The organism is Lysinibacillus sp. PWR01, assembly GCF_043359455.1.
In the GTDB taxonomy this organism is placed as follows: Bacteria; Bacillota; Bacilli; order Bacillales_A; family Planococcaceae; genus Lysinibacillus; species Lysinibacillus fusiformis_F.
Genome location: NZ_JBHERJ010000038.1, coordinates 1 through 57,671 on the forward strand (window position 1 = coordinate 1; position 57,671 = coordinate 57,671).

The following is a 57,671-nucleotide window of genomic DNA, read 5'->3' on the forward strand; positions in this document are numbered from 1 at the left end:
CCGAAGCTAGCTACTTAAAACTTTATTGATTACGTTTTGCTTGTTCAGTTTTCAAGGTTCATTGTTTAAGTCGTTTTTCAGCGACTCCTTTATATTAACATCTCATTCAAAACATGTCAACAACTTTTTTAAAAAGTTTTTTGTGTTTCTTTCTGAGTTGTTCGTTATGTCTTAGCGACAATTAATATAATACAATACTAAAATACCATCCGTCAACTACTTTTCTAAAAAAAATATCGAGGTATTTTTAAATACCTCGATTACAAGCATACTACAGTCATTACCCCATTTCTAGAGCATCTTTATTTACCTTGTAATGACGGTGAAATATTCTATCATTTTTCGCAGCAATTGGTTCTATTTGAATATAGCCTTTATCCACTAAATACTCAACAAACACTTCTAGATCTACTGAGTAATTTACGAGCTCATGATGGTCATGCAGTTCTTGAATGGTCCACATTTCTTTTGTTTGCATAACTTCTAATATATGCTGTGCTCCATCTCGTGTACGAGAGTGAATTAAAAACTCACTTGCTAAAAACAACAATTCTAAGCGCTTTTCTATTGGTTCATTACTTGTCACTAGCTCTTCATACAGCTTATAGATAGCCGGCTCAATTTTTTTCACTTGTGCCCAAACAGTTACTTCAGGATACAGGCCACTATCGATAATAGATAAACGGCCTAGATGATGTAGAGAATCAACAACGTGATTATAAGCATCTAAGTAACTTCCTTTATCGAAGTATTCTTTCCCTTCCAAATAGCGCCGAATTAACTTTGAAAATTGAATACCTGTTTTAATTTTACGGCCGCTATACGGAAATTCCTGCAATTCTATTTTTAATTTATGCAGAAACTCATTCCGATCAAATAGTACTCTACCGAAGAATATCCAATCGACGACCTTCCTATTTGAACCGATGAGTAACCATTTGCGAATTAATTTCTCCGTAACAGTATGTAGAGCGATTTTATTTCCTTCATATAAGTAATGTTTTGAAAAGACTGGTTGCTCTGCTTCTTTTACGATAATGAGTAAAACTGTATCAAATGTATCTGTAACGTTACTTTGTTCTTCACGCTTTTCCACTAAAATTACGCCTAATGTATTCGACTGACTCGCACGTTCTTGATATATTGGACGCAGTACTTGCTCCATGTTCAGCCCCCCTTTATTCATATAGGTTCTTTTGTTCCGTTAAAAATTCGACATACTCTAAAAGTATTCCTTCTTTCATTCAGTTCAAAGCTAAAATACTTTGCCCTTATATGTTATAGTAGATTTTAGATTGGGAGGCAAGATGAAATATGAAACCTTATAAAAGTAAAATTAATAAAATACGTTCATTCGCATTAGCACTAATCTTTTTTGGTTTTATTGTCATGTACGGAGGCATTTTCTTTAAAAATAGCCCGATATTAGTTTTAATTTTCATGTCTTTAGGTGTTCTTTGTATTATCGGTAGTACAGTTGTATATGCTTGGATCGGATTACTATCAACAAGAGCTGTTCAAGTTGAGTGTCCTAATTGCCATAAACATACAAAGGTTTTAGGCCGAGTAGATATGTGCATGTACTGCAATGAGCCATTAACACTTGATCCTACTCTAGAAGGTAAAGAGTTTGATCAATCCTATAATAGTAAAACAAAAAAATCCTAGCCCTTTTTTAAGAGCTAGGATTTTTATTGTACTTTTGCAGTAGCTGCTTTACATGATGGACAAGTGCCGTATATCTCTAAACGATGCGAATGCACATCAAAGCCTGTTACCTGTGATGCAAAATGCTCTATTTCGTCGAGTCCAGGATAATGGAAATCGACGATCTTACCACAGCATTCACAAATCATATGGTAATGATCGTTTGTCACGAAATCAAAGCGACTTGAAGCATCCCCGTAAGTTAGCTCTTTCACAAGACCTACTTCACGAAATACACGCAGGTTGTTATAAACAGTCGCTACACTCATATTAGGGAACTTGCCCTCAAGTGCTTTATAAATTTCATCGGCAGTAGGATGTGCCATTGATTGAATTAGATATTCCAAAATAGCATGACGCTGAGGAGTAATACGTACACCAGTTGTTTTCAACGTGTCCAGTGCATCTTGTAAATGCGTTGCAGACATCGTCATGCACCTCTTCCATAAGTATTATTAATTTATAATTGTTATAAATAGTGTATCCAATTCGTACTACTTCGTCAACAATCACACATTGCTTATTCTCAATAAATCAATGGTTATTCCTTAATATCCTCTTGATAAATCCATAACATTTTCTAAATCAGTGTCACCCTTTAGCCATTTTATTAGGCTTGGCTTGAAAATTTCTAAGCTGCGCTCAACATAACGAGAAGAATGACTTGATACATGAGGTGATACTATGACATTTGGTAATGTCCATAATGGATTGTCAGATGACAGAGGTTCCTCTTCAAATACATCTAAAACTGCGTGTCCTATTTGCTTTGTTTCAATCGCTTGAATGAGCACCTTTTCATCAACTAAATTACCTCGACCAAAATTCATGAAAATCGCACTATTTTTCATTGCGGCAAAATGCGCTTCTTTTAATAAATGGGTCGTTTCTTTTGTTTTTGGTAGCACAGAAATAACAATATCCGCATTAGGTAGCGCTTCTTTTAAATGGGCAAAGCTAATCATCGTATCCATATAAGCCGCTTCTTTTCCCGAGCGGTTACAGCCAATCGTCTTCACGCCAAAAGCTTGCAATAAACGCCCAACTTCCGAACCAATGGCACCTGGTCCCAAAATAAGTGCCGTACTATCTCGTAATTCCGTTTGCTGCGCTTTTTTCGACCATTCACCTTTCTTTTGCTGCTCATACACCCAAGGCAAAGCTCGTTTAATCGCTAAAATATGGGCGAGCATCGACTCAGCCATAGGTGTTTTATGAATGCCACGAACATTTGAGACTAGAATCCCACGTTCGATAATAGCCTGAGCTGGCATTTTTTCTATACCCGCCGATGCAACGAAAATCCATTTTAACTTGGTCGCATATTGAATACTTTCTTCTGTTAAATCTTCACCATATGTAACTAATACATCCGCTTGTTGAAGCTCTTCATTTGATAAGCCCTTTTCGAAGATAAATTCAACCTGTGGAAATTCTGCTAATAATGGCTCTCTTAAATCTGGTCTAGGTTCAAATGTAAAATAGATTCTCATTGTGCTGCCTCCTGTTCTGCTAAATATGTGTAAACTTCTTCAATATGATTTTTTACTCGAACTTTACGCCAAGCTTTTACAAGCTTACCCTCCGTATCAATTAAAAACGTTGAACGCTCTATGCCCATATATTCACGTCCATACATTTTCTTTAAAACCCATACATCATATGCTTCAGCAATTGCATGATCCTCATCAACTAATAATGAAAATGGTAAACCATGCTTATCAATAAATTTTGTATGTTTGTTTGCATTATCTGGGCTAACACCAAGAACAACAGCATTTAAATGACTGAAGTCCTCAAATTTATCGCGAAAATCACATGCCTCTGTCGTGCAGCCTGGTGTCATATCCTTTGGATAAAAGTATAAAATAACATTCTTTCCTTTAAAATCAGCTAAATGCACCATCTCGCCCTTTTCATTCATTAGAGAAAAATCCGGCGCCTTTTGTCCTTCTAGTAAAGTCATACAATCTCCTCCTCTGTAGGTTCTATTTTACTCTAAGTAACAAATCAAGTCATATCTCTTAATTTCTTTGGATTTCTTACAGCGATAGGTCTACAATAGATTACGTATAAAAAGTTAGGAGGCAATTCTATGAATCATGCAAAATCTGAAGCAATACATGCAGAGGCATTACAGCATATTGTTGGTGGTGTAAACAGCCCTTCTCGTTCATATAAAGCAGTAGGTGGCGGTTCTCCTGTAGCTATGGCTCGAGGAAAAGGCGCTTATTTTTGGGATGTAGACGGCAATCGTTATATCGACTATCTAGCAGCATATGGACCAATTGTTACTGGTCATGGCCATCCTCATATTGCAAAGGCCATAACGCATGCAGCTGAAAATGGTACATTATTTGGGACGCCGACTGAATATGAAGTTACTTTCGCAAAAATGTTAAAGGAAGCCATTCCTTCAATGGATAAAGTGCGTTTTAACAACTCTGGTACAGAGGCTGTTATGACAACGATTCGTGTGGCACGTGCCTATACAGGGCGTACAAAAATCATGAAATTTGCTGGTTGCTACCACGGTCACTTCGATTTAGTATTAGTAGCTGCAGGATCAGGTCCAGCAACATTAGGAACACCAGACTCAGCAGGTGTGACAACTTCGACTGCTGAAGAAGTTATTACTGTACCTTTTAATAATCCTGAAGCCTTTACAGAAGCCATGAATAAATGGGGCGAAGAGATTGCAGCTATTTTAATCGAGCCAATTGTAGGAAACTTTGGTATTGTTGAACCGCATCCTGGCTTCCTTGAATTAGTACACGCTACTGCAAAAGAAAAAGGGGCCTTAACGATTTACGATGAAGTCATCACGGCCTTCCGCTTCCACTATGGTGGCGCTCAAAATTTACTTGGCCTCACACCTGATTTAACTGCACTTGGTAAAGTTATTGGTGGTGGTTTACCAATCGGTGCATATGGCGGACGTAAAGAGATTATGGATACTGTTGCCCCACTCGGTCCAGCCTACCAAGCAGGTACGATGGCTGGAAATCCCGCATCTATGCAAGCGGGTATTGCCTGCCTAGAAGTGCTACAAACACCAGGCATTTACGAGGAAATGGATAGACTGGGTGGAATTTTAGAAGAAGGCATTTTAGCTGCTGCTAAAAAACATGACGTAACCATCACGTTAAATCGTCTCAAAGGGGCGCTGACTATTTACTTTACAGACGTGAAAGTAGAAAACTATGAGCAAGCTGAAAACTCTGACGGTGAAATATTCGGACGCTTCTTTAAACTTATGCTTGAACAAGGCATTAATCTAGCTCCTTCTAAATATGAAGCATGGTTCTTAACAACTGAGCATACAGAAGCAGACATTCAGGAAACAATTAAAGCAGTAGATACTGCGTTTTCACAATTGTAATCATGACAATAAAAAGGCGACTTGCTAGTAGAAGTCGCCTTTTTATTATTCATCCGTGCAAATCTATGTATTTTATGAGCACTTCCTTCTATAATGTAAAGAAGCTAAAAAATATTAGACAGAAAGGACATCTTTATGAAATTAGGTGCCCGTGTATTTAAAACTGGTGTAGCTATCGTATTTGCATTATTTATAGCAGAGTTGTTAAAACTGCCTTCACCTGTTTTTGCTGGAATTGCAGCCATTTTTGCTATTCAGCCTTCTATTTATCGTTCTTATCAAACCATTGTAGAGCAAGTACAAGCGAATATTATAGGTGCGACAATTGCCGTCATTTTCGGCTTACTTTTTGGTCATCATGTTGTTGCCATTGGTATAGCCGTCATAATAGCTATTGGTTTAATGTTGAAGTTTAAACTTGAAAAATCACTTTCGCTAGCGTTGGTATCAGTCGTAGCTATTATGGAATTTCAAGGGGATGACTTTTTAACGTTTGGTTTGATACGCTTTGTTACGATATTAGTTGGGGTATTAGCAGCATTTGTTGTTAACCTTGTGTTCTTACCACCAAAATATGAGATAAAACTATTTCGCAAAATTTATATTTTACAAGATGATATTATTCGTTGGACACGACTGGCTGTACGTCAAGCTTCTGAGCATACATCCACAAAGACAGCATTAAGTAAGTTTAAGAACCGTATGTTACGAGTGGATACGCTGTATGATTTATATAAGGAAGAGCGTAATTACTTTAAAAATAAAAAATATGTGAAAGCACGCAAACTAGTAGTCTATCGACAAATGATTTTAACTTCCAAGAAAAGCTTGGAATTGCTACAGCGTTTGCATAATCACGAAAACGAATTAGCTCAGCTCCCTACACAATTTCACTTAATGATTCAGGAGAGACTGGATTCCTTGCTAACGTACCACGAACAATTGCTGTTAAAATATACAGGGAAATTAAAACCTGAGCATTCCGAGTGGAGTAAAAGCATCGACTATGTCCAACGTAATGAATTAATGGAAATTTTCATTAAACAAGTCAACTTTGCTCGTGAAGAGGGCGATACGGAGTTTTCTAGCTATCACCTACTCTATATTTTATCGCGTATTTTAGATTATGAGGAAAACCTAGAACATCTAGATACACTCATCGTGTCCTACCAAAGCTATCATGGACATGAAATCAATGTAGAATTTGAAGAAGAATTCATTTAGCTAGCATTTTATGGCAACAGATTACCTTGATTCAGGGGGGCTTTTGAACACCCATTGAATGAAGATCACTCTGTTGCTTTTTCTATACAAAAAAACCTCCAAGTAGTGATCTACTTAGAGGAATAGAAGCTAATGACGCAATGTTAACAGTTGTTGCTCAGCTTGCTGGCGTTTGACCGTTTGCTCATCACGTAATTGCTGATAATTGGCAATACCTGAAACAATAGTATCCCACATTTCTTCAAGAGTCTGCGTTGTGCTTGATTGTTGAGCCATGGCAGTACTTAGTTGCACTGCTTCATTGCTGGCTCCTCCAAATTGCTTCATACGGTTTTCAAACGCTGATGCAGATTGACTTTGTAATTGTTGACGCCTGTCATTCACTGCATTTATTAACCCCATTTTAAAAACAGGGATGGTCTTAACAAAAGCACCATTAATCTGTTCAATCAATTCACGATTGCCATTTCGTAGCATCTCGATTTGAGGGGCTGTTATAATCGCCACCATACGCGATTTATCTAACTCATCTATTTTTTGCTGGAGGAACTCTGCAATTGCTTGCAAACGATTTAGCTCCATTTTCGCCAGCTGATTACCTGCGTCGCTCTGTTTTTCATACATCGGAATCAATGTTGTTTGGACCTCATGTAGTTTCATATCAGTTGCTACGATATACTTTTCTAGTTCAAGGTAGTACATTAGGTCTTCTTGATATAAGCGTGCAAGTACTCGATTATCCTTTGCTAATTCCTCTTCCATCAGCACAAATTGATAATGGATTTTCTCAATATCTCTACCCAGTCCATTGTATTTCGTAAATAGATCGCCATCATTTTTAGTCTTACGTGCAAATAGCTTTTTAAAAAAGCCCTTTTGTTCAGCAAAATCTTGTTTGTCGAATGTCTGCATAAGTGCTTCAAGCTGCTTAAATAATTCATTTGATTCGAAAGTTGTTGACTGGGTGATGATAGCTAAAATTTGATCGGCAAATGTAGCTAATTTTGTTGCTGGCTCTTTTCCCAATGCCAATAGATCTACCTGATTTTTTATATTGATTTGATTGGCAATTTGCTGTACCTCTGCATGGTCCCGTAGCTGTTCTTTGACGGCTTCTGCTGTTTCCAGTGTCAGCTGCTCCAGCGTCAACGAGTTATTTGACATTCGTGTCGCCTCCTTCCTATCATCAGAAAAAACGATTAAAGAGTTTTTTTATGATTTTGTCGGGTGCTTTTTTTTGCTGCTTTGGTTCTTCATAGTGCAAGTCAAATAGCATATGTTCTAATCGGTGTACATCATAACTATCCTCTTGCAAATGCTTTTCTAAATCTAGTTGACCTGTCGGATTGTAAAAAACAATATCCATACCAAATCGATTTAAAAAGGCCAATAACGCCATATCCTCACGTGATAATGCTGGTTGTTGAGGTGCTTGGTATAATACCAGCTTCGGTACCTCTTGGGAATAATCAAAGCTTTGTAGTAATCGTAGAATCTCCTGTGGAATCATCGTCATTTGTTTAAATAAAAATAACTGTAAATCATATAAGGTCTCATTTGGTTGTTGTTTCAGCATGGGCTGCTCACAGGAATTTTTTATCGTGTGGGCAATCGCACGCTGTAGCTCCAATGTTAACTCACCATATTGCCACCAATCACTTTGCATAATACGCTCTACTGACAGCTCTCCATTCACTAGGCAATGCTTATAGTGAAAGTGGAAATTGGCTCTGCTCGTTGCTGCATAAGGGAATTTCTGGACAAAAACAGTTTGCGGATTTGCTAATAACTGATGCATATAATGCCAGTATTCTTCACGTTGGCTCGAAACCCCACTAATTTTTGCAAATATGACTGGAATGGCAATCTCATCCCCAACCACTTCAAACTGTGGTCGAACCAAAGCTTTCTCTTTTGCATAAATAAAAATATCATCATATGTCATCCGTAATGTTAAGGAACGCGGCATAAAATCTTTAAACTGCCAAGGCTTATAAACACCTGATTGCTGATCATGCATTAATTGTTCAAAATGCTGACTAGAACGATATCCGACCGTTGCCTGCCGGTCACGCAACTTATCAGGGAATGGCTGTAAAGTTGTTTGATTGGTATATGCATAAGTGATGGAGAATGTATCATTAGGATCTATCTCTGCCAATTCATCTATTTTAGCTGGATGAAAAATCAATACATCACAGCCAAGCTCCATTAATAGTAATAAAAAATAGCGCTGACTAAGAGTTGCTTCCCCGTACCAAACAACTTTAGGAAAATCATCTGTTGGTTTCATGGATTTTGTCCATAGAATCCAATGGTTTTTTAGCCATTTCACCATATCAATTAAAAAACGGCGAAAGTCATTTGCTAGTAAACCTAACGATTGCTGTTTTTGAAAGAGCTCTACTACTTTAATGGTTGCTAACTGTAAATGGCGATTCATTACACTGTCATCATGCTTAGGAATTAATTGATAGCCATACATCATTGCCACTAAACGATTAATAGATAGTCCTTGTGGTGTTTGTTGATGCTGCGAAAGGATCGTTTGTATTGCTTGAAAGTCTTTTGGTTCAATATGTTTATTTAATTCCTCACTTAAAATATGGATGTTAGCGTTTTGTGACAATGTAAATAATGAATTGAAATAATCATCTTCTTCGATTGGTACGCCTAATACACGAACAGCAATTCTACTAAAGCTCACTTGTTGCTCTGTTATTTCATAAAATGCACGATCCTTTGGTGAATCTTGAAACGCCTGTAGCCAATCATCAGGATGACGCTCCAACACTGATTTAATTGTGATTGTTTGCATACAAACGCACCTCCTAAAAATCATCCTCAGCCTATGCTGAAGCATTCATTTGTCATTGAACGCCTCTACCTAATGACAACGAAAAATATTTGAACATCTATACGACCGTTTGTTGTGAAGCCATTTGTAAAACCGTTTCCAATAGGTCTTTTGTAAATGCTTCACCATTGTGAGGCGAGTAAGTTGTATTTTGTAAAACTTTTGGCTGTTTATCCTTTAAATCTCCATGATTTGGTGTATAAGCTAAATCAGCCATTGCAAGCATTCCATAATCCATAATAGAATCACCTGCTGCGATATGCACATCATATGTACAGAACTCTTTTATATATTCTATGGCCGCTTCCTTTGTCAGTACCTTAGGCATAAAATATAATTTTTTACCTTGTAGAAGCACATACCAACCATGAACATCGAACTCTTGAATCATTGCTTGTAATTCATCGGACGGTAAAATTTCAATATCCACATGATGTACGTAAAAAAGATCATCTATATACAAAGAGCGTTGTAGCCATGTATCAGATTTAACCCTATCAAATAGCTTTAGCATATCCTTACGAGGGATCGAAGAATCTTCAATACGTCTAGACAATGTTTGCGTCCATTTTTCATATGGCTGACCCTTTTCTACTATTGTACCCCCATTGCTTGTAATTGCAAAAGCAGGGCATAAATCATGAATAAAATGGATTCTCTTATATTGATGCAATGCTCTTGTCGTAACAGGTACAAATAATGTTTGTTGGTGTACCTGTTGCAATAGGGGTGCTGTTGCCTGTGTCATCATACTCATTGCTTTTTCAGCCTTGTGTTCAACGACCATTGTCTCTGTAGCGGGCGGAAACATCTCCATCATGCGTTTAGAATAAATAAGTGTTCGATCTAAATCAGATGTAAATAGTATCATCATATTCTCCTCTATAATTCTTTGATTAAACCACAACATGCATAGGACATATTTGAATATTCTTCAACCAATACATTTTTTTCCTGCGCTAGTAATAAAATATGTTTCAATTCATGCATGTACTGTGGATTAATTAAAATCTTCCAAGGTATCCTTCGCAGCAAAACTCTTGTTGTTTCACCAACACCTGGCTTAATGAAATGAATATTATCAATACCAAAATCTCGTTGAATTGTTTGCACGGATTTCATACCCTCCCAAGTAATCGGGGAGGTGTCTTGCTCTTGAATTTGTTGCACAATTGTACTTTGCACTTGTTCAAAACATGTGACGATACGTTCTATGTACAGCTTTGAGACATCTACGGCCTCTAATTCTTTATAGTATTTTGCACCATGAAAGTCGTTCGCATCCATAAACTGCAAATTTAACACCGTTCTACTCACCAATCCAGATACAGTCGAATTTAAACAAGCAGATGGTATTAAAAAATCCTCACGAGTTCCATAAATAGCAGCACAATGTCCCGGATCAGCCAAAACAGCTAAATCAGCACTTAACTGTTTTTGATATTGTAAATTAAACTTTTGGCAGGATTGGATTAATTCATTGGTAATTGCCCCTTTTCCTGTCCAACCATCAATAAATTGAAGACATCCTAGAGGGTGCTGAGTCAAAATATAACGAATCGCCGTTTCATCAAACCCGCGACCACGCAGTATAGAAATGGAGTAATGTGGGACATTCACACGATAACGCATGGATATATACCGTTTGATTAAAATGCCAATAGGTGTACCTGCACGAGCTAAACTCACAATTATTAAATTTTCTAACCCTCTAGTCTCAATGATTTGTTCTGCTACCACTCCAACGGCGATTGCTATTCTTTCTGCATGAGCATCTAGCGCTTTATAAAAAAGATTCATGTAGGTATTGGATGGTTGTTTCTCCACTGGCAGCATTTCAGAATAATGGATGCCTGATTGAATGAGCTGTTCACGTTTTTCATTATCCATTTCAAGAAATGCACTTCCAATATCACGCAATAAAAAAATAACGTCCTCTGGTGCATAACTCCCCATTTTATCTGGCTGCAAAGTCGATATCATCGTTCTACCTCCAATTCATCCATACAAATCACGTATACTTTTGCGTTAGTGGCTTCTTGTAATGCCTTTACCACACGAGCAACTACCTCTTTACTTGCTATACGTTCCACAATGAAGAAAAGTTCCGTGTAGGACAGGCTTTGTAGATTATATAAATAATTAGTAACCCCGTTATTCTCTGGACTCTCAAAGGCTATTTTTTCGGTAATCGTATATCCTAAATCGTCAGTACAATAGATTGGACTTCGAGTAGTTGATTGAAAATAAACATCATTTCCTAAATAAGAGGCAATTTGCATAGGAACATACATGAACTCACCCGTGCCAATAACAAGCGCTGGACCATTTGTTCTTAGCTCTTGTAATTGCTTAGCGATAGCTTGTAACGATTTCTTTTGTGCAACATGCTGGTTTGACGTGAGCAAAAACCTCCCTGTCGCTACTAGATAAGACTGATTATTTACTAAACCATTCTCAGCGACAGATCGATAGAATTTTCGATCAACAGGCACTTGAATTGGCCATAGTGCCATGTCCTCTGCAGCCTGTGTTCGTAAATTTGGCTGCATGCTTGTTAAGCTTGGAATACCTGAACAGCTAAAATTCCCGCACATAATGGAGATGAATTCGATAGAGATATCCCATTGTACTTCTAATTGCTTAAAGATTGATTGCTGCTGCTCAGAACGCCAATCTAAAATAGATAGTACCGCATATTGTTTCACTAAAGGAAACTTCTGTCTTAATGTCTCAATAATATTAATGACCGTATTTCCAGTAGTAATTTCATCATCTATTAACACAATGCGCTTAGCTTGCAGTAAAAATTCTGGCTCCTCCGTATAAATTCTATGGCTTGTCGCATGTGAATGTTCCTCCTCGAACGTAATAAACGGTTCAAAGTCAGGAAGCACTTCCCTTGTTGTGTGGATATACATAGCATTCGAATGGAAGGCATTAAATACTGCATGACCAAGTGCTGTAGCCGTCTCAGCAAACCCAATAAACAATGTCTCTTCCGTTAACTCTATGGTTCCTTCTACGGATTTTTGTACTTCATCCAAATTTGCTCTGTCTTTTAAAGCTTTTACGACAGCTGACAAAGCCATCTCCTTTTGTCCAGTAAGTTGCTGCTGATACAGCATAGCTAAAAGAGTTCCTGTCAGTAAGGGGATTTGCGGACGCACAGCCAAATGTTTGCCTAGAACCGTACTTACAAACAAAAATTGTCTCTTTTTATTAATCCGAGCTGCCATTCTAAACAGATCGGTTAGCGCAAAATTATGCGGATTGTAGGTCATTTCAATATCAATTGAATAATTCGGTAAAATGCTTAATTTACTCATTTGTTGTTGCATACACACTACCACCTATTTCAGACTGTAATAAAAGTGAGGCAAAATCGACAGATTCATGATAAACACCATAGACATGAGCCTGTTTTAATATTCGCTGTGCCCATCTCATATGTGGCTTGATTTCATTCATCTTATTGGCATAGTGACTTTTCATAACACCTTTACGTCCATCATTATTTTCTATAATACTTAGCGCATCTAGATATTCCTCATACGAAATGGCATAGAGGGCATGCACAACACGAATATGGCTCGGATGAATAATTGTTTTTCCCACTATGCCATTTTGTTTATCCATTAAAACTTCTTTCATTAATCCATCTAAACAATCATCTAACAACGCTTTCCTTGCATCGAGAGCACCTTTCTCACTAAATGGCGTCACTCTTAATGTGGGCTTTAATACACGCTGATTATTAAAATACTCCCACACAGGCCCCGATATAATAAACCCATCTTCCTCACGACCTAAGACATTGACAATATCTGCGATACAATCTCGAATCACACTAATATCATAAATGGTGGAGTCCATACGGCGACGAATTCCGTAAATACCACAGAAATCCGTGGCACCAATTCGTACATTTAATACACGGGCTCTGTAATGATGTAGAACTTCTTTAATGCCTAATAATGCTTCCATACGAGATTCCTTATATAGTACCTCACGACTCTCTAAAATCGGCATACCATATAAAATCAAATCATTTTCTAAAATGGTTTGTTCAAGCAACTCAAAATACCGTGCACCCTGTTCTGCAGTAAACTTCGGAAAGACATAGCCTGTTAATATTTCCTGCTTTTTCCCTAAAGCAGTCGTTAACTTTTGAAATTGCTCAACATGTCGTACTCGAATAAAAAGTAATGGGAGCTCCTGAAGCAATAGCTGTTTTTGCTGATAGAGTGCATATAATTCACTAATATCCTCGATCAACTTAGCTTCACAATCTACTAACTCTGAATCTCCTACTGCATCCTCCAAATCAATGACGAGTGATGTGAGTTCCTTATATTTTTGTGACCGGATCAAACTCACAATCGTAGGCATGGAAGCGGGCATATACAAAGTCGCACCTAGGGCATACGACAAAATATCTGGCGATTCCCACTTAGTAAATGGCTGTGGCTTCTTATAAAATATCGTATCTGCTTCTGTTGCAAAGTGTTGCATCTAATCCTCTCCCCAATAACTATGCCTTTTGTGAAAAAAGCACTGTATCAGCCTGTTCCACACAGACCAATACAGTGCCTTGTTTACACTGCTGTTTTCTTATTCAACTTGTGAACAACAAATGTTAATAAGAATGCAGCAATTAAAATAATAAAGAAGATTTCATGTGAAAGATGGTAGCCAAAAATACTAGCAAACATTTTCAGTGCAATAATGGCTATTAAAATATAGGCAGTCGTTTCAAGCTCTGGTACTCGTTCGATTAATGATAGGAATACACCAGCGATGGTACGCATCATGATAATGCCTAAAATGCCTCCTAATAATAGAACCCATACTTGATCTGAGATCGCAAATGCCGCCAAAATAGAGTCTACTGAAAAGGCAATATCCATTAATTCAACTGAAATAACAGTCGCCCAAAAAGTACCAAAGACACGAACCATCCAACCCGTCTTTTTAAACTCGTGTGCTTCTCCTTCATCAGTGCTTTTATTTTTAAAGTGCAGTATGACTAACCACATTAAATAAGTCGCTCCAATTACTTTAACAATAGAGAATTTTACGAGATATACACCAATACCGATGAAGAGAAATCGGAAAAAATAAGCCCCAAACATCCCATACATTAATGCTTTTCTTCGCTGACGTTGCGGTAAATGCTTAACAAGCACCGCTAAAACTAGCGCATTGTCTGCAGACAATAGGCCCTCCATAATAATCAACGAAAAAATAAGGCCCCATGATACTGGATCTGTTAAAACCTGTCCCCACATCTGCCAGTTAAAAAACTGTGCATATGTATTTAATATCTCGTTTATTACATCCACACAAAATCCTCCGTCATGTACCTATATCCTACTAGTTACTGTAGTCCATATGCATTGATTAATGCAGCTAGACCACCCTGGTAACCTGAGCCTACTGCAGCAAATTTCCACTCACCATTATGACGGTACAGTTCACAAAATACTACGGCTGTTTCAATACTGAAGTCTTCTCCTAAATCGTAACGCAATACCTCTGATCCCGACTCTTCGTTCGTCAATCGAACATAGGCATTTAAGACTTGTCCAAAGTTTTGACGACGCCCCTCTGCATCGTAAATCGTTACCGTCACGACAATTTTTTCAATTTGAGGTGATACTTGCTTTAAGTTGACAAGAATTTTTTCATCATCCCCATCTCCTGCACCTGTACGATTATCACCCGTATGGACAACAGATTGGTCTGGGCTCGCTAAATTATTATAGAAGATAAAGTCCTGTTCATTACGACATTTTCCTGAAGCATCTAGTAAAAATACAGATGCATCCAGGTCAAAGTCTTGTCCACCATCAAATTGCTTTACATCCCAGCCTAACCCAATGCCAATGCTATTTAAGCCTGGATCTTGCTTGGTTAAATCGATACGTTGCCCTTTACTTAATTGTATAGCCATTCAAAATCTCCCTTTCTGTTCAAAGATGAAATTTTAGTTTACACTTAAGCCATAATCATTACATAGAGCAGCTAAACCACCTTGGTAGCCAGCGCCAATCGCATTAAATTTCCATTCCCCGTTATGACGGTATAATTCCCCTACAACAATAGCTGTTTCAATACTGAAATCCTCACCTAAATCATAGCGAATAATTTCTTCGTTGGAAGCAGCATTCATAATACGAATATAGGCATTAGACACCATGCCAAAGTTCTGACTGCGAGACTCTGCATCATGGATTGTTACAGTGAAGGCTAGTCGCTGAACATGTGCAGGTACTTGAGTTAATGCCACTTTCACCACTTCATCGTCACCTTCGCCTACACCCGTTAAATTATCGCCTGAATGCTCAACTGAGCCATTACCACCTGTAGTATTGTTATAAAAAATAAAATCATTTTGATCTGCTACTTTGCCTGTATCAGCAAGTAAAAATACAGATGAGTCTAAGTCAAAATCATGACCACCATCATATTTATTTGTATCCCAGCCTAAACCTACCACAACATTTGTTAATCCTGGATTTGTTTTTGTTAAATCTACCTTTTGACCTTTTTGTAGTGAAATGCCCATAATTTTTATTCCTCCTATTTAGTCAATTATTTATTGATATCTTCGAACAACGTCGCCAAGCTTTATGTCATTTGTTCCCGTACCAACCGCAGCAAACTTCCATTCATTACTATGACGGTAAATTTCTCCACATACTAAAGTCGTTAAATTCGAATAATTATCAGTTAAATTATAGCGAATTAGTTCACTTCCTGTCCTGTCATCATACACACGAATATATGCATTATGAATCATGCCGAAGTGTTGATTGCGACCTGCCGCATCATAAATGTTTACAACAAACACAAGCTTGTTATATTGCGTAGGTACAGATGATAGCTCAATTGTAATTACCTCATCATCACCATCGCCATCACCTGTTAAATTATCACCTGAGTGTCGAACAGAACCACAGCTACTTGTTAATTTCCCGAAATAAACAACATCGTCACCCGCTACAACCTTATCATCCTGTAACATTAATACCGAAGCATCACAGTCGATACTTCTGCCACTGCCACTATTTCTACTGGAAAATAAACCTCCTAAAAAGCCGCCACTTTTCTCTTGACTTACAGGGTCCCACCCTAAACCTACTTTAATTTTATTTAAACCTGCGTTACCTTTTGTTAAATCAACTCTTTGTCCTTTTTGTAAATTTATCCCCAACTCTAACACCCTCCTCAAATATGTATTTCAAACGAAAGATTTTATGGTAAGCAATAATCTACTAAGCTAAAAGATTTCTACTTAAATTAAGTCTAAAATAACGTGACAAAAAATTCAATTAATGGCTCCGAAAAGGTGTTTTACTTATTTTTGAAAGCCGTTCATACATTCTATATGTCTTAGAACGTTTTTGCGTTAAAAATGTTCCTTTTATATCCATTTGTACGTTTCGCCAAAACAGCTGAAAAAACCTTCTAACTTGTAGAAGGCTATTGTTCCTATTTACTAACTTTTCATTTTTGGATCAAGTGCATCGCGTAGTCCATCACCCATTAGATTAAAGCCTAGAACGGTTAACATAATAGCTAGACCAGGGAAAATCATCGTCCACGGAGCATTTAATAAAAACTTCCGTGCATCCGCCAGCATTTTTCCCCATTCTGGTGCTGGTGCTTGTGCTCCTAATCCTAGGAAACCTAATGCCGCAGCTTCAATAATAGCTGTCGCAATCGCTAGTGTCCCCTGCACAATTATTGGAGTTATGGAATTTGGCAAAATATGAGAAAAAAGAATTCGTGCATCACGCATGCCAATTGCTTTTGCTGCTACAATATATTCCTCTTCCTTGACGCTTAAAACTTTAGAGCGGATTAAGCGCCCAAAATTCGGTACGTTAATAATGGCAATGGCGATTAATGCATTTTGTAAAGATGGACCCAACACTGACACTACTGCAATCGCTAGTAGCATACTAGGGAAAGCTAGCATAATATCAAAAATACGCGAAATAATCGTATCAATCCATTTTCCATAATAGCCTGCAATGATGCCAAGTAAACTGCCAATTATGACGGATAAAATAACTGAGAAAAAGCCTACCCATAACGAAATCCTTGCACCATGAATGATTCTCGAAAAGATATCCCGTCCAAAATCATCCGTTCCAAACCAATGATCAGCGGATGGTGCCAGTAAACGCTTTGTTAAATTTTGTTCATTGATGCCCTGTGGTGCAATGTATGGACCAATGACAGCCAGTAAAATAAAAAATATAACAATTCCTGCTCCTACGAGGGAAACTTTGCTCTTCTTAAAGCTACGCCAACCTTCGAGCCATGGACCTACTGCCTTTTCTCGAACTGGTGCTGCTTCTTTTTTTATATCGATTGCTCCAGTCATCATTGCAACTCCCTTCTATTTGTATTTAATACGTGGATCGACTACTGTGTACAGTAAATCCACGATTAGGTTAATCATGATGAAAATAAATGCAACGATTAGAATACCTGATTGAATAACGGGATAATCCCTGAAGCCAATCGCATCATAAATATAACGACCAATTCCTGGCCAACTAAAAATCGTCTCTGTTAAAATGGCTCCACCTAGCAGTAATCCTGTTTGTAGACCAATTACCGTTAACACAGGAATAACCGCATTCTTTAATGCATGCTTATAAACAACAATAAACATTTTTTGGCCTTTTGCCCTTGCAGTTCGTACATAATCTGAGCGCATAACTTCCAGCATTGAAGACCTTGTGATTCTTGCGATGATAGCCATCGGAATCGTTGCAAGTGCTACTCCTGGTAATATTAATCGCTTTATGACTTCGACGAATTGATCAAAGCGACCTTGAATGAGCGTATCTAGTAAATAAAAATGGGTTATGGCGGTTATTGGATTTCGCACATCTTCTCGACCAGAGGTAGGCAGCCAACCAAGCTTACTACTAAATGTCCACTGCTCCATTAAGCCAAGCCAGAACACAGGTACAGAAACACCGATTAATGCTATAATCATCGCTGTATAATCAAACCAAGAATTTTGGAACCATGCAGAAATAATCCCGGCATTCACACCAATAACGATCGCAATAATCATCGCAAATAGTGCAAGTTCGGCCGTTGCTGCTAAGTATGGAAAAATTTCTTCTGATACAGGTAGTTTCGTACGTAGGGAAACCCCTAAATCTCCCTGAAAAATACCTGCTAAGTAACTAAAATATTGTGTATACCACGGCTTATCTAATCCTAAACTTGCGTTTAACGCCTCGACCGCCTCTTTTGTCGCCTGTTGTCCTAAAATAACTTGTGCTGGATTTCCAGGAATTGCTCGTATCAACATAAAGACGATAAAAGTCATTCCAAGCAAAACTGGGATTAGTTGAAGTAAACGTCTCCCCATATAGTGAAGCATTTTCATCACCTCTCTATGATTTTCATAATCTACTTTGAAGTCTTTATATACTGTTGAAAGGTTGAGCCTTCACTAAACGGTTTTGAATGTTTAGTTGAGTTCTTTCATACAGGAAATAATCATTATCGTTACTTGAAAAGAATCTGCGAGATTTCCACGGCTTACCCGCAGAAAAGCAAGCAGATTCTTCACATTTCTTTGTTCAATTAAAAATGATGAGATTTACTATTGAATATCTACTGCATCTAAACGGTCAGAGCCAGTAGGATGCGCAATATAATTCGTCACTTTCACGTTAGCAGCTAAAATTGGTGTTGAGTGAGCAAGTGGAACCCATGGAGCATCCTCAGAAATAATTACTTGAGCTTGCTTATAAAGTTCATTACGCTTGTCCTCATCAATTTCAGTTTGAGCTTTAACAAAAATTTCGTGTAATTTAGGATTATCATAGAATGTATAGTTATTAGAGCCAATATTATCGGCGTCTAATAATGTGTATAGGAAGTTATCCGCATCTCCATTGTCGCCTGTCCAGCCAAGTAGGAACGCATCTGCTTCACCATTTTGTGCTTTCTCTAAATACGTAGCCCATTCAAATGACACAATTTTAGATTTAATGCCCACATCTTCTAAATTCTTTTGAATCGCTTCTGCCACTTTTTGACCGTCTGGCATGTATGGACGTGGTACTGGCATTGCCCAAAGCTCAATTTCCTTACCATCATAGCCTGCTTCAGCAAGTAATGCTTTCGCCTTTTCAGGATCATACGTGTAGCCTGTAACGTCATCGTTGTAACCAGAAATTACTGGTGGCATTGGGTTTTTCGCTGGCTCAGCTAGCCCCTCATAAAATGCATCCACTAATGCTTGTTTATCAATTGCATAGTTAACTGCTTGACGCACTTTTACATTATCAAAAGGAGGACGAGTAACTGTTAAACCAAGATAACCAACGTTCATAGATGGACGCTCGATTAACTGTAAATTAGCATCGCCTTCAATTGTTGCTTTATCAGATGGGCTTAAGCCATCAGCTACATCAATATTGCCTGCTAATAAATCATTTAAACGTGCAGAGTTTTCTGGAATAGAACGATAAATCACTTTATCTAATTTAGGATAGCCATCAATATAGTAATCTGGATTTTTTTCAATTGTGATTGAATCATTACGTACCCAGCTTACAAACTTGAATGGACCTGTTCCTACAGGATTTGCAGATAAACCTTCTTCATCTGCTTCAAATGCAGTTGGAGAAGCAATCGCGAATGGAGACATTGCTAAATTTTTCAGGAATGGTGCTTGTGGTTGGCTTAATTTAAAGACAACTGTGTAGTCACCCTCTGCAGTTACTGATTCAATTACTTGCTTGTCACCAACGACAAATTGTGAACTAAAATAAGGGTGTTTATCCGCACCTGATTTCCAACGTTCAATATTCTTAACAACAGCCTCAGCATTGAAATCTGTGCCGTCATGGAATTTCACACCTTCTTCTAGCTGGAAAGTATACGTTAAACCATCCTCTGATGCCTCCCATGATTTTGCTAAGCCTGGTTGAATCGTTACATCTCGTTCACCAAAGTTTACTAATGTTTCATAAATATTAGCTGTTACCGTGAAGGATTCACCGTCTGTAACAACAGCAGGGTCTAGTGCTACAGAATCTCCACCACGACCATACACTAAAATTTTTGGTTCTCCACTGCCAGCTGTATCGCCACCAGTTGAAGTATCTTTACTACCCGTATCCTTAGTATCTGAGCCGCCACAAGCCGCTAAGATTGTCGAGAGAATAAGGAGTAGCATTACACCTAAAGTCCAAAACTTCTTTTTCTTCATCGAATTTCCCCCTATGAGTTTTTATATCATTTAATGTTGGAGTGCCTCATAAAGATGGCAAGCAACATAATGACCCGGTTTCACTTCTTGCATTTTAGGTACTACCTGTGAGCACTGTTCCTTTTTAAATGGACATCTCGTATGGAACGTACAACCGCTTGGCGGGTTTGATGCACTTGGAATATCTCCTGTAATAATAATCTGTTCCCGTTCAAACGTAGGATCTGGAACAGGAACCGAAGATAAAAGTGCCTGTGTATATGGATGAAGCGGTTCAGCATATAAGTCCTCACTCGCTGTCAACTCTACTAATTTACCTAAATACATAACGCCAACACGATTACTGATATGGCGAACTACCCCTAAATCATGGGAAATAAAAATATAAGTCAGCTTTAAATCTTTTTGCAGCTTTTGCAATAAATTCAAAACCTGTGCCTGGATGGACACATCGAGCGCAGATACTGGCTCGTCCGCAATAATTAAGCGTGGATTGGTCATTAAGGCTCTAGCAATGCCGATACGCTGCCTTTGCCCTCCACTAAATTGGTGCGGATAACGCTTGATATGATATTCATTCAATCCAACAATCTCAAGTAGCTCCAACACTTTCTGTTTGCGCTCCTTGGCATTACCTATCCCATGAACAATAAGAGGCTCCTCTAATATTTTGCCGATGTTATGGCGTGGATTCAGCGAGGCATAGGGATCCTGAAAAATCATTTGAATATCTCTACGTGCTTTCCTCATTTCATTGTTGGATAATTCTGAAATCATTTTACCTGCGAATTCTATCTTACCTCCAGTTGGCTCTAGTAAGCGCATTAACAAGCGACCCGTTGTCGATTTACCACAGCCTGATTCGCCAACAATCCCTAATGTTTCTCCTTCAAATACTTCAAATGAAACATCATCTACTGCCTTTACATCTCCCGTATGCGAATTAAGGACTCCCTTTCGAATCGGAAAATACTTTTTTAACCCCTCAACCTTTAATAGCGCTTTCGACACGTTGCTCCACCTCCTGCTTCTCTAGTAAAAAACATCTCGATTTATGATTCTCAGCTGCCTCAAATAAAGGTGGTGTTTCCTGTAAACAACGTTCCATCGCATACTCACAGCGTGCTGCAAAACGACAGCCAACCTGAATACTTCCTGGTTTCGGTACACTCCCAGGAATGGAGTATAGATTATCCTTTTTATAACGCATATCAGGTACTGATTGAATGAGTCCTTGCGTATAGGGATGTTTAGGATTAGTGAAAATTTCATGAATCGGTGCCTCTTCCACTATTTGTCCTGCATACATAACAATCACTCGCTCACAAGTTTCTGCGACAACACCCAGATCATGTGTAATTAACAACACAGCTGTATTCAAGCGTTTATTCAAGTCTTTCATAAGCTGTAAAATTTGGGCTTGTATCGTAACATCCAATGCAGTTGTAGGCTCGTCCGCAATTAATACCTGAGGATCACAGACAAGTGCCATAGCAATCATCACACGTTGACGCATACCACCAGATAGCTGATGTGGGTAATCCTTTAGCAATTCCTCAGCACGTGGTAGACCCACAAGCTTCATGATTTCAACCGCTCTTGCAAACGCTTCCTTTTTCGACCATTTTGGATTATGGATTAATATCGCCTCTTTTAACTGGTCACCAATCGTAAACAGAGGGTTTAGCGAAGTCATTGGCTCCTGAAAAATCATTGCAATGTCTTTACCACGTATTTTTTGCATTTGTTTATCCGTACATTTAGCAATATTTCTGCCATCTAGCAAAATTTCTCCACCTGTTATTTTTCCTGGTGGTGATGGAATTAATCCCATGATGGACAGCGACGTAACACTTTTACCACTTCCCGATTCTCCTACAATCCCTAAAATTTCTCCTTCATGGACAGAAAAATCGATATCGTCTACAGCAGGAATTTGCCCATTATCTGTGAAAAAGGTCGTTTTCAAACCTTTTATTTCTAGTAGTTTTTTCCTCATGTGTAACGCCCCACCCTACCTATATTTTACTTAAATGTATAATAATATTAATAGAATACTATAACTTTCGTTAAATTCCTTATTTTCAGATAATTCTAACTAAAAATCCCGACTCTTTCAATCATTAATATTCTGCAAATTACATAGAATTTCTACAATAATCGTCTTCGATAATAATTAAATCTTATAAAGAGATAATTTTTTACATTTATCAAAAAAAAATAGCCTTCCATTTTCAAAAAAATGAAAGACTTTTTTTAAAAAAATTTATAAATCGTGGAATTTACGTTAATTTTCAATCCAAATGCTGCACCTGGAATAAATTACAATATGTTCCTTGGCTGTCCATTAACTGCTCATGTGTTCCACTTTCGATTAATTGTCCATGATCGATGACAAAAATTTTGTCAGCATGGGTAATTGTAGAAAGACGATGCGCAATAATAATAGTCGTTCGTTCATGAGCAAGTTTGTCTAATGATTCTTGTATCAGTGCTTCACTTTCTAAGTCTAACGCAGAAGTAGCCTCATCAAGGATTAAAATCGGTGGATTTTTTAAAAACACACGTGCAATGGCAACCCGTTGTTTTTGTCCGCCGGATAGCTTTACTCCTCGTTCTCCAACCTTTGTGTCATAACCATTAGGCAGACTCATAATAAAGTCATGGGCATTTGCTGCTTTCGCTGCTTCGATGACCTGTTCATCTGTTGCATCTGGTCTCCCCATTAAGATATTCTCTTTGACAGAATCACTAAAAAGTATATTATCTTGCAGGACAATACCAATTTGCGATCGTAACGAATGTAAAGTGACGTCTCGTACATCATATCCATCAATGGTCACTTTCCCACTTGTTGTATCGTAAAAGCGAGGAATTAAACTGATAATCGTGGACTTACCACCACCACTCATCCCTACAAAGGCAACAGTCTCCCCGGGATTAATCGTTAAATCGATAGCATTTAAAATAGGAGAACCAGTTTCTTCGTATTGGAAGGCTACATTGTGAAAGCGAACCGCTCCATTTGCGCGTGGGAGTTCACGAGCGTAGTCCTTATCTTTCACTTCATAAGGCTCGTCTATTAAATCAAACATTCGATCCATTGAAGCGATAGACTGTGTTAAAGTGGTGGAAGAACTAACAAGACGACGAAGTGGACCATACAGACGTTCAATATAAGCTATAAAAGCAACCATTGTTCCAACTGAAAGTGACCCATTTATTACTTGATAGCCCGCATAGGCTATCACTAACAATGGTGCAACATCCGTGATTGTATTTACGACAGCAAATGATTTTGCATTCCACTTTGTTTGATCAAGTGCTTTTTCTAAAAACTCGCCGTTTGCTGAATCGAACAATTTTTGTTCATGCTTTTCTAAAGTAAAGCTTTTAATAATGCTCATACCAGCTACACGTTCGTGTAAATAACTTTGTACACCTGCAAGTGCTTGAGAACGTTTCCGTGTTAAATCCCTCAATTTTCCAAAAAAGTACTTCACACTGAATGCATAAAATGGAAATGCGATTAACGCTACTAGTGTTAGCTTCACATCCATTGTTAGCATAATGGCAATTGCAATTACTATCGTCGCAAGATCCAACCACACATTCATTAAGCCCGTCATAACAAAGGTCTTCGTTTGCTCAACATCATTAATAACCCTTGAAATAACATCACCTGCACGTGTATTGGCATAGTATCTTAAGCTTAGGCGCTGTAAATGTGCATAAATCTCCTTACGAATATCGAACAGCACCTTATTACTAACGTGTTGTGCATAATATTGTCGATAGTACTCAATAGGTGGACGGATAATAAAGAACACAATAATAGTTCCACCCAGCCAATAAAATAGCTCTCTTGTTTTTTCTACATCTGTTAAGTCATCTGCTGCAATAATGTCGTCCAATACAATCTTAATGAGCAGTGGAATGAATAAAGGAATAGCAAATTTTACTATACCAATGATAATCGTTAAAATAATTTCCCATGTATATGGTTTTACAAAGCGCATATATCGCTTTATGCTTCCCAATTTATCATCACATCCTTACAAAAAGAAACAGGCATTCGATGATGAATGCCCTAAGTATTATAGCAATATTTCGATTAGAATACAGTTATGATGACTTTATAGCGAACTATTTTACATTTGCCTTTACAGCTCTCTGATTCCCTCCAATAAAAAAACACCTATTAGTTAAACTAATAGGTGTCATTAACGATCATCTGACTGCATATCAAGCTGGAACTTGTAACGATTTGTCCAGACATCGATGAAATCGGGTGCAAATGGTCCTCTTTTTTGTTGAATCCAGCTTATTAATTTATCGACATTGCGCTTTAAAATCTTATCTATGACATCAGGATAAGACATTTCCTTACGATGGAGCTCATATTCATCCTCGTCTAAAAGGGTATAAGACATGTCAGGAAAAACTTTAATATCTAAATCATAGTCGATATATTTAATGGCATTATTATCGAAAACAAATGGTGAGCTTAGATTGCAATAATAATACACACCGTCTTCACGTAGCATACAGATGATGTTAAACCAGTGTTCCGCATGGAAGTAGCAAATAGAGGGCTCTCTCGTTAGCCATGTACGACCATCGGATTCTGTCACAAGTGTCCGTTCATTCGCACCGATTACGATATTTTTCGTTCCTTTTAAAACCATCGTTTCTTGCCAAACACGGTGGATACGGCCATTGTGCTTATAACTATGTATTTGTATCGTTTCTCCTTCTACCGGTAATGCCATTTTGTTAGCCCACCTTTTCGTCTATGCTACCTAAATCTAGCAGTCTCTAGTATATTATAGCAATGTGTACGCGAAAGGTGTAGTTAGAAAACCACAAATTTCACTACGCTATTTTGAATTTGTATAAAATTTAGTCAATTATAAGCGAATTTTATTATAATGTCAGCTTTGATGGGATTTTTTAGTTAATTCCGCAAATATTCCACTTCTAGAGGATTTCCTTTACAGCTGACGATTTACTTAACTGAACAATTTGAAAGGGGCTGTCTTTTTCATCTTTTCGGATTTAAGACAGCCCCTTAGAGGTAAATGCAATTATGCAGTTACAAAGTGTTACTCACCTAAATCTTGGTTAGTTTTAGAGAAACGACCTGAAGCTGGAGCTTTCTTTTGCTCTGCTTTCGCATTTTGCTTTTGCACTTCATTTACGTCCGTCTCATAACCAAACTCTTCACTTTGACGTTGCATGTTTTTATTCGGTTGGAAATTTTGGTTGTTTTGTTTTTTCATCCTTCATTCACCTCCACGCTAGTTATTGTGTACGGAGATGACGACTTTTATGCTCATGAATTGATTATTTTAAGAAGGTTTTATTTTCCTGCTGTTTGCTTTTTTACTTCTTCCCAAATTTTTAGCATCGGAACAGGCATCGGCAAAAGTTCTATTTGCTCACGACTTAGCCAATCACCCAGTTCAGCGGATTCGCATTTTATATAATAGCTATTTATATGCCAAGTTAAATGTGAAAAAACATGTTTAAATGTAAGCAGCTCCTGTTTGGCCTGTACATTTTCTGTACATTCCTTTGTATAGTTTTCTGCTGAAATTTGGCTCGTTTCCATCATGGGAAATTGCCATAGATTAGCTAGCAGGCCTTCCTCAGGACGTTGTTGCATTAAAAATTGTCCATTGTCATTTTCATATACGAGTACATCATATGTGAGATGCTTCATTTTTGTTTTTTTTGATTTGACAGGTAATTTTTCTGGTTCTCCCTCATTAAAAGCCGTGCAATACTCTCTGACTGGGCATAATAAACATTTTGGAGAGGTAGGTGTACAAATAAGTGCACCCAGCTCCATTAAGCCTTGATTAAATGATGAAGCATGATGAGGATCAATTAGTTCCTCAACCGCCACTTCAAAAATCTTCTTCGTTTTTGGAAGAGCTATATCATCATGTATATCAAGCACCCTACTGAGAACTCGCATAACATTACCGTCAACTGCATGTTCAGGCTTATTATAGGCAATACTTAATATAGCGCCTGCAGTATAGGGACCAACACCTTTTAATTTAGATATTTCATGGCGATTGTCAGGTACTATACCGCCGTAATTTTCTAAAACCTCACGAGCACCTGCTTGTAAATTGCGAGCACGGGAATAATAGCCAAGACCTTCCCAATGCTTTAATAAGTATTCTTGTGGTGCTTCCGCCAGCAAATCTAATGTTGGAAAACTTTCCATAAAACGATTGTAATAAGGAATAACTGTGTCGACACGTGTCTGTTGCAGCATCACTTCCGATACCCAAATCTTATAAGGGTCCGTTGTGTGTCTCCACGGCAAATCACGTTTCTCCGTGTTAAACCAGTCGACTAAAGATTGTCGAAATTCTGTTACATATGGGTAATTCACAGTGACCTCCGTTGTTTTTACGATTTAATTTATGATGAAAAGGGTATACAATAAAGAAAAGAATATTCGTGTATACTCGACAAAAACCGTCTCTTTTACACGAATGTCAGAATATTTCAATATACCTTTTATCATTTTCGAAATAAAGTTGTATGCACATTGTACTCGATTTTAATGCATACTAGGAGTGGATATTTTTGGATTCAGGTACACATTTCGTTATGGGTATAGCCCTTGGCGGTCTTGCATTAGCCGACCCTGTAGTAGCCGATCATTCAATGACTTTTACAGCAGTAATGGCAGGTACAATTATTGGCTCACAAGCTCCAGATGTCGACACTGTGTTAAAACTACGTAATAACGCCATCTATATTCGACATCACAGAGGAATTACACATTCACTACCAGCTGTAGCTATTTGGCCTATTTTAATTACAATTGTTTTATCACTTATTTTGCAAGACGTAAATGTGTTTCATTTATGGCTTTGGACATTTTTAGCTGTTGGTCTTCATGTCTTTGTTGATATTTTTAATGCGTATGGTACGCAAGCAATTCGACCATTCTCTAGAAAATGGGTTGCGTTAGGTGTCATTAATACCTTCGATCCCATTATCTTTTCATTACATTGTGTTGGTATTGTGTTATGGGCATTCGGTACAAATCCAGTATGGACATTTAGTATCATGTATATGGTTATCGTGATTTACTATATTTTACGATTTGCCGTTCAAAAAGCGGTAAAAAATGCCGTGCATCATACTATTCAAGATGAAGAATATGTCATTGTAGCGCCTACTATGCGCTTCTTCCACTGGCGTATCGCAGCCAAATCTAAAACACATTATTACGTTGGGCGTGCATATGGAAGGACTGTTAATATTTACGATAAATTCGAAATTAAGCCTTTACCTAAAACTGCGCTTATAGATGCCGCAATGAAAGATCCTAACTTAGCTGCATTTGTGTCCTTCTCTCCAATGTACCGATGGGAGATTTCAGAGCTTGAAAACGGCCTAATAGAAGTAAGGCTAATCGATTTGCGTTACCGCAGTGACAATCGCTATCCTTTCGTGGCTGTTGCACATTTAAATGATGATAATGACATCGTTACGTCTTACACAGGCTGGATCTTTACAGAAGATAAGCTTCAGAGAAAACTACAAATTGGCGCAAGTAATTAAGCAGTAAACCCTGACCAAGACTGGTCAGGGTTTTATTATTGTGCCATATCATCACTAGCATCTAGTAAATGTATATACTTCGGATTACGTCCTGCAAATGCGTGTAATTTATCACCGTAGCTAGCAATTAATTGACGAACAAGATTTTCTGTATACGCTGCTCCACGATAATCATACCCTGCTTTTGCGGCAGTTGATTCAAAGTCACTCCATAGCAATTCCACCCAAACCCGTGCCCGTCCAACAGACATCTGTGGATTCTTTGCTAATAACTCTGCTGTTAATTTTTCAATTTTCTCATCCATTTATTTGCCCACCTTTACAGGGGAAAGGATAGATACTGGTAATGCCTCTTGGTACTTGTCCCCGCCTAAACGGTGTCCCCAAGCAAAACGTCCCTTTAAATAATCTACTTGGAAAAACTCATTATCTGAACCATCAATACGATACATTTCTCCTGAAACGATCGTATTCAGATCCACCAAATAAGCCGCAGCCATTAAAGCTTTGCGCTCATAAACAGCAAACTCATTGATAATTCCTAGCTGTTCTGCCTTTCGAGCTTTCTCTTTTAGAAAAGCAATTTCCTCTCGCAGTTCATGCTCAGACATAGCTGCATAATTTTTTTCACTCATTCTTCATTCTCCTTCTCTTCAATAAAACAATCTATTACTTCTATAGGAAAACCCTTTTGATAGAGCGCCTGTTTAACCTTCATTTTTAGCTCATAACCAGTATACTTCGATACGTACTTTTTCCAAACTTTTTCGCCTTGAGTATCTAACAACTGCTGCCAGTTGTCATCATCCTGCGCTATCTCCACTTGGCTAAGCACCTCTTCCACGATCGAAAATGCATACCCTTTTCTTAAAAGAAAATCCTGGATTTTGGTCTTTATTTGGGTTGGCGTTTTCTTATTCTCTGAGCGAATAATTTTCTCCGCTAACTGCATTGCCAGTTTTAATTGTTCCTCAAAACTATATGTAGCAAGCACCTCATCCTGCAAGTTTTTCTCAATGCCCTTTTTAATCAAGTCTTGTCTAATGGCTCTTGGTCCTTTTTTCATCGTAGCTTTCTTAGTATCAAGTAATGCCTTCGAATAGTTTTCATCATTAATAAAGCCATAGGATTTTAACTTTTGGATTGCCTCTAACACCACAGCTTCTCCAAATTCTAATGTGAGTAGTTTTTTCTTTACCTCATGCTCACTTCGCATTTGATAAGAGAGAAAGTTTAATCCCTTATTAAATGCCTTACGTATCTCATCTTCATAGGCAATCTCCTGGATTTCGAATTCATCGAGCACCTTCCCCTTTGTTAAACCGAACTGAATGAGAATGGCTTCATCAACCGGAAAAGCATATTCTTCATTTAAATAGATATTATAGCGTTCAGGATTGTTTTTTTGACGTGCAATTTTCGTAATCATACGCATAGCAAACACCTCACTATTGTCATTATAGCATTTCTTTATGGGGTTTCTGATATTTAGCGCGAGTATTTTGCCTTCATTCGCGAGTATTCACTTCCCTTCCGCGAGTAATTCTCATGCTCTGCAATTAATGCCTAAAGATGTTTACTTTCTTGTTACATGATAAACTTATTAGGAAGCGTTTTTATTCGATTAGAAAAGAGGTGCTTGTTATGAAAATCGTTATTGCAGGTGGCACTGGCTTTGTTGGAAAGGCACTTATAAAGCTATTGCAGAACAATGGACATGACCTTTTTGTCTTAACACGTCATGAGTCAAAACTAGAAAATGGCGTTCACTATGTACAATGGCTGCAGCAGCACGAGCAACCTTTGGCAATATTTGAAGATGTGGATGCCTTTGTGAATTTAGCAGGTGTTTCATTAAATAATGGTCGTTGGACAAAAAAACAAAAGAAAGCTATCTATTGGAGCCGAATGAATGCAACATTGGAATTAGTACGCATAATGGACATGCTCACGATAAAGCCAAAAGTACTTGTCAATGCTAGTGCAGTTGGTATATATCCTACTTCCACTCAAGCCATCTATAATGAAGATTTTACAGATTATGCAACTGATTTTTTGGGCACTACTGTTCATGATTGGGAACGACATGCGAAACGAGCAGAAGCGTTAGGTATACGTGTGGCTCTTGCACGCTTTGGTGTCATCTTAGGGAGAGATAGTGGTGCACTTCCACCCATGCTATTGCCCTATCAAATGCATGTAGGTGGAACGATTGGTTCTGGAGAGCAGTGGCTTTCATGGGTACATATTGAAGATGTAGCACGTGCAATTTATTTCGCTATTACAAATGAAAATATTCACGGTCCATTTAATATAACAGCGCCGCACCCGATGAGAATGAAGGAATTTGGTCAAACGATTGCAGAAGTCATGGACAGACGTCATTGGCTACCTGTTCCTAGCTTTGCGATGCGTTGTGCTCTCGGCGAACAAAGCACACTTGTACTAGAAGGACAACATGTGCTGCCAACCCTTTTAGAACAACAACATTTTATATTTAAATACCCTTATTTAAAGCAAGCACTTGAAAATTTGTTAAAGGCTCAAGATTAGAAAAAATTAAGTTGGATAATTTTTTTATTAATTACGCATTCTAATGAAAAAGAAAGGATGCGTTTTTATGTGGAAACAACATATAGTAGGTGCGGTAATTGCTACTTTTATTATTGCCGCAGGAATTAGCTTTAATCCATATTTTGCTGCTGGTTCTGATGAGCATCATTGGGGCTTTAAGCGAGCTAAAAACGGTGAACAGGCAGAGGCAGGGGCACAGCTCGATCAGTTACTCGACAAATATGGTGCGATTTATAAAGGGAAGGCAGATAAAAAAATTGCTTATTTAACATTTGATAATGGCTATGAAAACGGCTTTACTGAAAGTATTTTGGATACATTGAAAAAAGAAAATGTACCTGCAACTTTCTTTTTAACAGGCCATTACTTAGACAGTGCCAGCGATTTAGTGAAACGCATGGTGAAGGATGGTCATATCATTGGGAATCACTCATATGGTCACCCTAATATGGCACGACTCTCACAGGATGGCATACGTGCCGAATGGAGAAAGTTTGATGGCAAGTTACGTGAACTGACAGGCATCGATCGTACCACATATGCTCGTCCACCTGAAGGTATTTTTAATGCAAAAGTGTTAGAGGTGGGCAATGCTGAAGGCTATCGTCATATTTTCTGGTCTGTGGCCTTCAAGGATTGGATGAAGGATGAGCGTCGTGGTGCAGATTATGCTTATAATGCACTTATGGAACAATTGCATCCAGGTGCCGTTATTTTAATGCATACAGTGGCACAGGATAATGCAGAAGCTTTACCAATGTTTATTGCAGAAGCTAAAAAACAGGGTTATACCTTCTTATCGCTTGACGATTTAGTATTAGAATATGAAGATTTCCCTGTTGCTTTGCAATCGCCTGCTCCTTCGTTATAATGGGGAGATGACATTATAGAGCAGGGACGTGGAATGTTTGACACAGCAAACAACAATGACCGTGGGACAAAAATTCCCACTCACAATAAAAAGGCTAGGCATTAATGGTGAAGGTGTAGGATTTTATAAACGTAATGTGGTATTTGTAAAGGGAGCTATTCCTGGAGAAGAAATCACAGCTCAAATAACGAAAACACAGCGTAATTTTGCTGAAGCAGAGATTTTAGCCATTCGTAAAGCTTCAAAGCATCGTCAGGAAGCACCTTGTCCAGTGTACGATGACTGTGGCGGCTGCCAGCTTCAGCATATGACATATGACAAACAGCTAATAGAAAAGCGTGACATTGTTATGCAAGCATTAGAGCGTTATGCCAAACCTTTAGTTGAAACGATTGAAGTGCGAAAAACACTTGGTATGGATGACCCTTGGCATTACCGTAATAAAAGCCAATTCCAAGTGCGTAAAGAAGGCAAGCGTGTTTACGCAGGTTTATTTGCTGAAGGAAGCAATAAGCTGTTAAACATTAATGATTGTCTTGTTCAGCACCCCATTACTTCTAAAATTACCGTAGCCACTCGAAAAATTTTACAAAAGCTAAATATCACTATTTACGATGGTCGTACGCTAGATGGTTTAGTGCGTACGATTGTTGTACGTACAGGGATTCGTACAGGTGAGACACAAGTCGTTCTTGTCACAACACGAAAAGAAATCCCTCATTTAGCTGAATTGATTACACGTATTAAAAAAATCGATCCAAGTATTGTATCCATTGCACAAAATATTAACCGTGAAAAAACATCATTAATCTTCGGTGATGAAACCATTGTACTTGATGGCAAAGAAACAATTCATGAAGAGCTTGGCGAATTGGCTTTTGATTTATCAGCACGCGCCTTCTTCCAACTAAATCCAACACAAACAGTTCATCTTTATGATGAAATTAAAAAGGCTGCTGCTTTAACAGGAAAAGAAACAGTAGTTGATGCATACTGTGGCGTTGGCACAATTGGACTATGGTTAGCAGATCAAGCGAAAGAAGTTCGTGGAATGGATGTCATTCCTGAAAGCATTCAGGATGCTCGTAAAAATGCTCGCAACCATGGCTTCAAGCATACGAAATATGCGGTTGGTACAGCGGAAAGTGTCCTAGCAAAATGGCGCAAGGAAGGATTTACTCCAGATGTGATTACGGTAGATCCACCACGCACAGGACTAGCACCTGAATTTATTCGAACAGTCCTTAAACTAAAACCTAAGCGTTTTGTTTATACCTCTTGTAACCCATCCACTTTGGCAAAGGACTTACAACAGTTAGCGAAGCTTTATGATGTTGAGTATATTCAGCCAGTCGATATGTTCGCACAGACTGCGCAGGTGGAATGCGTGGCGAAACTTGTTTTAAAAAACAAATGATATGAAAAGGACGTCTCCCTAGGAAACGTCCTTTTTCTAATGCACAGCACAAGCTGCCTGGTGGATGATGGATGGTCCAGAAAAGTCGATACCTTAACCGATATCCCAGGATTTAAATGATTTTTAAATGTTAAGCTTTCAGCTTTTATCAAAAGAACTTTGACACGTAAGCTTTGTACTTTCATCTTTCACCTTTGAGCTTTCAAATCAGTTTAGTTGAAAGTTACCATTTGTGTAAGGCATGTTTTACGTTTTAACTCGCACACATGCCTTGAAGCGCGAGCGACTTTTCGTTTTCCATTTTCGCTAGGCCATGCAAATCTTGTTAAACTTGCACTTCAATAAAGGTTGTAGCATTCGATTCTGATAAGACAGCGTCAACCTCTGTTTCAAATTCTTCAATCCGATTGCTCAATCTCTCTATTTGCTGTTTGGCATTTAGGGGGTCAATGATTTCAAACTCATTTCTTTTCATAAATGTTTCGGTATGTAATTTGACTTCCTCTGGCGATTGTTTATCTTTATTGCCCAATATGTTAATTAAATAGGTTTCCAGTTTTCCAGGTAATGCATCATTTTCTTTGGCAACGGTATTGATTGCTGAGCGGTGCTGATGCTGTATAATTTCTAGCAAATTCTTTTCGTATTGAATGGATTGTTTCCGCTCAATTGCCTCAGCTACAGTCATTTCCTCCTTGCCCACCATCACCTTCGTGTTTGCGTTGGACTGCACAACTAGCGCTTTTATTTTATTTCGATAGCTCATTAAGCCTACTACTTTATCATAGGATGCTTGCATTTGCTTTTCATATTCATGAATGTCTACACCATTAATTCTACGATTGCTTTTTCGATTAGCTACGACTGCGCTAACCTCATTTGTGGCTGCTTCAATTCGTAGATTCAGCATCTTTAATTCTGTTAAGGCACGGTGGATAGATAGCTTTTTTATTTCGGTCATAATAAAACCTCCTTTTTAAGCAAGTGTTCTTTCATTATAAATAGAAAGATGAATAATGTCCAAAATTCCCCATTTTCTTTTTTATTGATTTCATTAGAACAAGCCTGTATAATAACTTTCTAGGTGCCAAACCTATGTAACTTGGACGGAACATCCTTGTTACGCCAAAAAACGCCATAACAGCACGGATTTGCTGGGCGTTTTTTGTTTTTTGAGCGGGAGATGAGCCCCGCTCTTTTTATTTTGCCATCGTTGTTTGTTGATGCTTTTGGCGTCCAAATATAAGTAAAATTATTGCAACAGCTAGCAAAAGCATTGCCACTAGTAAAAGGAAGCTATAATTTTTTACATATTCTAAATAAACCCCACCTAAAAATGGCCCTGTTAAACTACCAATACTTAAAGCAATTCCACAAAGTAAATTCCCCGTAGGCAGTAGCTCCTTTGGTGTCAAATCAGCCATAAATGTAATCCCTAAAGAAAACATCGAGCCAACTAGCGTACCCGTTAAGAAAAAGGCGACAGCCACAGCGAATTGTGAATGCTCTAAAAAGCTTGCAATCGCGAACATAATTGCTCCACCAAATGACCCAATCATCAAAATATTCCTTCTCCCTACTTTATCTCCTAGTGCACCAAGCGGCACTTGCGTTAAAATACCACCAAATGTAAACACAGATAAAATGATAGGAATCATGCCGACTTCAAAACCTTTGCGTAATGCATAAACAGGGAATAAGGCATTTAACGAAGATTCCAAAAACCCGTAAACGAAAGGACCTAAAAAGGCAATCCACCCAAATAAGATAGCCATTTTATACCGTTGCCATCCTCTGGCATTTAAGTCACCTGTTAAACGCTCAGGCTTTTCATTTTGTAAGAAAAATACAAAGGACCATGCAAATAGGCACATAATCGAAGATACGATAAACGGTAGGGCTTCAGCAATTTCAATTAGCTTCACCATCAGTGGTCCAACGGCAAAACCTATGCTAAATGACAAGCCATAGATGGCCATTCCCTTCCCTAAGCTTTTATGATCTGCTGTACTTGTAATCCATGTTTGTGTTGCATAATGCAGGGCATGATCGCCAACACCAATTAATAAACGAAGGACAAACCAAAAAGTCACACTTTTCCATAAAGGAAATGCAAGTAAAGACGCAAAAACTAGTGCTCCACCAATTAAAATAATCGGTTTATAGCCCCACCTGCGTAAGGGCTGCTCGATAAATGGTGAAATTAGTAATGTTCCTATGTATAAGCCAGTTGCATTCAAGCCATTCAATGCAGAGGATACCCCATCTCGTTCAAATATTATCGAAATAAGCGGTAATAGCATTCCTTGTGAAAAGCCTGATATGGATACAATTAATACTAAAATGGTAAATCTTTTTTTGCAGTAATCTGAGAAGTACGTCATTTTTTCCTCCAACATCAAGTCATTCTTCCAAAGAACAGCATACCAAAAAGCCTTAGCGCTCACCACATGTGATTTTACGCTAAGGCCTAACTAATACTTATCCTCATTTAATTGTATAAACACGAATTTCGGCTTTTGAGTATTACCGAGTACTTGTTTAAACTCCCTCCTTTTCGAGTTAGCGTTGCAAATGACTTTTTTTCGATCAGCTCCTTTACTTTATCTTAAAACAACTTTAACATACATCTTCAATATTGTAAATATTCTGTCTATTGTTTTTTGAAATTAATCTTTTAGTCCTAGGTGTTTACCTAAACATTGAAATTTAAGCTCAAATCAGCTACGATGAAAGGGATGAAATGAGGTGTACGAATGTCAAAGCCAATCACTGATAAAGAGCAGCAAGTAACCTATTTAAAAGAGCGTCTTGAGATGTTTTTAGAAGTATTAGATGCCCTTGACCCTGAAACAGCTGAGTTAGAAGATATTGATCGCTTAATCCAAATGATGGATGATTTAGAGGACAAAATGGAGCAGTTTCATGCTCGTGAACAATAATGAATAATAAACAAGCGAGCATCGTGTGCTCGCTTGTTTTTTAATGGCAATCCCAATTATAAAGTACCTTGCTAAAATCTTTATTGATTAACTCTTCCTCTGTGATAAAGAAATTGCCTACACCACAATCGCCCCAAAGAATATTATCGCCGATACTATCTATCTGTAACAGCATAATGATTGAATCTGTATAATCACCGTATGCTCGTGGATCTTCTTGCGTAAAGAATGGATATCCCCCTATTTTATGACCATCACCAGTCATAGCATCATAAAAGCCGTCTTCTAATGCCTCGTCATTCTCCAAAGCTGTTAAGATACTTGCGTACATGTCATTGCTTCTAAAATCATCAATCGACATCGGTTCAACATCTGCCTTAAAGGATAATGCCATTTCACGCTCCACGGGAAAATATAGTTCCTCATCATCTATTTCTACAAATGAAAAGTCTTGAATAAGCTGTGCTTCATCTTGCGTAATTTGTTCATGGAAAATTACACGAAAGCCTTCTTGATTTTGCCCATTATCAAAATCCATTCCTAAAACATCGTCATAACCATCAATATAAAACTGCAGTATTCCCTCTTCTGGGAAATGGGGTAGGTGCTTTGGTACCTCTGCAAAGTTAATTTGAGCTAATAGCTTTAACGGTTGTCCCTTCGTATTTTTTGGATATTCCATCGCCAACGGAAAATAAGGATCTCCTGCAAACTTACTTTGAAACAAAGATGTTTTACTTATCTTCGTATCAACCAATACAACAGGCTTCACTGTTCCTTCTATTAACGGTCTATATTGTTCAAACGCTTCTGGTATTTCAAGTAATGTTTTAGCAGCCATACAAGTTCCTCCTAATAATGGATTTATCCTCATTTTAGAACAAACGTTCTATAAAATCAATACTCTCCTACCAAATAAGGACTCTTTTTTTCATTAGTTGAAAAGAGTATAATGTAACGTGGAAATAATCAATTTTTCTATGGGGGGCAATACCAATGAATCTACAAACTTTGGAGAAAAGTCTTTACGATTTAATTACTGAAACATCTACGAATTTACCTAAGGATGTACGTCGTGCTATTAAAAAAGCAAAAGAAGCTGAGAATGCTGGTACACGTGCAGCAATGAGCTTAGACACAATCGCGAATAATATTATTATGGCAGAAGATAACGTGTCACCAATTTGCCAGGATACAGGATTACCAACTTTCAAAATCTATACTCCTGTTGGCGTAAACCAATTAGAAATTAAAGCTGCAATCAAAAAAGCAATCAATGATACAACTGCAGATGCTAAATTACGTCCAAATGCGGTGGATTCATTATCTGGTGCAAACAGTGGGAACAACCTTGGAGATGGTTTGCCAGTAATGAAATTTGAGCAATGGGAAAAAGATTACATTACAATTAAGTTAATTCTAAAAGGTGGCGGCTGTGAAAACAAAAACATTCAGTACAGTTTACCATGTGAATTAGAAGGTCTTGGTCGTGCAGGTCGTGACTTAGATGGTATTCGTAAATGTATTTTACATTCTGTTTACCAAGCTCAAGGTCAAGGCTGTTCTGCTGGTTTCATTGGTGTAGGTATTGGTGGAGACCGTTCTTCTGGCTATGATTTAGCAAAAGAGCAATTATTCCGTCATGTTGAAGATACAAATCCAAATGCTGATCTTGCAAAATTAGAAGAGTATGTAGTTAAAACAGCTAACACATTTGGTATCGGTACAATGGGCTTCGGTGGTGAAGCAACATTACTAGGATGTAAAATCGGCGTAATGCACCGTATCCCTGCTTCTTTCTATGTATCAGTAGCGTATAATTGTTGGGCTTACCGTCGTATGGCTGTGGACATCGATCCTCAAACTGGCGAAATTATGAACTGGCACTACCAAGAAGGTGAAAAAATTACCTTCAAAGAAAATGAAGTAGCTGCTACAACAGAAGATACAACTACAGATGTAGTCGAGCTTACTGCGCCAATTACTGAAGAACAGATTCGTTCACTAAAAGTTGGTGATGTCGTTTCTATTACTGGTCGTATGTATACTGGCCGTGACGCCATCCACCACCATTTAATGAGCCACGATGCACCAGTTGATTTAAATGGACAAGTTATTTATCACTGTGGACCTGTAATGGCTAAGGATGAAGAAGACAATTGGACAGTAAAAGCTGCTGGTCCAACTACTTCTATTCGTGAGGAGCCTTATCAAGGAGATATCATGAAAAAATTCGGTATCCGTGCTGTCATTGGTAAAGGTGGAATGGGACCAAAAACATTAAAAGCGCTTAATGAACATGGTGGCGTTTACTTGAATGCAATCGGTGGAGCAGCTCAGTACTATGCAGACTGCATTAAAGGCGTTGATGGTGTTGATTTAATGGAATTTGGTATTCCTGAAGCTATGTGGCACTTAAATGTTGAAAACTTTACAGCAGTTGTAACAATGGACTCACATGGTAACTCACTACATGCAGATGTGGATAAATCATCATTAGAAAAGCTTGCTTTGCATGCGGAAAGAGTTTTCTAATTAAATAATAGGTAGCAGTAACCCATTTTATTGCACAATTTTGTAAGGCACAGAATATTCCTAGTGAATAGACTGTGCCTTTTTCTATTTAAAAGTCTTTTTCAAATTGTTTTAATCTCCTTCAAACTTCCTACTTTATTTTTACAAATTCCTTTGTTATAATAATTCTAAATAAAAGAGATGGTAAATGAAATCCATTTTCAATTGAACATCTCTATAAAATGTTATTTAATAAAGGTTTTGATATTGATTTTCATTATCAGGAGGGATATGAATGGAATACTCTAATCGAGAAAATATAAATTTAATTGAGAAAATAAAAGAACATGCAGAATTAATCGCTGCATTGATGGCCGGTATTTTCATCTTACTTGCATGGCGTTTAGACACAGGTGGACAAACAACGGCTTCTGTTCTACTGTATTTAATTGCCTTTTGCGTGGGTGGTTTCGCGAAAGCAAAAGAAGGTATTGAAGAAACGATAGAAGAACGAAAGCTAAATGTTGAGCTGTTGATGGTATTAGCGGCGATTGGTTCAGCAGCAATAGGCTATTGGACAGAGGGCGCTATCCTTATATTTATTTTTGCGGTAAGTGGTGCACTAGAAACATATGCGATGAATAAAAGTCATCGCGAAATATCAGCCCTTATGAATTTACAGCCAGAAGAAGCTTGGTTAGTGCGTGGTGGATTTGAGCCTATGAAGGTGTCAGTGTCCACATTACAAATCGGTGATCATTTATTGATTAAACCAGGTGAACGTATTCCAGCAGATGGTATTATTTTCAAAGGCCAGTCGTCCATTGATGAATCAGCTATAAGTGGAGAGCCACTGCCTATCTCAAAAAGCGAAGGGGACGAAGTATTTGCGGGCACAGTAAACTTAAATGGTGCAATTACAATGGAAATGACAAAGGCGAATTCAGAAACACTTTTCCAAAAAATTATACAGCTCGTCCAAAGTGCTCAAAGTGAAAAATCTCCCTCTCAACAATTCATCGAAAAGTTTGAAGGGACCTATGTAAAATTTGTTTTACTAGGTGTTGCCATTATGATGTTTCTTCCCCACTTCTTGCTTGGCTGGGACTGGACAACAACATTTTACCGAGCAATGGTGTTATTAGTGGTTGCTTCTCCTTGTGCACTCGTAGCATCCATTATGCCTGCCACACTCGCTACTATATCAAATGGTGCAAAAAATGGTGTGCTGTTTAAAGGTGGTTTACATTTAGAGCATCTTAGTGTATTACGTGCCTTGGCTGTCGATAAAACAGGTACTTTAACTCAAGGCAAACCAGTTGTTACAGATTTTATTGTCCGAGATGGCGTAGAGCGTGATATGGCTTTAGCAATTCTTGCAGGAATCGAATCTCAATCCAATCACCCCCTTGCCCAAGCTATTACCTCGTATGCTAAGGCTGAGGGAATCCACGCATTGCCACAAGCAACGATTGAAGATATTCCTGGCTGGGGGATAAAAGGAACGATTCATAATGAAGCTTATCAAGTAGGTAAACCAGAGTTTGTTGGTGCACAGCTTGCTAGTGATTTTGCCAACAATGCGGCTACAAAACTTGCAGCCGAGGGCAAAACAGTTATTTTCATTCGGGATCAACATGGGATTGTTGCATTAACAGCGCTAAAAGATACTGTACGCAACGAGGCTAAGAAAGCTATAACATTATTAAAAGAGCTTGGTATTCAAGTAGTGATGCTTACAGGTGACAACGAAAAAACGGCCAAAGTTATTGCGCAGGAAGCTGGCGTTACTGAATATGTCGCAGAATGTCTGCCTGAAACGAAGGTTACTGAAATGAAACGCCTACTTACACAGCATCAATTCGTTGGCATGGTAGGCGATGGTATTAATGATGCCCCTGCATTGGCTACGGCAACTACTGGCATTGCTATGGGTGAAGGAACAGACGTTGCGCTAGAAACAGCCGATGTTGTGCTGATGAAAAATGACTTATCGAAAATCGCCTATGCTGTTCGTTTATCACGTAAAATGCAACGTATTGTGAAACAAAATATTTTCTTCTCTATTGGGATCATTATGTTATTAATTGCCTCTAACTTTTTACAAGTAGTCGACTTACCTTTAGGCGTAATCGGGCATGAAGGGAGTACAATACTAGTTATTCTAAATGGTTTACGTATGCTCAATAAAAATGTTTAACATCAATCATGCCTCAGCGTAATTGCGTCCTAATTTTTTTAGAGCTTGCTCGAAAAAATCTGTGACATCCGCTGGGGCTTCAATATTGTTTCAGTCGTTGTGTAAACACCCATTGAACAATTGGTGCATTTAAAATAGCCTCGCTACTCTTTATGAGTTTAGCGAGGCTTTTGTTAATGCTTATTATTTCCTTATCGACGAATTTCCTTTTGAAGTGCTCTTTTCTGCATGGTAGCGTTTAATACGCCACCAAAGATTAAAATGATTCCCGTAAAGTATAGCCAGAGCATTAAAATAATGACGCCACCAATACTACCATATGTAGCAGAATAATTTGCAAAATTATTAATATAAAAAGAGAAACCATATGTGACTGCTAACCAAGCAAGTGTAGCAAACATCGCCCCTGGCCATACGCCCATTACTTTCAAACGTGGACTGGTATTTGGCACAAACCAATAGATGCCCATTAAAACAACAAAAATCAGTAATGGCGGTATCGACCATCTTAATCTATGCCAGACAGATTCAAATTGCTCCTCTATTCCGACGATTGAGAATAGGAAATGTCCAATTTGCTGTCCGAAGACGGGTAATAAGAGAGCAACAGCAATAACAATGACGAGGGCGATTGTAAAAACTAATGATAAGCCCCTATCTAATATACCTGCTCTCCCCTCTGTATCGTAGGCTTTATTTAAAGAACGAATGAGTGCATTAATGCCTTTAGATGCAGACCAAATTGTACCAAGAACCCCAATGGACAATAAACTACTGTTTCGATTCGTTAAAATCTCATTCAGTGTATTTTCAATAAGCTTATACACTTCATCAGGTAGTACATTCACTAAAAATGCATAGACCTGTGTCGTTTCTAAGTTAAGATATGGTAGTAGTGTCACTAAGAAAATAAGTAAGGGGAAGAACGATAGTAAAAAGAAATAAGCCAATTGTGCAGCAAGCGCAGATATTTCAACTCGCTTGAGCCGACCTATTAAATCTTGGATAAAGCCCTTGGATGTCATAATATCAATCGCTCCCTCCTCTGGAGAGACAAACGATTTTACAAACCCAAAAGCGTTATGCAATGTTGCTTTATTCTTTTCCATACAATTCCTCCTAAAACGACCTTTACTCCTTATCAGGTAAAGTAAAGGCTGATTTCGTATCTTCAATCATTCCCTGTATCGTGGAAGGTAAATCCTTAAATTCATCCACCTTTTCGGCAATTGTGTTGACATTATCTGACACGCTTTCACAAAGCACCTTTGCCGCTAATACTTTTTCCTCAACCAAAACCTGCAATTCTTCTCGATTTGCTGCATAGTATGAGATGGCTTCCTTCATCTTTTTTGTTGAGGCAATTGTTTTTTCACGTGTAGCACGATCTAACATACTTAATGCTGCTCCTACTGCTGCTCCTGCTACAATAGATGCGAATAATTTACTTTGACCCATATTAAAACCCCCTGCTTGTATAGTTGCATATTCCCTATTATTTCATAAATAAACAGTCTACTGCACTTATTCTACCCAATAACAGTCTATTTTTAAAGCAATGCCCAAATACGGAGTTGACATTTTTTTTATTCAATGAAATGATATGTGCGAGGATTATGAAAGGTAGGGTAAAAAATGGATTTATCTGTTCCATCTAAAGAAAACGTTGTGTATATGGTCGATCAAATGAAGGACAAGCTTCGCATGGTGAATGTCGATGCGATGAAATCAGAAAACTTCGATGAAGCCAATTATGAAGATTTAGTGTATTTATATGAAATGGTTATGAAAAGAGAAACTTTTAGTCCAAGTGAAATGCAAGCGATTGTTGCTGAGTTAGGATCTTTACGTAAATAGGTAAAATGAAAAGCTATTAGCGAAAGACATTTGTCTGCTGCTAATAGCTTTTTTATTACTGTACTCTAAGTTTCTGAACCATCCTCAGTAACTAATGGTTGAATTAATACTTCTACACGACGATTCTTCGCACGTCCTTCCGCTGTGTCATTCGGTGCGATCGCACGATACTCGCCGTTTCCTTTTGCACTAAAGCGTGTAGGATCTAATTGGTCATTACTTTCAATAAGCAGTTCTAAAAATTTCGTTGCACGCATTACAGATAACTGAAAATTCGATGTAAAATTCGGACCTGCTGGTACATTATCTGTATGACCTGTAATGACAATATTTCGAGCTGGATCAGATTCCAGCATAGTTGATAGCTCTTTGGCAATAGGGACATACTCAGGTTTAACTGTTGCTTGCCCTGGATCAAATAAAATACTATCACGGATTGTCACAAGCAGCCCTTCATCGGTCATTTCTGTGGCGAATTGATCTTCCATTTCATTGACTGCAATAAAATTATCCACACTATCTTTTATTTCAGCTAACTCCTGTTGATCCTTTAAATAGGCGGAGTTTTGCTGTGGCGTTTGGTCGCTATCCGCATTCGGAGTAGGCACTGGTGCAGGTTGCTCTAGAAAACTAGTTCCACCATCAAATACTTGATTAAAAACTGCCGACATTCTTTCTAGCTTTTCTTGGTCGACTGAACTTGAGGCAAACAAAATAATAAACACGGCTAGCAGTAAAGTTAAAATATCTGCGTATGGAACTAACCAAGATTCATCAATATGTTCATCATGCTTTTTTTTCTTAGCTTTCTTTGCCAAGGCCACCCGCCCCGCTTTCACCAGAAATTTGACGACGTTCTTCCATCGTTAGGTATGATGAAAGTTTCTGTTCAATTACACGAGGAGCCTCCCCTTCTAATACTGAAAGGATACCCTCAATCATCATTCTCTTTTGTTTTACCTCTAAAGCAGACTTACGCTTTAGCTTGTTCGCAAATGGATGCCATAAAACATACCCTGTAAAGATACCGAGTAATGTAGCCATGAAGGCAGCTGAAATAGCATGTCCTAGCTTTTCGATATCGTTCATATCAGCCAATGCGGCGATTAACCCTACTACTGCACCAAGAACCCCTAAAGTAGGTGCATATGTACCTGCTTGTGTAAAAATAGCTGCTCCACTAGTATGACGCTCTTCCATCGCTTCTACTTCTTCCGTTAGAACATCACGTATGTAGTCAGCATTTTGACCATCAATTGCTAATGTAAGACCATTTTTCAAAAATGGGTCTTCAATTTCTGAGGCTTTACTTTCAAGCGCTAATAACCCTTCACGACGAGCTAAGTCAGCCCATTGTGAAAACATTTTAATAATCTCTATATCATTCGCTAATTTTGTTTCTTTAAAAAGAATTTTAAATAGCTTTGGTACACGCTTTAACTCCTGCATCGGAAAGGCAATTGTTACTGCGGAAATAGTACCAAAAATGATAATTAGGATAGCTGCAGGGTTATAAAATGCAGATAAACTAACACCCTTCATTACCATCCCTGTTAATAATGCTACTAAAGCAAGTATTAACCCTATAATCGACGACTTATCCATTCTAGAACCTCCAAATCTACTATCTAATGTTATTTCGTCTTTTTTTCCATATTTTAAATATATAATCCTAGTATAAATGTATTTCATATATTTTTCGATGTAATTAATGCTTTTTATTCACATTTCGACCATTTTTGATTATATTGAATTAAGAATATTACACTTAACTGTCTTAAATTGAAAGGGGATATGATTTTGTTATTATCGTTGGACACAAAATTACTAAAATATGCAGAGTTAGCGGTGAAAGTAGGAGTAAATATCCAAAAAGATCAGTATCTTTATATAAGCTGTTCGACTGATAATCTAAAACTCGCACAAATAATTACTAAAATAGCCTATAAAAATGGTGCAAAACAAGTTTTTGTCGATATATCCGATGATGAACTTGTACGTGCTCGCTATGAAGGAGCACCAAAAGACTCATTTGATTTCTTCCCACCTTGGAAAGTGCAGGAACGTGAATGGTTAGCTGAACACGGTGCTGCTTTCTTAAGCATTAGTTCTCAAAATCCAGATTTATTAAAAGGAATTGAACGTGATAGAATCATGACATTCCAAAAAGCATCTGGTCAAGCACTTGCAAACTATTATCAGTGGCTACAGGCAGATAAATTTAGCTGGTCAGTCATTGCTGCACCTTCTAAGGCTTGGGCAGCAAAAGTATTTCCTCACTTACCAGAAGAACAACAAATAGATGCATTGTGGGAAGCTATCTTTGCAGCAACACGTATTGACGTTGATAACTCTGTTGAAGCTTGGCATGCCCATGATCAGGAATTACATAGCAAAGCTGATTATTTAAATGCAAAGCAATTTAAGACACTACACTATACTGCTCCAGGTACGGATCTAACAATTGAACTGCCTCCACATCATGTGTGGGCAGGCGGTAGTAGTATTAGCACACAGGGCCAAACATTTATGGCCAATATGCCAACTGAAGAAATTTTTACAGCACCTTTAAGAACAGGTGTTAATGGTTATGTAACAAGCACTAAGCCTTTAAGCTATGGCGGCAATATTATAGACAATTTCACATTAACATTTAAAGATGGTCGGATCATTGACGTCAAGGCGGAGCAAGGCCAAGAAATTTTAGCTTCCCTTATTGAAACGGATGAAGGTGCTCATTACCTTGGGGAAGTAGCATTAGTACCACATAAATCACCTATTTCACAATCGAACTTATTATTTTACAATACATTGTTTGATGAAAATGCATCCAATCATTTAGCCATTGGTAGTGCCTATGCCTTTTGCATTGAGGATGGTAAAGAAATGACTACTGAGGAGCTAAGTGCGCATGGACTTAACCAAAGTTTGACACATGTAGACTTTATGATCGGCTCGAGCAACATGAATATAGATGGAATAACACAGGATGATCAAATAGACCCAATATTCCGCAATGGAAATTGGGCATTCTAAATAATCCATTCCTACTAATAGTATTCTAGGCTAAGTATGTTAAGGTTGTCATAAATTATCCTTAGATTTTCCTAGTAACCTATTGTATAATTGTTTTAGGGAAATTTAGTAGATCATTTAAGTAGAGAGGAGCTCTAATAATGTTCATTACAACTGTTCTTGGCTTTTCAGCAGTTTTATTAATTTCAACAGGATTCTTCATCCACTACCTACAAGTTGGTTTAGATAGCAAGTCTTCAGTAACTGTAGATCCAAAGCCAAACGAAAAATTTTAATGTGTAAAAAACAGCTACTATATAGGTAGCTGTTTTTTTATAGCTTACAAGTTATTTAATCTACTAAAGCGTATGAAACTGCTCCTTTATTGTAAAAATTATCTGAATAAAGTCTTTATTGTTTGCATATTGAAAATTTTGCTCTACAATATTTTTTGTAAGGAAGGGAGCAATATTCATGACAATGTTACAAGATATTCTAGAATTTAACAAAGAGTTTGTACAAGAAAAAAAATATGAACCATTCATCACTACGAAATATCCTGATAAACGTATTGTTGTTTTATCTTGTATGGATACTCGTCTTGTAGAGCTTTTACCAAAAGCGATGAATTTGCGTAATGGCGATGTAAAAATAGTGAAAAGTGCTGGTGCGTTAGTGAGCCATCCTTTCGGTGCAGTTATGCGTAGTTTATTAGTTGCTGTCTACGGCCTACAAGCCGATGAAGTGTATGTCGTGGGACATTATGACTGTGGTATGAGTGCGGTTGATCCTGATGCCATGCTAAGTGAAATGGTGAAGCGAGGCATTGATCCAGAAACCATCAAAATGTTGGAATATTCCGGTTTTGATTTAAAGGATTTTTTACGAGGTTTCGGTGATGTAGCAACAAGTGTTAAGAAAAGTGTCGATACAATTCGTAATCACCCTTTAATGGTAAAAGACGTGCCTGTCCACGGTTTAATTATTGATCCGAATACAGGTCATCTAGATATAATTGAAGACGGTAACAAACAATAAAATGACTTTTTGATGTACAGTAATAAATGAACAAGTGCCTACCCCTCACTACGGGAGATAGGCACTTGTTATTCTATTCATCCTCTAAACGTGCATACATATAATGATCTACCCAGTGACCATTGATATACAGCAGCTTTCTTAGCAGACCTTCCTGTTGAAATCCAGCCTTCTCTAAGACACGCATGGAGGCGCTATTTTGTGTCGACACATATGCCTCTACACGATGTAGACCAATTTGCTCAAATGCGAATCGAACCACCATATTCACAGCTTCTGTGACAATGCCCTTCCCTACGTAAATTTCATCCATCGCATAGCCAACAAATGCACTTGAGTATGGTAAGCGTTTTACAGCATAAAGTGCAATATGTCCTATTAGATTGTTTGTACCATGCTCAAAAATACCAAACGTAAATTCTCGCTTTGACTCCATTAAATAGAGACTTTCTTGAATTTTTTTGTATTGAGCGTCAACTGTATAGTATTCAGGTCTTTGCAGTGGCTCATATATAGACCAAAAGTATTTATTTCGGCTTACGAGACCCATTAAACTTCGTGCATCTTTTTCTTGGAATGTGCGGATGTAGCATTTTTCCCCCTTTATCGTTACCACATTCCCACCCTTTTTTCTTAATAGATTCCAAATTTTAAGCACCATTCTCCACACTAGCCTTCCAATAAATATCAATACATTCCTTTTTTGTTACATTGGCTACAATCCATTGATTGAAAACCCTATTTATATTTTATTGTATGTAAAAAAAGATGCTGCTACAACCAAAACAGCTCATGTCTTATTGTCATAGCAGCACAATTCAATTATTTAGTTTTTTGTTCTTTCTTTTTCTCGTTTACTATTTCCAAACTGGATGATTCAGCATCCTCTAGTTGTGCATTGTCTAACACATTTGTTAAATGAAGACCACGTCTTTGAGCTTCTCGTTCAATGTGTGCAATTGTTTCTTGAAGCACCTGAACACGTGCATACTTTTTGTCATCTCCAGCGACTAAGATCCAAGGAGCATCTTTTTTATCGGTCTTTTCAAACATTGCATTTGCTGCTTCAATATACTGCGGCGATTTATCACGATTGCGCCAATCTTCAGCTGTTAGCTTCCAAGATTTATAAGGATTTTGTTCACGTTCTTTAAAGCGTTTTAATTGCTCCTCATCTGAAACATGAAGCCAGAACTTAATAATTATGTAATCTCCTGCAGTTAAGATCTTCTCAAAATTATTAATTTCTTCATAAGCACGAGACCATTCATCCTTCGTTGCAAATCCTTCGATGCGTTCTACTAATACGCGACCATACCATGAGCGATCAAAAATAGCGATTTGTCCATGTTGAGGCAATTTTCTCCAAAATCGTTGTAAATAGTTGTAGCGTAATTCATGTGCTTGAGGAGCAGATATAGGGTGTACAACATAACCGCGTGGATCGACGCGTTCGATTAATCGTTTAATAGCGCCACCTTTACCAGCCGCATCCATTCCTTCAAATACCAAGATTAAGCCAATTTTATTTTTTAATAAAAACTGTTGCGCGTTTAACATTTCATATTGGAGTACTTTTAATTTCTTTTTATACATCTTTTTGTCTAGTTCAATGGATAGGTCTAGATTTTTCAAATTTTGTGCCATGAAACTTCACTCCTTTTATTTGGATATTCTTATTGTACTAAAGAAATATATGGATGCCTATCAGGCATGGTAAATTGTAGATATTATTAGTAAAACAACACGATACATTGTTAGGAATTTCCGTTATAATAAAAAAAGTGACAGTACTATACTTATTTGTCTTTTCCCTATACAATCTAACACGAAGGGAGAGGAAAACATGCCTCGGTTTATCATGATGACAATCTCTTATCTTGTCTCAATCATCCTAACCTTTTCATCCTTTTTCGTGAACATCAACGGTCAATCTTCGCTAGAAATCGCTAATCGTTTTTCTGTAGTATTTGCACCGGTTAGTATAAGTCATGTAATTTGGATTATCATTTATTTATTACTCGGTTATTGGTTAGTTATGAACATCAAAAAGACAACTTTGAAACAGTCTGCGCTCTTTAGTTGCATAAATATATTGCAAGCATTGACGGTATACGTCTGGCATCATGAGTTATTTATTGTTTCTCTTGGCATTACATTACTCTTAGTCTTGTATTTATTTATGCTGTATAATACGTACCCTCTTCAGGACAAAGCCTTGTCTGGTCGTATTCCTTTCTCCATTTATTTAGCATGGATGACATTTATTTTTATCACAAATACAAGCTTTACATTAACGGCTTATGGTTGGAACGGCTTTGGTCTTAGTACGCCTCTTTGGGCAGTGATTTTACTAACATTGGGAGGAGCCATTGCGCTACATATCCGTTTCCATCACTTTGATGTTATGTATCCAAGTGTTTTTATTTGGGCTTATATTGGAATCGCCATACATAATGGTTTTGATGAGCTACTTGTCACTACAGCCGCCTTATTTTTATGTGGTGTTCTCTTTGTTGGCATTTTATTTATTAAAAAAAATCCTGCCTACCAAAAATAAATTGGTTAGCAGGATTTTTCATTATATCCTATTCTTCGTCTAATGACGTTAGGATAATTGGTTTATCCTTTGTCACAATGACTGAATGTTCGATTTGAGCTACAAGTGATTTATCAGGTGTCACGAATGTCCAGCCATCACCAGCTTCTACGATATGCTCTGCTTTTGCTGAGATAAATGGCTCAACCGCAAGCACCATACCTTCTTTCATGATGGTAGAATCCCATGCATCATAATAGTTTAAAATATGATTTGGCTCATCATGTAAAGATTTACCTAAGCCATGACCTGTTAAATTCATAATAACAGTTAAGTCATTAGCATTCGCCTCACGTTCAACTGCTTTACCAATTTGATTTAATTTAGATCCAGCCTTTACCTTTGTCATTGCTCGATCAAAGGCACTTTTGGCAACACGGCATAGCTTTTCTTTGTCTTCATAGCCTTCACCAACAACAAATGAAATACCTGTGTCAGCAAAGTAGCCGTTTAAGGAGCCAGAAACATCAATATTCACAATATCTCCTTCTTGAATAACACGCTTCCCTGGAATACCATGCGCCACTTCTTCATTGACACTAATACATGTATACCCAGGGAAATCATATTCTCCCTTCGGTCCAGAAATAGCGCCTGCCTCCGCAAACATGCGGCCAGCAATTTCGTCTAGTTCAAGTGTTGTAACACCTGGTTTTGTTGCAGCTTTCATCGCTTCGCGAATTTCAGCACAAATGCGTCCTATTTTTTTAAAAGCTTCAATCTCTTCTTGTGTTTTTACAATCATGTATAACGTCCCTTTCATCTAATATCTATTCTTTAATATAACATAACTTTTTATGCGTATAACGATAAACGCTTTAAATATTGTATGCTTTCCTACTTTGCAAAGTGCTATAAGAGCTATTCACAACAAAAAAGTCCCCCCACTCATGTGAAGGGACTTGCATTAAGCTTTTCTTTGCATTAATTGTGGAGCGGCTGTGAATAAAAGAACACCAACGATAGCCGTTAATATAGTTGCTGGTAGCATATATGTACCGTTATAGATGATGGAATAGATCCAAGCATTTTGATCGCCAGCATATTCTGCAAAAAATACAGCACCAGCAATTGTATGTGCCGCGTATCGTAAGAAGCCTGCGAAAACGGTACCTATTATAATATAAAGTGCCATTTTTGTTTTGTTCATATGTTTAGCAGCGTCCAACACTGGTCCACGTACAACTGCCGCTAATCCTACAACTGTAAAAGCAACACCATAATCTAGTAATCCTTGTAGCCAGTGCACGATATAGGAACCAAACATTGTTTGCATAACACCCACAAGTAGTCCCGTTGTTAGCCCAGCTACTAGGCCCCAACGAAACGCGATTAACATAATAGGTACCATGACAAGACTAACTGAGCCACCTTGTGCCCATACTTTAAAGGATACCTGATCAAGTACTAGCCCAATTGCTGCAAATATCGCAATCTCCACTAGCATTAACAGTCTTTTTTTGTCCATACATATTCTCTCCTTTGTTCCGATGTAGGATACAAGAGCAGGAATAGAAATGCGCTGATATGTCTCTTTCTGACACCATTTTCCCCCGAGAATGAAAAAACGATGCCAGGACAGAGCCTCACATCGTACAAGTGTCGGTTTCTATCCACATCCCTACGCAAGCGTTAACTTACAGGTTCGAAGAGTCAAGGCATTACGTGCCCAGTCTCAGCTGACATCATCAGCTCCCCTTGTGGTCGTTACATCTGAATTTATTTGAACATTTTCATTGTACGCAAAGGCTAGGAGGATTACAACCTCTTCCATACATTATTTTTTTGAAACTTTGCTATTATTCATGCGTAAATATTAAAAAAGGAGGTACAACTATGGAGAATCAAAAAATTTTAGCTGCCTTTAGTTATCTTAGTATTTTCTTCGCCCCTTTCATCGTTCCATTAATTGTGTACATTGTGACAAAAGATAGTGATGTAAAAAAACATTCGATTCGTGCACTTGTCTCTCATTTAATTCCTTTTGTTTTTGGCATCCTGTTCTTTATTGTCTTTGTTTTTTCCACATTTAGTTTAGATCCAACCTCCAGTAATAATACAGTGATGATTATTTGGTTTGCTTCATTCGCCATCTATGCCCTCGTCTCACTTGGTATTGTGATCTGGAATATTATTCAGGCTGTTCGCGTTATCCGCTAATGTTTTATTTTTAAGAGAAACAGGTAGTAGTAATTGTAAAAGGAGCTGTTTTTGAATGAAAGTATCAAACGTTGTGAAAACCGCAGTAAAGTTAGCACCGATTGTTATTCCTATCGTCAGGAAAGTAATGGCTGCAAAAAAGGGAACAACGCCTACAGCCACACCTCGAAAAAAATAAACGAAGGCGTATTCCTTTTTTTCGGAAATACGCCTTCGTTTTATTTCACTTCAAAATGTGTTTGACTATGTCCATTCAATGTTTTTTCTACATGTAAAACTGCTGGCATCGCAGATTTCAATTCAGGTACATGAGAAATAACACCAATCATACGACCAGAATCCTGTAAATCAATTAATGTATCAATTGCCTTGTTTAGTGATTCCTCATCGAGTGAACCAAAGCCTTCATCAATAAACATCGTTTCAATATGAATATTACCTTGGAAGCTTTGAATCACATCTGCCATTCCCAAAGCAAGACTTAGCGAAGCATTAAATTTTTCGCCTCCTGATAATGTTTTAACATCTCGTAATTGATCCGTATAGGCATCATAAACATCAAGACCAAGTCCACTTTGCTTTGCATGCTTTTCCAATCTATCTGAGCGTCTGAGCTCAAATTGACCGTTTGATAAATGATACAGCCGTATATTGGCAGCTTCTGTAATTTGATCTAAATAATTAATTTGTATATAACGCTCAAAGGATAGCTTTTTCGCGTTTTGTCCGTTTAATAATCCATAGAGTTCCTTTACTCGCCCTGCTTCCTGTTCAAGTAAATGAAGCTCTCTCGCTATTTCTTCTACCTTTTCAATAAAGCCCTGGCATGCTTGTGCAAAGCCATTCATCTGTTGCAAACGTTTAAATGCTTCCTCATAGGAAATACGATGCTGTTCTACCCTTGCTTCCATCAACACTAAATCTTGCTTCTCTTTCCCTTGAAGATATGTAGCCCCTTCGGTAATTTGGATTTTCAAAGTGTGGACTTGTAAAGCATAGTCGCTGCATGTTTTTCGAAGGGCATCTAATTGCATGGCACTCCGTTTGGCACTAGCATATTCCTCGTAGCTATTGAAACCTATTTCCTGCATATTTGCTGAAAATTGCTGAAGCTTTTCATTCATTTTGAGCTGTAATTCCTCAAAAGACTGTTTGGCAATTTCTACAGTTAATTTTGCATTGCTAGCCGCTTCCTTTGCCACATGCAAATTTTCTTGACTCGCTTGCCATCTTTTTTGCAGATTTTCTTTCTGTTTACTGACATCAGTAAGTTGTTGCTTTAATTGCTGTATAGTTGGTAAGTTAGCTGGCATCTGCTTCAGCTGTTCTTCTACAACCGCTTGTAATCTTGTCCATTCTTTCATCTGCTCCGCTAAATATTGCTCTAGTTTGCTCTGCTTGTTTCGTAGCTGTTCTATTTGATCATGCTGATGTTTTATTTTTAATCGCATATCAGCTAATTGGTTATGAATAATTTTTAAGGTAGCAATTTCTTTCTCCACTTCATGTAAAGTAGCGGTGATCTGTGCTTGGTCTTCTTGTTTAATATGCTGTGCCTCAAGTTGTTGACATGCATCTTGAAGAAGTTGTTGTGCAGATGCTAAAAATGCCTCTTGTTCTAGATACTTACGCTCGTCTGAAGATGCCTTTGCTCTTAATGTTTCTACTTCAGCAAGCTCGATAACTTCCAGTTGCTCATTGTGTGCTTTCTGATGAGTCATACTACCACAGACAGGACAAGGGTCCCCTTCCTTCAGCTGTTTGGCTAAAATACTAGCCTGACTCGTCAACCACCGTTGCTGCAATAGCTGAAGTGCCTCATTGCTTTCTTGATAGAGAATAGCTGAAGCGGCTACATCCTGCTTTGCTAACTCTACTGTATTTTTATATTTCTCAACCTGCTTGACTAAAGCTACCTGTTCCCGTAGTTTCGGTAACTGTTCTAAGTAGCCTTCATATGGCTCACCCTGTTTTTCATAGCCCTCCACCGTTTGAGAAAAATGCTTCAATTGCTCTTGTTCTTTTTCCAAAAGCATAAGGTTATCAGTTACTGCTCGTTTCGCTGTTTCAGCATATTGCTCCGCTATTTGCAGCTGTTGTATATTATTTTCATACGCTTCAAATTTCGGCAATAACGCCTGTAACTGCATTTCCTGCTGTAAGATTTGCTGACGTTCAGGCTCTTTAGCCTCTTCTACTGCATATTCTTCTTGTGCACATTGCAACTGTTCTTCTGCCTGCTGTTGTTTAACTTTCGCTTGTTGAAAGGCTTGTTCTTTTACGTTCAGTTCAGCACGTAAATCCCTGCCTTGTTGTTCTAGCTGCACAAGTCGCTCTGCTTGTTCTGCTAAAGCAATCTCCTGCTCCTTTGCTTGGTATCTATCCTGCTCTTGTAACAGCATCTGTAGTCGTTGCTGTCGATTAGCTTGCTCATCGAATTGTTCATTAAGCGTTTTAGCTAAGCGATAATATTCTTGCTCTTTTTGATGAAGGCTATATGCTTCATCGTATTGTAGCTGTTCATTTTCTATACATTTCTTATAGAAACTAAACTCCTCATCAAGTGCCTGCGTCAGTTGATGTAAATTTCCCGTATTATCAGCAATCAATGTGAATAAAGAGGAAGAACGTTGTGGTAAGGCGCCGACTATTTGACCAAGTAAATGTTCTTTTAATTGTTTGGCACGCTCAAGGTCACTTTCTGCCTCTTTACGTTTGGCATCAAGCTTTTTTGCCATGACGCCGAAACGATCTGTTTTAAAGATTTTCCGTAGAATTACTTCTTTATTTGTAGAATCAGAGGTTAATAGTTTACGAAATTCACCTTGAGGTAACATCACAATTTGGCTAAATTGATCTTTTGTGAGACCTATAATTTCATGTAATTTCTTATCGACTTCAAGGGTTTGCTGCTTTTCTACAATACTATAATCAAGCTTTCCCTCTTTTACTTCAGCTAGCTCTATTTTCTTCCCAGTAACCGTTTTATTTTTTTCTTTAATATGACCTGGCTGTCTTACGATTTGATAGACTTTTCCATGCATTTCAAAGATGAGTTCTACAGCTGTATAGACATCATCATGAGCAAAGCCGCTTCTCAGTAAAGCTGTATCCTGACGATCCTCCCCACTGCCTGATCCGTAAAGAGCATAGCAAATAGCATCGAAAATGGTTGTTTTCCCAGCACCAGTTTTACCAGAAATAGCAAACAATCGATGTTCTCCTAGTTCTTGAAAATCAATTACTTCCGTGTCTTTATATGGACCAAATGCAGTAATTGTTAACTTTAATGGCTTCATTTTACTGTCTCTCGCTCCTCATCTAATAATTCCTGTAGCATCTCTGTGAAAAGACGTTCCGTATCTTCATCTGGCTGAATGCCGATAATATCGGTGAAAAATGAACGGAATAAATCAATATCCTCTAGTTTTTCAGCTTCCACCACTTGTAGTTCACGTGGCGCATCTTGCCTTAGTACCTTACGTTCCACATGCATAGCGTGCGGAAACACACTACGAATGCGTTCCATCGGTGAAGTCACAGATATTGTATCCGTCAATCTAACAAATACATAGTCCTCACTTGGTGTTTGCCTTAATAAGTCCTCCAGCTGACCTTCTACTACTCGTAAATCTCTTCTTGGCACAAGTTTTCTTTTACTTACTGTGCTATTACCTTGCTCATCTAAATCGATGATTAAAAAGCCTTTCTCATGTAAATGCTCAGATAACGAATATTTTAATGGAGAGCCTGCATAGCGAATGCTTTCGTTTAAGACAAAATGTGCCTTATGTAAGTGCCCAAGTGCCGTATAGTGGAAAGGTTTAAATAAAGCTGCATTTACACAATCTGAACCTCCAATGGAAAGTGGTCGCTCGGAATCACTTGTATTGGCTTCTTCCTCACCATACTTCGTCACAAAGGCATGTCCAACAAAAACATGTCGCTTACTTGTGTCCATGTCTTCCGTGATATGCTCAATAATTTTTTGCATGGCGTCTTGATGAGAACGGATTGATTCTTCTTCAAAGATGTTGCGAATGGCAGCTGGCTCTGCATAGGGTACTAGATGGAAATGTACTTCTCCATGTTGATCATTCAAAACAATAGGTGCATGATTTTTTGTAAATTGGCCCTTGATATATAAACCACTATCCCTCATTAAACGGCTGCCAAAATTTAAACGTCCTGCACTATCGTGATTTCCCGCCACTGCTAAAACAGGAATCTTCTTCTCTAATACTATTTTCGCTAATACATCATTTAATAAATTAACTGCCTCAATAGGAGGCATCGAACGGTCATATAAATCACCTGCGATGATAATTACATCTGGTTTTTCCTCATCTATCGCTTGTATAAATTGTTGAAGAATATCATGTTGATCTTCTGTCATATAGACACCTTGAACAAGCTTTCCTAAATGCCAATCTGCTGTATGAAATATTTTCATTCTTGTACCTCCTAGTCTTCTCTATATTTTAGCATGACTATTCCCTATCTAGTGCTTTCTAACGGTTTAGTAGTTCTAGCCAAAATTGGTTTTCATAGAAAAAAGCATCTTATTAGGTAAGATGCCTTAGATATCGGTTATTTAGATGTATTTGATAAATGCCTTATATCCTGGGAATCCCTGAATAACGTAAGTCGTAAGAGAAGTTTGATGTTGTGCCACTTTTTGCTTCTGAGGTTTCACTGACGATTGTTGCTTTAGGATTTCCTCAAATGATATGGGATTTGGCTCGGGTAATTCTAATGAAGAGATGTTTAAAGCATCACTACCACTATAAACCCGTAAAAATGAGTTAGCCATTTGACGATAGCCTTCGATATTTGGATGAACATCAGCACTATTTGGTAAGTAGTTGGTCGCATTCAATCCAAAGGCATCATAGACATTTATATAAGCCGCTCCAGCTTGTTCTGCTTGATGTTGTAAAATCGTATTTAATCTAACTAGCTGAGCATTGGTTCCTTCCTTTTGCGTCGGATGAACTGTTGGATAAGCAAAATAATAGCCCATGACATAGATCTTTGCTTTAGGCGCACGTTCTTCTAATTCATCCAAAATCGATATCATATTTTTTCTTGCCAAATTTAAAGCGTAATCTGCCTGAAGCTGTGAAAAAGCTAAGGTCCCTGCATTTGGGTTCACTTGGACAAGACGTAATAAATCATTGGCCCCTGCCGAAACCGTAATAAGTGTCGCATTTGCTAATAAATTTTGTGCTTCCTCAGATTGGATTCGTTCTAATACATCTGCCGTAGTAAAGCCAGGAAAGGCAAGTTCTTTTGTATAAAATGATAATTGACCGATCAAGCTTAATTTCATGGCAATCAAATCACTATATCCTGCATCAATTTCTTGGTAGGGTGTTTGACCAGCAGCTAAGGAATCTCCAATCTCCACATAGTTTTCCGTTTGAGCAAAAGCAGATGAAGTCCAATATGTCATGGATAATATCGTTATACCTAACAAGCTCCAAAATCGCTTCATCTGCTCTCCTCCGTTTCTTCTCGTCTAAAGATTAAAAAGCCCAGCTACCCTTACGGAAAATGGGCTCAACCGTACCATCCGGTAAAATACCATCAATGTCCATTTCACCACTGCCAATCATGAAGTCTTCATGTGTCACAGAAATATTGGCACCCAATGCCTCAAGTTGGCCGTTTTCTAGGTCTCTACCGCCTTCTAAGCAAGTCGGATATGCCTCACCAATAGCTAAATGGTTTGAAGCATTTTCATCAAATAGCGTATTGAAATATAAAATCTCCGACGCTGAAATTGGTGATTCGTGAGGGACAAGTGCCACTTCACCTAAATAGCTTGAGCCTTCATCCACTTGAATAAGCTCTTGCAATAAATCATGCCCTACTTCAGCCTCTGCCTTAATAATTTTGCCCTCTTCAAATGTTAGTTTAAAGCCATCGATGATATTGCCCTGATAAACTAATGGCTTAGTATTACTAACATAACCGTTTACACCTTGTTTCATTGGAAGTGTATAAACTTCTTCTGTTGGCATATTGGCCACAAAGACATTATCTTCTGGTGTTTTACTACCACCAGTTAGCCATTTATGCTGTGGTGCTAAAGCGATTGTTAAATCTGTACCAGGAGCTGTATAGTGAAGTTTTGCATACTTTTTATTATTTAAAAGCTCTGCACGCGATTCTAAATTAGCTACATGCTGACGCCAATTGTCAACTGCATTGCCTTCCCCGATATGCACCGTTTTAAAGATAGCTTCCCATAATGCAGGCACCTGCTGCTCTTCTGTTAATTGAGGGAATACCTTTGCCGCCCATTTAGCTGAAGGAACGGCTACAATGGACCAAGCAATTAAATCCTTCATGACTGCATTGCGATAGTTTTTCAATGCTGCCCCTGATACTTTTTGATGTGTTGCTAGTCTGTCTGCAGGAATTCCTGTTAGCTTATCAGGGTCTGCTGCATC

The 57,671-nt window shown here is 38.0% G+C and carries 58 protein-coding genes and 1 riboswitch (1 of these 59 running past the window's edge); of the genes, 17 read left to right on the top strand and 41 right to left on the bottom strand.

From position 1 onward, the window contains the following. Positions 1 to 280 precede the first annotated feature (280 nt). A complete protein-coding gene (locus ACEVFT_RS05365; RefSeq protein WP_205445579.1) occupies positions 281 to 1,165 on the bottom strand; it encodes a nucleotidyltransferase-like protein in 885 nt (294 codons plus the stop codon). 149 nt (positions 1,166 to 1,314) lie between these two features. On the opposite strand from ACEVFT_RS05365, the gene ACEVFT_RS05370 reads away from it, so the two are divergent. Beyond that, positions 1,315 to 1,668 carry a YgzB family protein gene (locus ACEVFT_RS05370; protein ID WP_205445581.1) on the top strand — a complete coding sequence of 118 codons (354 nt, stop codon included), beginning with the start codon at positions 1,315 to 1,317 and terminating at the stop codon, positions 1,666 to 1,668. A gap of 23 nt (positions 1,669 to 1,691) precedes the next feature. Here ACEVFT_RS05370 and perR read toward each other — a convergent pair whose 3' ends face one another. The 3 genes from perR to bcp all read right to left on the bottom strand — a co-directional run bounded on the left by perR (position 1,692) and on the right by bcp (position 3,673). Then, positions 1,692 to 2,135 (bottom strand): Fur family transcriptional regulator, encoded by a 444-nt coding sequence (gene perR, locus ACEVFT_RS05375; protein ID WP_205445582.1) that lies wholly within the window; start codon positions 2,133 to 2,135, stop codon positions 1,692 to 1,694. A 120-nt stretch (positions 2,136 to 2,255) separates the two neighbouring features. After that, positions 2,256 to 3,200: a D-2-hydroxyacid dehydrogenase gene (locus ACEVFT_RS05380; protein ID WP_205445584.1), complete on the bottom strand. Its 945-nt coding sequence runs from the start codon at positions 3,198 to 3,200 to the stop codon at positions 2,256 to 2,258. After that, entirely contained in the window at positions 3,197 to 3,673 is a 477-nt protein-coding gene (bcp, locus tag ACEVFT_RS05385; protein WP_205445586.1) for a thioredoxin-dependent thiol peroxidase, read from the bottom strand. Before bcp ends, ACEVFT_RS05380 begins: the two co-directional genes overlap by 4 nt. 129 nt (positions 3,674 to 3,802) lie before the next feature. Between bcp and ACEVFT_RS05390 the strand changes: the two genes are divergently transcribed. After that, positions 3,803 to 5,089, top strand: a complete 1,287-nt coding sequence (locus ACEVFT_RS05390; protein ID WP_205445588.1) for a glutamate-1-semialdehyde 2,1-aminomutase — start codon at positions 3,803 to 3,805, stop codon at positions 5,087 to 5,089. Positions 5,090 to 5,224: 135 nt separating this feature from the next. Then, the gene (locus tag ACEVFT_RS05395) at positions 5,225 to 6,313 is read left to right on the top strand and encodes an FUSC family protein (protein WP_205445590.1); all 1,089 of its coding nucleotides are present in this window, start codon (positions 5,225 to 5,227) and stop codon (positions 6,311 to 6,313) included. Positions 6,314 to 6,442: 129 nt separating this feature from the next. Here the strand turns inward: ACEVFT_RS05395 and ACEVFT_RS05400 are convergent, their stop codons facing one another. From ACEVFT_RS05400 to mutY, 19 genes are all read right to left on the bottom strand, one after another. Next, complete coding sequence (locus ACEVFT_RS05400; protein ID WP_393948593.1) at positions 6,443 to 7,477, bottom strand: toxic anion resistance protein; 1,035 nt, start codon at positions 7,475 to 7,477, stop codon at positions 6,443 to 6,445. Between the two features lie 22 nt (positions 7,478 to 7,499). Next, positions 7,500 to 9,131, bottom strand: a complete 1,632-nt coding sequence (locus ACEVFT_RS05405; RefSeq protein WP_393948595.1) for a YceG family protein — start codon at positions 9,129 to 9,131, stop codon at positions 7,500 to 7,502. A gap of 97 nt (positions 9,132 to 9,228) precedes the next feature. Next, entirely contained in the window at positions 9,229 to 10,041 is an 813-nt protein-coding gene (locus tag ACEVFT_RS05410; RefSeq protein WP_393948597.1) for an HAD family hydrolase, read from the bottom strand. Positions 10,042 to 10,052: 11 nt separating this feature from the next. Further along, positions 10,053 to 11,153, bottom strand: a complete 1,101-nt coding sequence (locus ACEVFT_RS05415) for a cysteine protease StiP family protein (protein ID WP_393948600.1) — start codon at positions 11,151 to 11,153, stop codon at positions 10,053 to 10,055. Next, positions 11,150 to 12,511: a phosphoribosyltransferase family protein gene (locus ACEVFT_RS05420; RefSeq protein WP_393948603.1), complete on the bottom strand. Its 1,362-nt coding sequence runs from the start codon at positions 12,509 to 12,511 to the stop codon at positions 11,150 to 11,152. The genes ACEVFT_RS05415 and ACEVFT_RS05420 overlap by 4 nt, the downstream gene beginning before the upstream one ends. Continuing rightward, positions 12,492 to 13,685, bottom strand: coding sequence for an HpcH/HpaI aldolase/citrate lyase family protein (locus ACEVFT_RS05425; RefSeq protein ID WP_205445598.1), 1,194 nt, complete (start codon positions 13,683 to 13,685; stop codon positions 12,492 to 12,494). The genes ACEVFT_RS05420 and ACEVFT_RS05425 overlap by 20 nt, the downstream gene beginning before the upstream one ends. 83 nt (positions 13,686 to 13,768) lie before the next feature. After that, positions 13,769 to 14,515, bottom strand: a complete 747-nt coding sequence (locus ACEVFT_RS05430; protein ID WP_393948605.1) for a TerC family protein — start codon at positions 14,513 to 14,515, stop codon at positions 13,769 to 13,771. 35 nt (positions 14,516 to 14,550) lie between these two features. After that, positions 14,551 to 15,126 (bottom strand): TerD family protein, encoded by a 576-nt coding sequence (locus ACEVFT_RS05435; RefSeq protein ID WP_393948607.1) that lies wholly within the window; start codon positions 15,124 to 15,126, stop codon positions 14,551 to 14,553. Between the two features lie 33 nt (positions 15,127 to 15,159). Continuing rightward, positions 15,160 to 15,741 carry a TerD family protein gene (locus ACEVFT_RS05440; RefSeq protein WP_048394760.1) on the bottom strand — a complete coding sequence of 194 codons (582 nt, stop codon included), beginning with the start codon at positions 15,739 to 15,741 and terminating at the stop codon, positions 15,160 to 15,162. A gap of 30 nt (positions 15,742 to 15,771) precedes the next feature. Then, complete coding sequence (locus tag ACEVFT_RS05445; RefSeq protein WP_205445599.1) at positions 15,772 to 16,389, bottom strand: TerD family protein; 618 nt, start codon at positions 16,387 to 16,389, stop codon at positions 15,772 to 15,774. 285 nt (positions 16,390 to 16,674) lie between these two features. Beyond that, a complete protein-coding gene (gene nikC / locus ACEVFT_RS05450; RefSeq protein ID WP_205445601.1) occupies positions 16,675 to 17,571 on the bottom strand; it encodes a nickel transporter permease in 897 nt (298 codons plus the stop codon). A gap of 12 nt (positions 17,572 to 17,583) precedes the next feature. After that, entirely contained in the window at positions 17,584 to 18,588 is a 1,005-nt protein-coding gene (locus ACEVFT_RS05455) for an ABC transporter permease (RefSeq protein WP_205445602.1), read from the bottom strand. Positions 18,589 to 18,813: 225 nt separating this feature from the next. Then, the gene (locus ACEVFT_RS05460) at positions 18,814 to 20,430 is read right to left on the bottom strand and encodes an ABC transporter substrate-binding protein (RefSeq protein WP_205445604.1); all 1,617 of its coding nucleotides are present in this window, start codon (positions 20,428 to 20,430) and stop codon (positions 18,814 to 18,816) included. 30 nt (positions 20,431 to 20,460) lie between these two features. After that, positions 20,461 to 21,441: an ABC transporter ATP-binding protein gene (locus tag ACEVFT_RS05465; RefSeq protein WP_205445605.1), complete on the bottom strand. Its 981-nt coding sequence runs from the start codon at positions 21,439 to 21,441 to the stop codon at positions 20,461 to 20,463. Continuing rightward, positions 21,416 to 22,429: an ABC transporter ATP-binding protein gene (locus ACEVFT_RS05470; RefSeq protein WP_205445606.1), complete on the bottom strand. Its 1,014-nt coding sequence runs from the start codon at positions 22,427 to 22,429 to the stop codon at positions 21,416 to 21,418. Before ACEVFT_RS05470 ends, ACEVFT_RS05465 begins: the two co-directional genes overlap by 26 nt. A 295-nt stretch (positions 22,430 to 22,724) precedes the next feature. Further along, positions 22,725 to 24,449, bottom strand: coding sequence for an ABC transporter ATP-binding protein (locus ACEVFT_RS05475; protein WP_393948611.1), 1,725 nt, complete (start codon positions 24,447 to 24,449; stop codon positions 22,725 to 22,727). 204 nt (positions 24,450 to 24,653) lie between these two features. Then, the gene (gene ntdP / locus ACEVFT_RS05480) at positions 24,654 to 25,202 is read right to left on the bottom strand and encodes a nucleoside tri-diphosphate phosphatase (RefSeq protein ID WP_205445608.1); all 549 of its coding nucleotides are present in this window, start codon (positions 25,200 to 25,202) and stop codon (positions 24,654 to 24,656) included. A gap of 333 nt (positions 25,203 to 25,535) precedes the next feature. Further along, positions 25,536 to 25,712, bottom strand: a complete 177-nt coding sequence (locus ACEVFT_RS05485) for a gamma-type small acid-soluble spore protein (RefSeq protein WP_008173504.1) — start codon at positions 25,710 to 25,712, stop codon at positions 25,536 to 25,538. 80 nt (positions 25,713 to 25,792) lie between these two features. Next, positions 25,793 to 26,842 carry an A/G-specific adenine glycosylase gene (gene mutY, locus ACEVFT_RS05490; protein WP_205445610.1) on the bottom strand — a complete coding sequence of 350 codons (1,050 nt, stop codon included), beginning with the start codon at positions 26,840 to 26,842 and terminating at the stop codon, positions 25,793 to 25,795. A 197-nt stretch (positions 26,843 to 27,039) separates the two neighbouring features. On the opposite strand from mutY, the gene ACEVFT_RS05495 reads away from it, so the two are divergent. Next, positions 27,040 to 28,026: a metal-dependent hydrolase gene (locus ACEVFT_RS05495; protein ID WP_205445612.1), complete on the top strand. Its 987-nt coding sequence runs from the start codon at positions 27,040 to 27,042 to the stop codon at positions 28,024 to 28,026. A 35-nt stretch (positions 28,027 to 28,061) separates the two neighbouring features. Here the strand turns inward: ACEVFT_RS05495 and ACEVFT_RS05500 are convergent, their stop codons facing one another. Genes ACEVFT_RS05500 through recX form a run of 3 tightly spaced genes read right to left on the bottom strand, consistent with a single transcriptional unit; the run spans position 28,062 to position 29,461 of the window. Beyond that, positions 28,062 to 28,331, bottom strand: coding sequence for a YfhJ family protein (locus ACEVFT_RS05500; protein ID WP_205445613.1), 270 nt, complete (start codon positions 28,329 to 28,331; stop codon positions 28,062 to 28,064). Continuing rightward, positions 28,332 to 28,661 (bottom strand): YfhH family protein, encoded by a 330-nt coding sequence (locus ACEVFT_RS05505; protein ID WP_393948615.1) that lies wholly within the window; start codon positions 28,659 to 28,661, stop codon positions 28,332 to 28,334. After that, a complete protein-coding gene (gene recX, locus ACEVFT_RS05510) occupies positions 28,658 to 29,461 on the bottom strand; it encodes a recombination regulator RecX (protein WP_205445617.1) in 804 nt (267 codons plus the stop codon). The genes ACEVFT_RS05505 and recX overlap by 4 nt, the downstream gene beginning before the upstream one ends. A gap of 209 nt (positions 29,462 to 29,670) precedes the next feature. Between recX and ACEVFT_RS05515 the strand changes: the two genes are divergently transcribed. The 3 genes from ACEVFT_RS05515 to rlmD all read left to right on the top strand — a co-directional run bounded on the left by ACEVFT_RS05515 (position 29,671) and on the right by rlmD (position 32,888). Continuing rightward, positions 29,671 to 30,579: a TIGR01777 family oxidoreductase gene (locus ACEVFT_RS05515; protein ID WP_205445619.1), complete on the top strand. Its 909-nt coding sequence runs from the start codon at positions 29,671 to 29,673 to the stop codon at positions 30,577 to 30,579. Positions 30,580 to 30,646: 67 nt separating this feature from the next. Continuing rightward, positions 30,647 to 31,471, top strand: a complete 825-nt coding sequence (locus ACEVFT_RS05520) for a polysaccharide deacetylase family protein (protein ID WP_205445621.1) — start codon at positions 30,647 to 30,649, stop codon at positions 31,469 to 31,471. Between the two features lie 37 nt (positions 31,472 to 31,508). Continuing rightward, positions 31,509 to 32,888, top strand: a complete 1,380-nt coding sequence (gene rlmD / locus ACEVFT_RS05525; protein WP_393948619.1) for a 23S rRNA (uracil(1939)-C(5))-methyltransferase RlmD — start codon at positions 31,509 to 31,511, stop codon at positions 32,886 to 32,888. A 325-nt stretch (positions 32,889 to 33,213) separates the two neighbouring features. Here the strand turns inward: rlmD and ACEVFT_RS05530 are convergent, their stop codons facing one another. Both ACEVFT_RS05530 and ACEVFT_RS05535 read right to left on the bottom strand, forming a co-directional pair. Next, positions 33,214 to 33,849 (bottom strand): hypothetical protein, encoded by a 636-nt coding sequence (locus ACEVFT_RS05530; RefSeq protein WP_393948622.1) that lies wholly within the window; start codon positions 33,847 to 33,849, stop codon positions 33,214 to 33,216. 238 nt (positions 33,850 to 34,087) lie between these two features. Continuing rightward, complete coding sequence (locus tag ACEVFT_RS05535) at positions 34,088 to 35,272, bottom strand: MFS transporter (RefSeq protein ID WP_393948624.1); 1,185 nt, start codon at positions 35,270 to 35,272, stop codon at positions 34,088 to 34,090. A gap of 372 nt (positions 35,273 to 35,644) precedes the next feature. Here ACEVFT_RS05535 and ACEVFT_RS05540 point away from each other — a divergent pair, with 372 nt between their 5' ends. Next, entirely contained in the window at positions 35,645 to 35,830 is a 186-nt protein-coding gene (locus tag ACEVFT_RS05540; protein WP_016995373.1) for an SE1561 family protein, read from the top strand. A 40-nt stretch (positions 35,831 to 35,870) separates the two neighbouring features. Here the strand turns inward: ACEVFT_RS05540 and ACEVFT_RS05545 are convergent, their stop codons facing one another. Further along, the gene (locus ACEVFT_RS05545) at positions 35,871 to 36,671 is read right to left on the bottom strand and encodes a YwqG family protein (protein WP_342533453.1); all 801 of its coding nucleotides are present in this window, start codon (positions 36,669 to 36,671) and stop codon (positions 35,871 to 35,873) included. A gap of 155 nt (positions 36,672 to 36,826) precedes the next feature. On the opposite strand from ACEVFT_RS05545, the gene ACEVFT_RS05550 reads away from it, so the two are divergent. Together ACEVFT_RS05550 and ACEVFT_RS05555 are read left to right on the top strand one after the other, a co-directional pair. Beyond that, positions 36,827 to 38,365: a fumarate hydratase gene (locus ACEVFT_RS05550; protein WP_205445631.1), complete on the top strand. Its 1,539-nt coding sequence runs from the start codon at positions 36,827 to 36,829 to the stop codon at positions 38,363 to 38,365. 274 nt (positions 38,366 to 38,639) lie between these two features. Beyond that, the gene (locus ACEVFT_RS05555) at positions 38,640 to 40,544 is read left to right on the top strand and encodes a heavy metal translocating P-type ATPase (protein ID WP_393948628.1); all 1,905 of its coding nucleotides are present in this window, start codon (positions 38,640 to 38,642) and stop codon (positions 40,542 to 40,544) included. A 191-nt stretch (positions 40,545 to 40,735) separates the two neighbouring features. On the opposite strand, the gene ACEVFT_RS05560 is transcribed toward ACEVFT_RS05555, so the two are convergent. Then, entirely contained in the window at positions 40,736 to 41,653 is a 918-nt protein-coding gene (locus tag ACEVFT_RS05560) for a YihY/virulence factor BrkB family protein (RefSeq protein WP_205445633.1), read from the bottom strand. Positions 41,654 to 41,675: 22 nt separating this feature from the next. Next, positions 41,676 to 42,002 carry a YtxH domain-containing protein gene (locus ACEVFT_RS05565; RefSeq protein WP_205445635.1) on the bottom strand — a complete coding sequence of 109 codons (327 nt, stop codon included), beginning with the start codon at positions 42,000 to 42,002 and terminating at the stop codon, positions 41,676 to 41,678. 177 nt (positions 42,003 to 42,179) lie between these two features. On the opposite strand from ACEVFT_RS05565, the gene ACEVFT_RS05570 reads away from it, so the two are divergent. Next, positions 42,180 to 42,401, top strand: coding sequence for a DUF1128 domain-containing protein (locus ACEVFT_RS05570; protein ID WP_016995366.1), 222 nt, complete (start codon positions 42,180 to 42,182; stop codon positions 42,399 to 42,401). Positions 42,402 to 42,466: 65 nt separating this feature from the next. Here the strand turns inward: ACEVFT_RS05570 and motB are convergent, their stop codons facing one another. Beyond that, the gene (gene motB, locus ACEVFT_RS05575) at positions 42,467 to 43,219 is read right to left on the bottom strand and encodes a flagellar motor protein MotB (RefSeq protein WP_393948630.1); all 753 of its coding nucleotides are present in this window, start codon (positions 43,217 to 43,219) and stop codon (positions 42,467 to 42,469) included. Next, positions 43,203 to 44,006 (bottom strand): flagellar motor stator protein MotA, encoded by an 804-nt coding sequence (gene motA / locus ACEVFT_RS05580; RefSeq protein WP_004225583.1) that lies wholly within the window; start codon positions 44,004 to 44,006, stop codon positions 43,203 to 43,205. The genes motB and motA overlap by 17 nt, the downstream gene beginning before the upstream one ends. Before the next feature lie 189 nt (positions 44,007 to 44,195). Between motA and ACEVFT_RS05585 the strand changes: the two genes are divergently transcribed. The 3 genes from ACEVFT_RS05585 to ACEVFT_RS05595 all read left to right on the top strand — a co-directional run bounded on the left by ACEVFT_RS05585 (position 44,196) and on the right by ACEVFT_RS05595 (position 46,454). After that, positions 44,196 to 45,437 carry an aminopeptidase gene (locus tag ACEVFT_RS05585; protein ID WP_393948632.1) on the top strand — a complete coding sequence of 414 codons (1,242 nt, stop codon included), beginning with the start codon at positions 44,196 to 44,198 and terminating at the stop codon, positions 45,435 to 45,437. A gap of 140 nt (positions 45,438 to 45,577) precedes the next feature. After that, positions 45,578 to 45,712, top strand: coding sequence for a hypothetical protein (locus ACEVFT_RS05590; protein WP_004225590.1), 135 nt, complete (start codon positions 45,578 to 45,580; stop codon positions 45,710 to 45,712). A 178-nt stretch (positions 45,713 to 45,890) separates the two neighbouring features. After that, on the top strand, positions 45,891 to 46,454 hold the full coding sequence (locus tag ACEVFT_RS05595) for a beta-class carbonic anhydrase (protein WP_205445640.1): 564 nt from the start codon (positions 45,891 to 45,893) through the stop codon (positions 46,452 to 46,454). Positions 46,455 to 46,527: 73 nt separating this feature from the next. On the opposite strand, the gene ACEVFT_RS05600 is transcribed toward ACEVFT_RS05595, so the two are convergent. Both ACEVFT_RS05600 and ACEVFT_RS05605 read right to left on the bottom strand, forming a co-directional pair. After that, complete coding sequence (locus ACEVFT_RS05600; RefSeq protein ID WP_342441625.1) at positions 46,528 to 47,115, bottom strand: GNAT family N-acetyltransferase; 588 nt, start codon at positions 47,113 to 47,115, stop codon at positions 46,528 to 46,530. Positions 47,116 to 47,276: 161 nt separating this feature from the next. Further along, positions 47,277 to 48,101, bottom strand: a complete 825-nt coding sequence (locus tag ACEVFT_RS05605; RefSeq protein WP_205445644.1) for a polyphosphate kinase 2 family protein — start codon at positions 48,099 to 48,101, stop codon at positions 47,277 to 47,279. A gap of 217 nt (positions 48,102 to 48,318) precedes the next feature. Here ACEVFT_RS05605 and ACEVFT_RS05610 point away from each other — a divergent pair, with 217 nt between their 5' ends. Beyond that, positions 48,319 to 49,014, top strand: a complete 696-nt coding sequence (locus ACEVFT_RS05610) for a hypothetical protein (protein WP_393948635.1) — start codon at positions 48,319 to 48,321, stop codon at positions 49,012 to 49,014. Positions 49,015 to 49,042: 28 nt separating this feature from the next. Here ACEVFT_RS05610 and map read toward each other — a convergent pair whose 3' ends face one another. Beyond that, positions 49,043 to 49,798: a type I methionyl aminopeptidase gene (map, locus tag ACEVFT_RS05615; protein ID WP_342441627.1), complete on the bottom strand. Its 756-nt coding sequence runs from the start codon at positions 49,796 to 49,798 to the stop codon at positions 49,043 to 49,045. Between the two features lie 162 nt (positions 49,799 to 49,960). Then, positions 49,961 to 50,521 carry an energy-coupled thiamine transporter ThiT gene (thiT, locus tag ACEVFT_RS05620; protein ID WP_205445649.1) on the bottom strand — a complete coding sequence of 187 codons (561 nt, stop codon included), beginning with the start codon at positions 50,519 to 50,521 and terminating at the stop codon, positions 49,961 to 49,963. A gap of 133 nt (positions 50,522 to 50,654) precedes the next feature. Next, positions 50,655 to 50,762, bottom strand: a riboswitch (TPP riboswitch). A gap of 127 nt (positions 50,763 to 50,889) precedes the next feature. On the opposite strand from thiT, the gene ACEVFT_RS05625 reads away from it, so the two are divergent. Next, a complete protein-coding gene (locus ACEVFT_RS05625; RefSeq protein WP_205445651.1) occupies positions 50,890 to 51,213 on the top strand; it encodes a magnetosome magnetite crystal formation protein family in 324 nt (107 codons plus the stop codon). Positions 51,214 to 51,268: 55 nt separating this feature from the next. After that, positions 51,269 to 51,391, top strand: coding sequence for a hypothetical protein (locus tag ACEVFT_RS05630; protein WP_279381306.1), 123 nt, complete (start codon positions 51,269 to 51,271; stop codon positions 51,389 to 51,391). A 40-nt stretch (positions 51,392 to 51,431) separates the two neighbouring features. On the opposite strand, the gene ACEVFT_RS05635 is transcribed toward ACEVFT_RS05630, so the two are convergent. From ACEVFT_RS05635 to ACEVFT_RS05650, 4 genes are all read right to left on the bottom strand, one after another. Further along, positions 51,432 to 54,512, bottom strand: a complete 3,081-nt coding sequence (locus ACEVFT_RS05635) for an AAA family ATPase (RefSeq protein WP_393948640.1) — start codon at positions 54,510 to 54,512, stop codon at positions 51,432 to 51,434. After that, positions 54,509 to 55,666, bottom strand: a complete 1,158-nt coding sequence (locus tag ACEVFT_RS05640; protein ID WP_393948641.1) for an exonuclease SbcCD subunit D — start codon at positions 55,664 to 55,666, stop codon at positions 54,509 to 54,511. The genes ACEVFT_RS05635 and ACEVFT_RS05640 overlap by 4 nt, the downstream gene beginning before the upstream one ends. Before the next feature lie 141 nt (positions 55,667 to 55,807). Next, positions 55,808 to 56,710, bottom strand: coding sequence for an SGNH/GDSL hydrolase family protein (locus ACEVFT_RS05645; RefSeq protein WP_393948644.1), 903 nt, complete (start codon positions 56,708 to 56,710; stop codon positions 55,808 to 55,810). 31 nt (positions 56,711 to 56,741) lie between these two features. Then, positions 56,742 to 57,671, bottom strand: partial view of an aminopeptidase gene (locus ACEVFT_RS05650; protein WP_393948645.1) — the 3' portion only. The gene runs 300 nt beyond the window's last position; only the last 930 of its 1,230 coding nucleotides appear in the window; its start codon lies beyond the right edge, outside the window; its stop codon occupies positions 56,742 to 56,744.

Excerpts from the sequence above, each read along its gene's own strand:
- ACEVFT_RS05365 (WP_205445579.1), bottom strand. The coding sequence starts at position 1,165 with ATGGAGCAAGTACTGCGTCCAATATATCAAGAACGTGCGAGTCAGTCG.
- ACEVFT_RS05370 (WP_205445581.1), top strand. The coding sequence starts at position 1,315 with ATGAAACCTTATAAAAGTAAAATTAATAAAATACGTTCATTCGCATTA.
- perR (WP_205445582.1), bottom strand. The coding sequence starts at position 2,135 with ATGTCTGCAACGCATTTACAAGATGCACTGGACACGTTGAAAACAACT.
- ACEVFT_RS05380 (WP_205445584.1), bottom strand. The coding sequence starts at position 3,200 with ATGAGAATCTATTTTACATTTGAACCTAGACCAGATTTAAGAGAGCCA.
- bcp (WP_205445586.1), bottom strand. The coding sequence starts at position 3,673 with ATGACTTTACTAGAAGGACAAAAGGCGCCGGATTTTTCTCTAATGAAT.
- ACEVFT_RS05390 (WP_205445588.1), top strand. The coding sequence starts at position 3,803 with ATGAATCATGCAAAATCTGAAGCAATACATGCAGAGGCATTACAGCAT.
- ACEVFT_RS05395 (WP_205445590.1), top strand. The coding sequence starts at position 5,225 with ATGAAATTAGGTGCCCGTGTATTTAAAACTGGTGTAGCTATCGTATTT.
- ACEVFT_RS05400 (WP_393948593.1), bottom strand. The coding sequence starts at position 7,477 with ATGTCAAATAACTCGTTGACGCTGGAGCAGCTGACACTGGAAACAGCA.
- ACEVFT_RS05405 (WP_393948595.1), bottom strand. The coding sequence starts at position 9,131 with ATGCAAACAATCACAATTAAATCAGTGTTGGAGCGTCATCCTGATGAT.
- ACEVFT_RS05410 (WP_393948597.1), bottom strand. The coding sequence starts at position 10,041 with ATGATACTATTTACATCTGATTTAGATCGAACACTTATTTATTCTAAA.
- ACEVFT_RS05415 (WP_393948600.1), bottom strand. The coding sequence starts at position 11,153 with ATGATATCGACTTTGCAGCCAGATAAAATGGGGAGTTATGCACCAGAG.
- ACEVFT_RS05420 (WP_393948603.1), bottom strand. The coding sequence starts at position 12,511 with ATGCAACAACAAATGAGTAAATTAAGCATTTTACCGAATTATTCAATT.
- ACEVFT_RS05425 (WP_205445598.1), bottom strand. The coding sequence starts at position 13,685 with ATGCAACACTTTGCAACAGAAGCAGATACGATATTTTATAAGAAGCCA.
- ACEVFT_RS05435 (WP_393948607.1), bottom strand. The coding sequence starts at position 15,126 with ATGGCTATACAATTAAGTAAAGGGCAACGTATCGATTTAACCAAGCAA.
- ACEVFT_RS05440 (WP_048394760.1), bottom strand. The coding sequence starts at position 15,741 with ATGGGCATTTCACTACAAAAAGGTCAAAAGGTAGATTTAACAAAAACA.
- nikC (WP_205445601.1), bottom strand. The coding sequence starts at position 17,571 with ATGATGACTGGAGCAATCGATATAAAAAAAGAAGCAGCACCAGTTCGA.
- ACEVFT_RS05455 (WP_205445602.1), bottom strand. The coding sequence starts at position 18,588 with ATGCTTCACTATATGGGGAGACGTTTACTTCAACTAATCCCAGTTTTG.
- ACEVFT_RS05460 (WP_205445604.1), bottom strand. The coding sequence starts at position 20,430 with ATGAAGAAAAAGAAGTTTTGGACTTTAGGTGTAATGCTACTCCTTATT.
- ACEVFT_RS05470 (WP_205445606.1), bottom strand. The coding sequence starts at position 22,429 with ATGAGGAAAAAACTACTAGAAATAAAAGGTTTGAAAACGACCTTTTTC.
- ACEVFT_RS05475 (WP_393948611.1), bottom strand. The coding sequence starts at position 24,449 with ATGCGCTTTGTAAAACCATATACATGGGAAATTATTTTAACGATTATC.
- ntdP (WP_205445608.1), bottom strand. The coding sequence starts at position 25,202 with ATGGCATTACCGGTAGAAGGAGAAACGATACAAATACATAGTTATAAG.
- ACEVFT_RS05485 (WP_008173504.1), bottom strand. The coding sequence starts at position 25,712 with ATGAAAAAACAAAACAACCAAAATTTCCAACCGAATAAAAACATGCAA.
- ACEVFT_RS05500 (WP_205445613.1), bottom strand. The coding sequence starts at position 28,331 with ATGGATGAGAAAATTGAAAAATTAACAGCAGAGTTATTAGCAAAGAAT.
- ACEVFT_RS05505 (WP_393948615.1), bottom strand. The coding sequence starts at position 28,661 with ATGAGTGAAAAAAATTATGCAGCTATGTCTGAGCATGAACTGCGAGAG.
- recX (WP_205445617.1), bottom strand. The coding sequence starts at position 29,461 with ATGCGTATGATTACGAAAATTGCACGTCAAAAAAACAATCCTGAACGC.
- ACEVFT_RS05515 (WP_205445619.1), top strand. The coding sequence starts at position 29,671 with ATGAAAATCGTTATTGCAGGTGGCACTGGCTTTGTTGGAAAGGCACTT.
- ACEVFT_RS05520 (WP_205445621.1), top strand. The coding sequence starts at position 30,647 with ATGTGGAAACAACATATAGTAGGTGCGGTAATTGCTACTTTTATTATT.
- ACEVFT_RS05530 (WP_393948622.1), bottom strand. The coding sequence starts at position 33,849 with ATGACCGAAATAAAAAAGCTATCTATCCACCGTGCCTTAACAGAATTA.
- ACEVFT_RS05535 (WP_393948624.1), bottom strand. The coding sequence starts at position 35,272 with ATGACGTACTTCTCAGATTACTGCAAAAAAAGATTTACCATTTTAGTA.
- ACEVFT_RS05540 (WP_016995373.1), top strand. The coding sequence starts at position 35,645 with ATGTCAAAGCCAATCACTGATAAAGAGCAGCAAGTAACCTATTTAAAA.
- ACEVFT_RS05545 (WP_342533453.1), bottom strand. The coding sequence starts at position 36,671 with ATGGCTGCTAAAACATTACTTGAAATACCAGAAGCGTTTGAACAATAT.
- ACEVFT_RS05550 (WP_205445631.1), top strand. The coding sequence starts at position 36,827 with ATGAATCTACAAACTTTGGAGAAAAGTCTTTACGATTTAATTACTGAA.
- ACEVFT_RS05555 (WP_393948628.1), top strand. The coding sequence starts at position 38,640 with ATGGAATACTCTAATCGAGAAAATATAAATTTAATTGAGAAAATAAAA.
- ACEVFT_RS05560 (WP_205445633.1), bottom strand. The coding sequence starts at position 41,653 with ATGGAAAAGAATAAAGCAACATTGCATAACGCTTTTGGGTTTGTAAAA.
- ACEVFT_RS05565 (WP_205445635.1), bottom strand. The coding sequence starts at position 42,002 with ATGGGTCAAAGTAAATTATTCGCATCTATTGTAGCAGGAGCAGCAGTA.
- ACEVFT_RS05570 (WP_016995366.1), top strand. The coding sequence starts at position 42,180 with ATGGATTTATCTGTTCCATCTAAAGAAAACGTTGTGTATATGGTCGAT.
- motA (WP_004225583.1), bottom strand. The coding sequence starts at position 44,006 with ATGGATAAGTCGTCGATTATAGGGTTAATACTTGCTTTAGTAGCATTA.
- ACEVFT_RS05585 (WP_393948632.1), top strand. The coding sequence starts at position 44,196 with ATGATTTTGTTATTATCGTTGGACACAAAATTACTAAAATATGCAGAG.
- ACEVFT_RS05590 (WP_004225590.1), top strand. The coding sequence starts at position 45,578 with ATGTTCATTACAACTGTTCTTGGCTTTTCAGCAGTTTTATTAATTTCA.
- ACEVFT_RS05595 (WP_205445640.1), top strand. The coding sequence starts at position 45,891 with ATGACAATGTTACAAGATATTCTAGAATTTAACAAAGAGTTTGTACAA.
- ACEVFT_RS05600 (WP_342441625.1), bottom strand. The coding sequence starts at position 47,115 with ATGGTGCTTAAAATTTGGAATCTATTAAGAAAAAAGGGTGGGAATGTG.
- ACEVFT_RS05605 (WP_205445644.1), bottom strand. The coding sequence starts at position 48,101 with ATGGCACAAAATTTGAAAAATCTAGACCTATCCATTGAACTAGACAAA.
- ACEVFT_RS05610 (WP_393948635.1), top strand. The coding sequence starts at position 48,319 with ATGACAATCTCTTATCTTGTCTCAATCATCCTAACCTTTTCATCCTTT.
- map (WP_342441627.1), bottom strand. The coding sequence starts at position 49,798 with ATGATTGTAAAAACACAAGAAGAGATTGAAGCTTTTAAAAAAATAGGA.
- thiT (WP_205445649.1), bottom strand. The coding sequence starts at position 50,521 with ATGGACAAAAAAAGACTGTTAATGCTAGTGGAGATTGCGATATTTGCA.
- ACEVFT_RS05625 (WP_205445651.1), top strand. The coding sequence starts at position 50,890 with ATGGAGAATCAAAAAATTTTAGCTGCCTTTAGTTATCTTAGTATTTTC.
- ACEVFT_RS05630 (WP_279381306.1), top strand. The coding sequence starts at position 51,269 with ATGAAAGTATCAAACGTTGTGAAAACCGCAGTAAAGTTAGCACCGATT.
- ACEVFT_RS05635 (WP_393948640.1), bottom strand. The coding sequence starts at position 54,512 with ATGAAGCCATTAAAGTTAACAATTACTGCATTTGGTCCATATAAAGAC.
- ACEVFT_RS05640 (WP_393948641.1), bottom strand. The coding sequence starts at position 55,666 with ATGAAAATATTTCATACAGCAGATTGGCATTTAGGAAAGCTTGTTCAA.
- ACEVFT_RS05645 (WP_393948644.1), bottom strand. The coding sequence starts at position 56,710 with ATGAAGCGATTTTGGAGCTTGTTAGGTATAACGATATTATCCATGACA.